59 protein-coding genes (1 of these 59 only partly in view) are annotated in these 55,625 nt (G+C 58.2%); 16 read left to right on the forward strand and 43 right to left on the reverse strand.

Annotated features, from left to right (window positions below; translation table 11 throughout):
• The 15 genes from G1C95_RS05545 to G1C95_RS05615 all read right to left on the reverse strand — a co-directional run.
• Positions 1 to 65: the 5' portion of a hypothetical protein gene (locus tag G1C95_RS05545; RefSeq protein ID WP_169171974.1), read on the reverse strand. 163 nt of this gene lie to the left of the window's left edge; the window shows 65 of its 228 coding nt (coding positions 1–65); it begins with the start codon at positions 63 to 65; its stop codon lies off the left edge, out of view.
• 2 nt (positions 66 to 67) lie between these two features.
• A complete protein-coding gene (locus tag G1C95_RS05550) occupies positions 68 to 292 on the reverse strand; it encodes a hypothetical protein (protein ID WP_169171975.1) in 225 nt (74 codons plus the stop codon).
• A gap of 13 nt (positions 293 to 305) precedes the next feature.
• Positions 306 to 623, reverse strand: a complete 318-nt coding sequence (locus G1C95_RS05555; RefSeq protein ID WP_169171976.1) for a hypothetical protein — start codon at positions 621 to 623, stop codon at positions 306 to 308.
• Positions 617 to 832 carry a hypothetical protein gene (locus tag G1C95_RS05560; RefSeq protein WP_169171977.1) on the reverse strand — a complete coding sequence of 72 codons (216 nt, stop codon included), beginning with the start codon at positions 830 to 832 and terminating at the stop codon, positions 617 to 619. Before G1C95_RS05560 ends, G1C95_RS05555 begins: the two co-directional genes overlap by 7 nt.
• Before the next feature lie 67 nt (positions 833 to 899).
• Positions 900 to 1,307 (reverse strand): hypothetical protein, encoded by a 408-nt coding sequence (locus tag G1C95_RS05565; protein ID WP_169171978.1) that lies wholly within the window; start codon positions 1,305 to 1,307, stop codon positions 900 to 902.
• Positions 1,308 to 1,310: 3 nt separating this feature from the next.
• Positions 1,311 to 1,775 carry a RusA family crossover junction endodeoxyribonuclease gene (locus G1C95_RS05570; protein ID WP_169171979.1) on the reverse strand — a complete coding sequence of 155 codons (465 nt, stop codon included), beginning with the start codon at positions 1,773 to 1,775 and terminating at the stop codon, positions 1,311 to 1,313.
• A gap of 317 nt (positions 1,776 to 2,092) precedes the next feature.
• Positions 2,093 to 2,365 carry a hypothetical protein gene (locus G1C95_RS05575; RefSeq protein WP_169171980.1) on the reverse strand — a complete coding sequence of 91 codons (273 nt, stop codon included), beginning with the start codon at positions 2,363 to 2,365 and terminating at the stop codon, positions 2,093 to 2,095.
• Positions 2,346 to 2,942, reverse strand: coding sequence for a single-stranded DNA-binding protein (locus G1C95_RS05580; RefSeq protein ID WP_169171981.1), 597 nt, complete (start codon positions 2,940 to 2,942; stop codon positions 2,346 to 2,348). Before G1C95_RS05580 ends, G1C95_RS05575 begins: the two co-directional genes overlap by 20 nt.
• Positions 2,942 to 4,012 carry a hypothetical protein gene (locus G1C95_RS05585; protein WP_169171982.1) on the reverse strand — a complete coding sequence of 357 codons (1,071 nt, stop codon included), beginning with the start codon at positions 4,010 to 4,012 and terminating at the stop codon, positions 2,942 to 2,944. The genes G1C95_RS05580 and G1C95_RS05585 overlap by 1 nt, the downstream gene beginning before the upstream one ends.
• Positions 4,009 to 4,665 (reverse strand): ERF family protein, encoded by a 657-nt coding sequence (locus G1C95_RS05590; RefSeq protein WP_169171983.1) that lies wholly within the window; start codon positions 4,663 to 4,665, stop codon positions 4,009 to 4,011. The genes G1C95_RS05585 and G1C95_RS05590 overlap by 4 nt, the downstream gene beginning before the upstream one ends.
• Positions 4,665 to 5,177: a hypothetical protein gene (locus G1C95_RS05595; protein WP_169171984.1), complete on the reverse strand. Its 513-nt coding sequence runs from the start codon at positions 5,175 to 5,177 to the stop codon at positions 4,665 to 4,667. The genes G1C95_RS05590 and G1C95_RS05595 overlap by 1 nt, the downstream gene beginning before the upstream one ends.
• On the reverse strand, positions 5,174 to 5,413 hold the full coding sequence (locus G1C95_RS05600; protein ID WP_169171985.1) for a DivIVA domain-containing protein: 240 nt from the start codon (positions 5,411 to 5,413) through the stop codon (positions 5,174 to 5,176). Before G1C95_RS05600 ends, G1C95_RS05595 begins: the two co-directional genes overlap by 4 nt.
• A gap of 3 nt (positions 5,414 to 5,416) precedes the next feature.
• Positions 5,417 to 5,629: a hypothetical protein gene (locus G1C95_RS05605; protein ID WP_169171986.1), complete on the reverse strand. Its 213-nt coding sequence runs from the start codon at positions 5,627 to 5,629 to the stop codon at positions 5,417 to 5,419.
• Between the two features lie 406 nt (positions 5,630 to 6,035).
• Positions 6,036 to 6,242 (reverse strand): hypothetical protein, encoded by a 207-nt coding sequence (locus G1C95_RS05610; protein ID WP_169171987.1) that lies wholly within the window; start codon positions 6,240 to 6,242, stop codon positions 6,036 to 6,038.
• 777 nt (positions 6,243 to 7,019) lie between these two features.
• Positions 7,020 to 7,808, reverse strand: a complete 789-nt coding sequence (locus tag G1C95_RS05615; RefSeq protein ID WP_169171988.1) for a phage antirepressor — start codon at positions 7,806 to 7,808, stop codon at positions 7,020 to 7,022.
• Positions 7,809 to 7,841: 33 nt separating this feature from the next.
• Between G1C95_RS05615 and G1C95_RS05620 the strand changes: the two genes are divergently transcribed.
• Positions 7,842 to 8,051 carry a hypothetical protein gene (locus G1C95_RS05620; protein WP_169171989.1) on the forward strand — a complete coding sequence of 70 codons (210 nt, stop codon included), beginning with the start codon at positions 7,842 to 7,844 and terminating at the stop codon, positions 8,049 to 8,051.
• Positions 8,052 to 8,072: 21 nt separating this feature from the next.
• Here the strand turns inward: G1C95_RS05620 and G1C95_RS05625 are convergent, their stop codons facing one another.
• Positions 8,073 to 8,300: a hypothetical protein gene (locus G1C95_RS05625; RefSeq protein WP_169171990.1), complete on the reverse strand. Its 228-nt coding sequence runs from the start codon at positions 8,298 to 8,300 to the stop codon at positions 8,073 to 8,075.
• Positions 8,297 to 8,515 carry a hypothetical protein gene (locus G1C95_RS05630; protein WP_169171991.1) on the reverse strand — a complete coding sequence of 73 codons (219 nt, stop codon included), beginning with the start codon at positions 8,513 to 8,515 and terminating at the stop codon, positions 8,297 to 8,299. Before G1C95_RS05630 ends, G1C95_RS05625 begins: the two co-directional genes overlap by 4 nt.
• A 77-nt stretch (positions 8,516 to 8,592) precedes the next feature.
• Here G1C95_RS05630 and G1C95_RS05635 point away from each other — a divergent pair, with 77 nt between their 5' ends.
• Positions 8,593 to 8,763, forward strand: coding sequence for a hypothetical protein (locus G1C95_RS05635; protein ID WP_169171992.1), 171 nt, complete (start codon positions 8,593 to 8,595; stop codon positions 8,761 to 8,763).
• A gap of 167 nt (positions 8,764 to 8,930) precedes the next feature.
• On the opposite strand, the gene G1C95_RS05640 is transcribed toward G1C95_RS05635, so the two are convergent.
• Positions 8,931 to 9,194 (reverse strand): hypothetical protein, encoded by a 264-nt coding sequence (locus tag G1C95_RS05640; protein ID WP_169171993.1) that lies wholly within the window; start codon positions 9,192 to 9,194, stop codon positions 8,931 to 8,933.
• Positions 9,195 to 9,346: 152 nt separating this feature from the next.
• Between G1C95_RS05640 and G1C95_RS05645 the strand changes: the two genes are divergently transcribed.
• From G1C95_RS05645 to G1C95_RS05655, 3 genes are read left to right on the forward strand one after another with little or no spacing between them, the layout of a single operon-like run.
• Entirely contained in the window at positions 9,347 to 9,811 is a 465-nt protein-coding gene (locus tag G1C95_RS05645; protein ID WP_169171994.1) for a helix-turn-helix domain-containing protein, read from the forward strand.
• A 36-nt stretch (positions 9,812 to 9,847) separates the two neighbouring features.
• Positions 9,848 to 10,192: an ImmA/IrrE family metallo-endopeptidase gene (locus G1C95_RS05650; protein ID WP_169171995.1), complete on the forward strand. Its 345-nt coding sequence runs from the start codon at positions 9,848 to 9,850 to the stop codon at positions 10,190 to 10,192.
• Positions 10,193 to 10,242: 50 nt separating this feature from the next.
• Positions 10,243 to 11,007 (forward strand): hypothetical protein, encoded by a 765-nt coding sequence (locus tag G1C95_RS05655; RefSeq protein WP_169171996.1) that lies wholly within the window; start codon positions 10,243 to 10,245, stop codon positions 11,005 to 11,007.
• 127 nt (positions 11,008 to 11,134) lie between these two features.
• Here the strand turns inward: G1C95_RS05655 and G1C95_RS05660 are convergent, their stop codons facing one another.
• The 4 genes from G1C95_RS05660 to G1C95_RS05675 all read right to left on the reverse strand — a co-directional run bounded on the left by G1C95_RS05660 (position 11,135) and on the right by G1C95_RS05675 (position 14,225).
• The gene (locus tag G1C95_RS05660) at positions 11,135 to 11,620 is read right to left on the reverse strand and encodes a hypothetical protein (protein WP_169171997.1); all 486 of its coding nucleotides are present in this window, start codon (positions 11,618 to 11,620) and stop codon (positions 11,135 to 11,137) included.
• Positions 11,617 to 12,144 (reverse strand): ImmA/IrrE family metallo-endopeptidase, encoded by a 528-nt coding sequence (locus G1C95_RS05665; protein ID WP_169171998.1) that lies wholly within the window; start codon positions 12,142 to 12,144, stop codon positions 11,617 to 11,619. Before G1C95_RS05665 ends, G1C95_RS05660 begins: the two co-directional genes overlap by 4 nt.
• A 154-nt stretch (positions 12,145 to 12,298) precedes the next feature.
• Entirely contained in the window at positions 12,299 to 13,738 is a 1,440-nt protein-coding gene (locus G1C95_RS05670) for a tyrosine-type recombinase/integrase (RefSeq protein WP_169171999.1), read from the reverse strand.
• A 61-nt stretch (positions 13,739 to 13,799) separates the two neighbouring features.
• On the reverse strand, positions 13,800 to 14,225 hold the full coding sequence (locus tag G1C95_RS05675; protein ID WP_169172000.1) for a hypothetical protein: 426 nt from the start codon (positions 14,223 to 14,225) through the stop codon (positions 13,800 to 13,802).
• A gap of 318 nt (positions 14,226 to 14,543) precedes the next feature.
• Between G1C95_RS05675 and G1C95_RS05680 the strand changes: the two genes are divergently transcribed.
• Entirely contained in the window at positions 14,544 to 15,170 is a 627-nt protein-coding gene (locus tag G1C95_RS05680; RefSeq protein ID WP_169172001.1) for a TetR/AcrR family transcriptional regulator, read from the forward strand.
• Positions 15,171 to 15,298: 128 nt separating this feature from the next.
• Here G1C95_RS05680 and G1C95_RS05685 read toward each other — a convergent pair whose 3' ends face one another.
• A complete protein-coding gene (locus tag G1C95_RS05685; protein WP_169172002.1) occupies positions 15,299 to 17,416 on the reverse strand; it encodes a beta-galactosidase in 2,118 nt (705 codons plus the stop codon).
• Between the two features lie 91 nt (positions 17,417 to 17,507).
• Entirely contained in the window at positions 17,508 to 18,140 is a 633-nt protein-coding gene (locus G1C95_RS05690) for a TetR/AcrR family transcriptional regulator (RefSeq protein WP_169172003.1), read from the reverse strand.
• A gap of 178 nt (positions 18,141 to 18,318) precedes the next feature.
• Between G1C95_RS05690 and G1C95_RS05695 the strand changes: the two genes are divergently transcribed.
• On the forward strand, positions 18,319 to 19,452 hold the full coding sequence (locus tag G1C95_RS05695; RefSeq protein WP_169172004.1) for a Gfo/Idh/MocA family protein: 1,134 nt from the start codon (positions 18,319 to 18,321) through the stop codon (positions 19,450 to 19,452).
• Between the two features lie 219 nt (positions 19,453 to 19,671).
• Here the strand turns inward: G1C95_RS05695 and G1C95_RS05700 are convergent, their stop codons facing one another.
• Entirely contained in the window at positions 19,672 to 19,827 is a 156-nt protein-coding gene (locus G1C95_RS05700; protein WP_169172005.1) for a hypothetical protein, read from the reverse strand.
• Positions 19,828 to 19,906: 79 nt separating this feature from the next.
• On the opposite strand from G1C95_RS05700, the gene G1C95_RS05705 reads away from it, so the two are divergent.
• Both G1C95_RS05705 and G1C95_RS05710 read left to right on the forward strand, forming a co-directional pair.
• Positions 19,907 to 20,887 (forward strand): aldo/keto reductase, encoded by a 981-nt coding sequence (locus G1C95_RS05705; RefSeq protein ID WP_169172006.1) that lies wholly within the window; start codon positions 19,907 to 19,909, stop codon positions 20,885 to 20,887.
• A complete protein-coding gene (locus G1C95_RS05710) occupies positions 20,884 to 21,417 on the forward strand; it encodes a heme-binding protein (protein WP_169172007.1) in 534 nt (177 codons plus the stop codon). Before G1C95_RS05705 ends, G1C95_RS05710 begins: the two co-directional genes overlap by 4 nt.
• Before the next feature lie 199 nt (positions 21,418 to 21,616).
• Here G1C95_RS05710 and G1C95_RS05715 read toward each other — a convergent pair whose 3' ends face one another.
• Together G1C95_RS05715 and G1C95_RS05720 are read right to left on the reverse strand one after the other, a co-directional pair.
• Entirely contained in the window at positions 21,617 to 22,894 is a 1,278-nt protein-coding gene (locus G1C95_RS05715) for a glutamate-cysteine ligase family protein (protein ID WP_169172008.1), read from the reverse strand.
• A 240-nt stretch (positions 22,895 to 23,134) separates the two neighbouring features.
• Entirely contained in the window at positions 23,135 to 28,348 is a 5,214-nt protein-coding gene (locus G1C95_RS05720; protein WP_240947449.1) for an acyl-CoA dehydratase activase-related protein, read from the reverse strand.
• A 320-nt stretch (positions 28,349 to 28,668) separates the two neighbouring features.
• On the opposite strand from G1C95_RS05720, the gene G1C95_RS05725 reads away from it, so the two are divergent.
• Positions 28,669 to 29,796 (forward strand): ATP-binding protein, encoded by a 1,128-nt coding sequence (locus tag G1C95_RS05725; RefSeq protein ID WP_169172009.1) that lies wholly within the window; start codon positions 28,669 to 28,671, stop codon positions 29,794 to 29,796.
• A 27-nt stretch (positions 29,797 to 29,823) separates the two neighbouring features.
• Here the strand turns inward: G1C95_RS05725 and G1C95_RS05730 are convergent, their stop codons facing one another.
• The 3 genes from G1C95_RS05730 to G1C95_RS05740 all read right to left on the reverse strand — a co-directional run bounded on the left by G1C95_RS05730 (position 29,824) and on the right by G1C95_RS05740 (position 31,989).
• Positions 29,824 to 30,693: a MurR/RpiR family transcriptional regulator gene (locus tag G1C95_RS05730; RefSeq protein ID WP_169172010.1), complete on the reverse strand. Its 870-nt coding sequence runs from the start codon at positions 30,691 to 30,693 to the stop codon at positions 29,824 to 29,826.
• Between the two features lie 47 nt (positions 30,694 to 30,740).
• Positions 30,741 to 31,145, reverse strand: coding sequence for a hypothetical protein (locus G1C95_RS05735; RefSeq protein ID WP_169172011.1), 405 nt, complete (start codon positions 31,143 to 31,145; stop codon positions 30,741 to 30,743).
• Positions 31,146 to 31,464: 319 nt separating this feature from the next.
• Entirely contained in the window at positions 31,465 to 31,989 is a 525-nt protein-coding gene (locus G1C95_RS05740) for a hypothetical protein (RefSeq protein WP_205832733.1), read from the reverse strand.
• Positions 31,990 to 32,148: 159 nt separating this feature from the next.
• Here G1C95_RS05740 and G1C95_RS05745 point away from each other — a divergent pair, with 159 nt between their 5' ends.
• Positions 32,149 to 32,508 carry a hypothetical protein gene (locus G1C95_RS05745; RefSeq protein ID WP_169172013.1) on the forward strand — a complete coding sequence of 120 codons (360 nt, stop codon included), beginning with the start codon at positions 32,149 to 32,151 and terminating at the stop codon, positions 32,506 to 32,508.
• A 556-nt stretch (positions 32,509 to 33,064) separates the two neighbouring features.
• Complete coding sequence (locus tag G1C95_RS05750; RefSeq protein WP_169172014.1) at positions 33,065 to 33,319, forward strand: hypothetical protein; 255 nt, start codon at positions 33,065 to 33,067, stop codon at positions 33,317 to 33,319.
• 47 nt (positions 33,320 to 33,366) lie between these two features.
• Here G1C95_RS05750 and G1C95_RS05755 read toward each other — a convergent pair whose 3' ends face one another.
• From G1C95_RS05755 to G1C95_RS05765, 3 genes are all read right to left on the reverse strand, one after another.
• Positions 33,367 to 34,542: an anion transporter gene (locus G1C95_RS05755; RefSeq protein WP_205832734.1), complete on the reverse strand. Its 1,176-nt coding sequence runs from the start codon at positions 34,540 to 34,542 to the stop codon at positions 33,367 to 33,369.
• A gap of 131 nt (positions 34,543 to 34,673) precedes the next feature.
• Positions 34,674 to 36,776, reverse strand: coding sequence for a DNA primase (dnaG, locus tag G1C95_RS05760; RefSeq protein WP_169172016.1), 2,103 nt, complete (start codon positions 36,774 to 36,776; stop codon positions 34,674 to 34,676).
• A 151-nt stretch (positions 36,777 to 36,927) separates the two neighbouring features.
• Positions 36,928 to 37,536: a sugar O-acetyltransferase gene (locus tag G1C95_RS05765; RefSeq protein WP_169172017.1), complete on the reverse strand. Its 609-nt coding sequence runs from the start codon at positions 37,534 to 37,536 to the stop codon at positions 36,928 to 36,930.
• A gap of 197 nt (positions 37,537 to 37,733) precedes the next feature.
• Between G1C95_RS05765 and G1C95_RS05770 the strand changes: the two genes are divergently transcribed.
• Both G1C95_RS05770 and G1C95_RS05775 read left to right on the forward strand, forming a co-directional pair.
• Entirely contained in the window at positions 37,734 to 38,759 is a 1,026-nt protein-coding gene (locus G1C95_RS05770) for an NAD(P)H-dependent amine dehydrogenase family protein (protein WP_169172018.1), read from the forward strand.
• Between the two features lie 271 nt (positions 38,760 to 39,030).
• Positions 39,031 to 41,436, forward strand: coding sequence for a glycoside hydrolase 5 family protein (locus G1C95_RS05775; RefSeq protein ID WP_169172019.1), 2,406 nt, complete (start codon positions 39,031 to 39,033; stop codon positions 41,434 to 41,436).
• 86 nt (positions 41,437 to 41,522) lie between these two features.
• Here G1C95_RS05775 and G1C95_RS05780 read toward each other — a convergent pair whose 3' ends face one another.
• Positions 41,523 to 42,500: a family 43 glycosylhydrolase gene (locus G1C95_RS05780; protein ID WP_169172020.1), complete on the reverse strand. Its 978-nt coding sequence runs from the start codon at positions 42,498 to 42,500 to the stop codon at positions 41,523 to 41,525.
• A 229-nt stretch (positions 42,501 to 42,729) separates the two neighbouring features.
• Here G1C95_RS05780 and G1C95_RS05785 point away from each other — a divergent pair, with 229 nt between their 5' ends.
• Both G1C95_RS05785 and G1C95_RS05790 read left to right on the forward strand, forming a co-directional pair.
• Complete coding sequence (locus G1C95_RS05785) at positions 42,730 to 43,761, forward strand: LacI family DNA-binding transcriptional regulator (RefSeq protein WP_169172021.1); 1,032 nt, start codon at positions 42,730 to 42,732, stop codon at positions 43,759 to 43,761.
• Positions 43,762 to 43,982: 221 nt separating this feature from the next.
• The gene (locus G1C95_RS05790) at positions 43,983 to 44,960 is read left to right on the forward strand and encodes an aldo/keto reductase family protein (RefSeq protein WP_169172022.1); all 978 of its coding nucleotides are present in this window, start codon (positions 43,983 to 43,985) and stop codon (positions 44,958 to 44,960) included.
• 88 nt (positions 44,961 to 45,048) lie between these two features.
• Here G1C95_RS05790 and G1C95_RS05795 read toward each other — a convergent pair whose 3' ends face one another.
• The 9 genes from G1C95_RS05795 to G1C95_RS05835 all read right to left on the reverse strand — a co-directional run bounded on the left by G1C95_RS05795 (position 45,049) and on the right by G1C95_RS05835 (position 55,540).
• Entirely contained in the window at positions 45,049 to 46,335 is a 1,287-nt protein-coding gene (locus tag G1C95_RS05795) for a deoxyguanosinetriphosphate triphosphohydrolase (RefSeq protein ID WP_169172023.1), read from the reverse strand.
• 474 nt (positions 46,336 to 46,809) lie between these two features.
• Positions 46,810 to 47,808: a hypothetical protein gene (locus G1C95_RS05800; RefSeq protein WP_169172024.1), complete on the reverse strand. Its 999-nt coding sequence runs from the start codon at positions 47,806 to 47,808 to the stop codon at positions 46,810 to 46,812.
• 357 nt (positions 47,809 to 48,165) lie between these two features.
• Positions 48,166 to 51,468 carry a mupirocin-resistant isoleucine--tRNA ligase gene (ileS, locus tag G1C95_RS05805; RefSeq protein ID WP_335341406.1) on the reverse strand — a complete coding sequence of 1,101 codons (3,303 nt, stop codon included), beginning with the start codon at positions 51,466 to 51,468 and terminating at the stop codon, positions 48,166 to 48,168.
• 377 nt (positions 51,469 to 51,845) lie between these two features.
• Positions 51,846 to 52,061 carry a DUF3791 domain-containing protein gene (locus G1C95_RS05810; RefSeq protein ID WP_205832735.1) on the reverse strand — a complete coding sequence of 72 codons (216 nt, stop codon included), beginning with the start codon at positions 52,059 to 52,061 and terminating at the stop codon, positions 51,846 to 51,848.
• Positions 52,048 to 52,305: a hypothetical protein gene (locus G1C95_RS05815; protein WP_169172026.1), complete on the reverse strand. Its 258-nt coding sequence runs from the start codon at positions 52,303 to 52,305 to the stop codon at positions 52,048 to 52,050. Before G1C95_RS05815 ends, G1C95_RS05810 begins: the two co-directional genes overlap by 14 nt.
• On the reverse strand, positions 52,302 to 52,781 hold the full coding sequence (locus tag G1C95_RS05820; protein ID WP_169172027.1) for a DUF3990 domain-containing protein: 480 nt from the start codon (positions 52,779 to 52,781) through the stop codon (positions 52,302 to 52,304). Before G1C95_RS05820 ends, G1C95_RS05815 begins: the two co-directional genes overlap by 4 nt.
• Before the next feature lie 221 nt (positions 52,782 to 53,002).
• Entirely contained in the window at positions 53,003 to 53,248 is a 246-nt protein-coding gene (locus G1C95_RS05825; RefSeq protein WP_169172028.1) for a hypothetical protein, read from the reverse strand.
• A gap of 124 nt (positions 53,249 to 53,372) precedes the next feature.
• Positions 53,373 to 54,596: an MFS transporter gene (locus G1C95_RS05830; RefSeq protein WP_169172029.1), complete on the reverse strand. Its 1,224-nt coding sequence runs from the start codon at positions 54,594 to 54,596 to the stop codon at positions 53,373 to 53,375.
• Positions 54,597 to 54,658: 62 nt separating this feature from the next.
• Positions 54,659 to 55,540, reverse strand: a complete 882-nt coding sequence (locus G1C95_RS05835; RefSeq protein WP_169172030.1) for an aldo/keto reductase — start codon at positions 55,538 to 55,540, stop codon at positions 54,659 to 54,661.
• Positions 55,541 to 55,625 lie beyond the last annotated feature (85 nt).

The following is a 55,625-nucleotide window of genomic DNA, read 5'->3' on the forward strand; positions in this document are numbered from 1 at the left end:
ACTCCGGAGCCTATGAGGCAGAAGAACACCGCGATCAGCGTCCCGGCGACAAGCATGTTCTCCATGATCAGAAACCTCCCCTGTCAGTCACCATCACCGCGATGCCGCTATCGGCCGCACACAGCGTCGCTCCGCCGAGGAACACACTGGCGGCAATCCCACCATCCGGGGTGTGCAGTAGTCCGAACATGTTTCCGAACCATGTGATGAACAGGAGCACGTGGAAAGCGAACAGGAGAAGCAACCCGAGAACGATGATCGTCCTGCGCACCCATTTCATATCGTCTTTCATATGAAGTCTCCTTTCAGAATGTGATGTCTTCCAAGCTTGTGTGCGTGGCCGCGTACCGGTTCCATGCGCCCAACACCTCACGGCTTGTCGTGCGGCATCCGACCGCGTATTCACTGCCGCCGCACCGGCATCTGACGCACCACCCGTAGGTGGGGATGCGAATGCCGCGAATACGGTTGCCCCTGTGGTTCCAATCCCATTCGATGATGTATTGGGATGCCGGGAACGAGACGGTCAGGCCATAGTGGATGCTGGTGAACGGCCCCATCCGTTTCCGATAGGCGAGGCGTGGAATGCTGCTGCAACCGGGGCATGGGAGCAGTCTCAGCATGATTCCACCTCCGGCAGTTCGCCAGCTAGAAAGCCCACGCAAATGCCGCCGATCATCACCACTATGGAGAGCATTATGATCGCTCCGCCGACGCAGTAGAGTCTCATGCCCAGATCGTCATTATCGGCGATTAACGCGCACAGGCCTGCGATAATGACGAGACCACCGACCGCAGCTATGGTTAGCACGATTATGATTAGCGTGTTCATTATTTACTTCCGATCCATGCGATGAATACGATTGCCGCCAATATCAGGACGAACACCACGGTTTCCACTAGACCCGCACCCACACCTTGTAGTCTTCATGCCGTTCGCAGTACGCTTTCAGGCCCAACAGCCACATCCCGCATTCCTTGACGCTGCCCCACGTGATGAGCAGTCCATCCTTGTCGCGGAAATACAGGTCTTCCAGCACGTATTGTGGTGTCTTGTCCATTTCCTCGAAGGCCTTATTGACCATCGCGGCGACTTCCTTGCCTGTATGCCCGTCCATATCGTCCAAAGGATGCACGTTGTAGGCTGTGAGCAGACGGGAATAGTTGCTTGTTATATGGGATCGGACGCCGTAGTAGCATGGGTCGTACGGCGAGTAGTCCTGTATTTTCTCTTCCCACTCGCCGCAGCACTTGTCGAGCAGTGTTTCCGCTACGTCGGGGTGTGCCACATAAACGTCGTAGCTCATTGGTTATTCCTCTCCTGTCATTGGCGTGAGGGCGATGGTCGCGCCGATTGGATGTTCACGGTCTGCGTAGAGCTTCAACACAGTGTTGAAACCGTAGATACGGGAGTCTTCGACCATGACGCCGCCCTCCTGTAAACCGTCGTTGACGGCGCGCACCAGCTTGTCCAAGTCCCCGCCGCCACGGGCTTTCGCTGTTTTCGTTGCCGGCACCTCGAACATTGGTTTCTTCGGCCGTGGCATACGGAACACGATGCTTTCCATCAGGGGACAGTCGTAGGGCTTCAACCCCTCGGCCCGCATGACCGCGTTCGCGGTCAACGCCACGGCCCTCTGCCAGCCGTCCAACCGGTCATCATCCGGCATGGCGCGGCCGTGGCCTACGGTGTAGGGTTTCACACTGCCCTTGGTTATCGGCAGCATGTGCTGCACCGAACAGGTGAATATGCGCCCATTGTTCGTTTCACTCATTTGGACTCCAGTCAACGGGGTCGGAACACCGGTCGTCGGCGTCCTCGGTCAGTTTCTCCAACTCGCATTCCGGGCACGGGATAAGCCGGAACGGATATATCGGGCACCCGTGTATCGGGCACAGTTCACGGTCGGGCGGTTCCTCTTGGATCAATGGGTTCAATGCCATGAGAAGAACATCTCCCCGCTTGGTCTGATCAGATATCGCGGCCCGCGATTGAACCTCTCCCACAGTTCGACATCACTGTGGTGGAGCGCGGAACGGAACGAGGGGTGCTCGCAGAACACCTTGTACAGGATTCGGAATTGCCATTCCATCATCGCGGGTACGCCCTCGCCATCACACGGCATTCCCTGACCGCGATGTAATCGGGGTCTTTCTGCCAGTCGAACCGCATGTCCGGGTGCAGCTTTTTGAAGCGGAGGCGCACGTAGTCCATGGCGACGCACGCCGTCTCATAGCTGCTGAACTCGAACGGCAGTCCCACCCACTCCCCCGTCTGCTTCTCGGTAAGCAGCAGTTCGGTGAGTGCGGCCATGCGTTCGCAGGACTCATGCCAGCTGGGGTCGTCAGAAGGCCGGGTCATCATCCACCCCCGATTGCGGTGCCGACCACGGGTCATTCGACGGCGTGGCAACCGCCTGCTGGCTGAACGGATCGCTTGGCGTGGCCGGGATGGGCGGCTGGGCCGACTGGTTTGGCGCGCCGAACGTTGGCCCGTTCTGCGTGAAACCAGCACCAGCATTGTTGTTCTGGAAGCCTTGATTGTTCTGGTAGCCGCCGCCTTGGAAGCCCTGACCGGTCTGCTGGCGTTGAACCTGAGCCGTCGCATAACGCAATGACGGGCCGATTTCATCCACCTGCAACTCCAAGGCCGTACGCTGCGAACCATCCTTCGCCGTATACGAGCGCTGCTGCAAACGGCCCTGCGCTATCACGCGCATACCCTTGCACAAGGTTTGCGCGCAATGCGCGGCCATGTCACGCCAAGCCGAGCAGCGCAGGAACAACGCCTGACCATCCTCATACTGGTTCGTCTGACGATTCCAGTTACGCGGCGTGCTGGCTATCGTGAATGAAGCCACGTTCGAACCGTTCTGCAACGTCCTAAGCTCAGGGTCGGCGGTCAGATTACCCACGATGGTGACAACAGTCTCCCCAGCCATCACACACCAGCCTTCACATCAGCATCATAGACCAGCTTCATGCGGGTGAACGGGAAACGACCAGCCTCGCGCGAAGTCTCAAGGAACTTCACAGGGCCCTGAGCATAGGAAGGAGCGTACCCGCCGTTATGATCCGTGATCGGCCTATAGTTGTACCCGTCGTAATACCAGACGCTGCCGGTAGCGGCCTTCCACAATCCCGGCTTGTCGGGGATTCTGTCGCCATTGAGGTTCGGGTCGTCAACGGACGTGGTCGCCTCAACGGGCTTCTCCATGTAGAGGATCTTCGTGAACGGGAACAGGCGCTCACGGCGGGCGATACGCATGAACATGTCGGCATTCACCGGACTGCCATGCGTGTAGTTCCCATCCTTGTCCCTAATGGGAGTGAAGCACGCGCCGTCGTAAACCCAGACGCTATCATTCCCAGCGCGCCAGAAACCCGGAGTGAAACCATTCGCCTTACTGTTGGCCGCAACGTCTTCAGCTTCCTTAACGGGCTTGTCCTCCGATGGGCCCTCAGGCCCTTTGGGACAACGGCGTTCCTTCTCGCGGGTCGCGTAGTCGAACACCCAAGTAATCGTTCTGATAGAGACACCGTAGATGTAGCACCAGCACCAGTCGAACTCGTTCACATGGGAGGCGGGGCCGCTGAGCTTCTTTTCCTCATCGTTCACATGGAAGAAATGCACGATATCGCCGTCACGCACCTGCTTCCAGTCATCGATGCGTTCTTTTTCCTTCGGACGGCTATTCAGGAAGGATATTGAGGCTTCGAAATTATTCTCATACACTTTCAGGTTCTTCACCCGGAAGTGGTCATCGTACTGGCCGTCGATCAAAGCCGGCAGTTTCTTCCCGCAGCAATCAACTATCAGCACGGATTCCTTCGGAGCCTTGCAGCCATTGAAGAACAAGCTGAGAAGATCGAGGTCGCCAAGCTCGTGAATCATCTCATGCAATTCACCCATGTAATGGCCTACCTTGATTACATCGTCCTTATCCTTTTCGACGTCGAACACGGCCCACATGCCCGGCTTCGCATCCGCGTATTCAACTTGCTTGCTCATTGCTGTTGTCCTTCCTTTGCCGCCTGAGCGCGCTGCTGCGCGATGGCGTTCATCTGCTTGGTCAAATATTTGATGACCGTCTCCGCCTGAATATCGTTCAGATCACTGGCCTTCTCGATAGGCTGGCCCGCCAAAGCCGCCAAATACAGGGTGCAAGCCTGCAACCGGTCGGTCACTCCCAACGAGTGGAATAATGCGTTGATCGACTGCGACTGCTGGGTTGTGCTCGGCTTCGGCTGACGCTCCTGCTGCTGTGGCACGTTCGGCATCTCGTCCGTATCGTCGGCGGCGATACCGAACGTGAGCTGGATGCTGTACCTTTTCGCATAGCTGATGCCGATGCCGTCCGCCTGAGCGGGACTGTTGCCGCCGGCAGACCTCACACGCACATGCCCCGACGGTTCAGACCAACCCTCGTTCGGATCAGGCCTGCCGTCACCTTCGGGAACATGACGCCACTGGGTGACCATGACCAAGGTGGGACGAACCGAACCATCCTCCCAAGGCCAGTCCATGACGATCTGATCGTTCTTGATTTCGATGGGGTCGAACAGCTCATGCACGACGCGAAGCGTGTCGGCAAGGCTTGCGTAGTTGTAGGAGAAGCGGCCCGCGTTCGCGGTCTTCGACTTCTCAACAATTGGAGCCGCCATCAGAGTTCACCGCCGTTGTCGAGCAGCAGCTGAGATTCGGGCAGTGTGCTGCGCTGCCAGATTTCCGCGACCTTGCTCTTATCAGTGGTGAGGCGCAATTGCGGGCCGCGGCTCGAACCCATCTCCACGCCGTCAGGCAGTTCACCGGTTTCCTCGATGACCTTCTCAAGGAACGCCTTCTTCAACGCCGTCTCCTTGGGGTACGGCACCGGGTACACGTCATCGTCGTAGCCCTTCGAATGCAGCCAGTTCGCCAAGGCGAGCTTGTCCTTCACCCTCGGATCGGTGGAACCGTTGCCGCGCGTCTTCTCCAAACGCCCGTACACCTGGCCGTCGATGACCACGTTCAACGATTCGCCCGAGTCGAGCTTGTCATCGAGGTACCGGTCGTAGCTTTTCTCCAATGCGGCGGCGCGATCCTTGATGGCGCGCAGTTTGAACTTCCTGCCGGCCGCTTCTGGGACGCTGATGTTGCCGTCCATGATGTCGCTGATTTCAATGTTGTCGCTCATAGGTAGCTCTTCCTTAGAAATAGTTCGATTGTCTTGTCGTTGTCCGGCTGTTCGCCGGTCAACTCGGTCAGGCGGTTAGTCAGCCGCTGGTTTTCCTTCCACAGTTCCTTGATGGTGACCTCGACCTTCTCCAAGAGGTCATCGACCTCCTGAATGTCGTAGCCCTCGCGGATCCTGTGCGTCTGGAACACCGCCTGTCTCACGTCGTTGGGTGTCAACAGTGCCGGGTTACTCATTTTTTATTCCTCCCATGGCGGGCATATCTGGTAGAAGCGTTCCCTTGCCGCGTCTGATGCGAGAACCTTCTTGCTTCCCTGCTTGCGGAACAGGTCGCCGTAATCCCGTTTCAAAGCGTCCGGGCCGACGTTGAGGCGTTCGCACGCCGTGCGCTGACCCCACACCTCGAACGGGACGAGCACCTGTATCCGGTCATCGCCGCGCCTTCCCAACATGCACCTCCCACTGGTGGTAGACTGTTCATTGGATTCCTTTCTTATGGATTGATTTCTCGGGAGAGACCTACAGGGCAAACGTCGCCGCAACGACGCCTGCAAGGCCTCTCTTCTTTTTGCGTGGACGGTGACCGAGTCGAACGGTCTCCCGGTCTTACGCCGCACGCCATGACCATCGTGCGATCCAACCGGGGGCAAACCTGCCCCTCCCGTAGTTGGCGGGCTGTATGCTCAAACAACCCAATGCCATGCAATCGAATAATTTGAACCCGCCAACCGGTGTTAACGACTGTCCTTGTCGCACGCCCCCAACATCACCGGTGACAACGTGGATACGCGCAAGCACCATGTCCCGTAATGGTTTATTGATTGTTTGCGAATATCCGATGACATTGAGGACAAGCCTTTAACCTTTGCCTCCGGCATGTCCGCCGGCAAGCACCGCAGCGAGCAGTATGGCGAAACCGGCCAGGATCATGCCCGCGAGTCTCTTGAAGTCCCTGTACGCGCAATTGTCATGCGCGACGATCTGCTGGCCGAGCTCTTCGAACCGCGAATCGATACGCCTCATACTCAAACGGTCGCTGATTGTCTGGTTGTTTTGTTCCGGCATCTTGCGCCTCCGTTAATGTGATTGTGGACAGGGTGAAAGGAGTGGATGTTGACTTGGGTGGATTGGGCGACGTTCGCCTTCTCCGGACTGTCGTTCATCGGCCTCGTATGGCAGATACTCCGAACCGAGGGATCTGCGCCGATAGTCAACTTCGGGATCAGCGCGAACATATTGGACGCATCCGGGCCTCGCGTCGTATTCGACGTGAACATTTCGGGAGTGGAGGGCGCGATCCCATACGACCTCACGCTTTCCATCGCGGAACCCGGCCGCATCGAGGAACACCCGCTCAACACGCTCAACGCGGTGAGCCTGGGCAAGGACGCGAGAATGTACGGGCGCTTCTCCATACCGGAAGGGCATACGGCCACGGTTCTCCTCAAGTACGTCACGCATTCGAAGATTCTCAGAAAACCGGTGCAGCAGGCATTCAGGTATACCATTGAAACGCCTACCATATTCTGCCGTCGCTGGAGATTATCGCATGATACGGGTCATGAGCCCCATAGAACACACACCGGGCCAAAGGCTCCCCTTCGTTTTCCGGGGACTGTTGAGCTTTGGCGTTGGGATCATCCCGTTCGACTGCGTTCCCTTCTCCGACTTCCGGTCGGTTACTGGGAGTCACAGACACCGGATGATGTTCTTCGCATACCATCGGACTCGGCCTCATATTCATTGAGTTCACGCGCCTCACGATGCTTGACATCCATGCGCCAAGAATCAGTATCCCAGCGCTCTGCATGACATCGATCGCGCACTGTGCCCAACCCGCCATCATGCCTTGACCTCCTTTCCAAGGAACTTGTTCACGAAATACTGCTGGCCCTTACCGGTGATCTTCGGTGTCTTGTTGACGGTGATATGACCATCGGAATGCTGCACGTTCGTCTCCTTGATGAAGAACAAACCCAATTCCATGCTCTTCTGCGTGGGCATGTTGTAGTCCGTGCCCTTGCGGCGGATCAGATACCCGTTGTCACGAAGCCATTGGAACAGGCGGTTGCCGCCGATATCGATACCGTTTCCTTTGAGGATCTTCGCAAGGTCACCCACGAGGATCGTGGTGTGACTGGCGGCGACGGAGTCCGCAAACAACACCTTGGGCTTCTGCGCCTCAACGGCGCGTTCGGCCTCCAAACGCTTCGAGCGTTCCTCCTTCAGATTGGTCGCCAAGCGGATGATGGTGTCCGGGTCGGATAGCACCTCTTCGACCTTCTGCGGAGTGAGATACCCGCCATGCTTACGGATCTTGGGCAGCACTTCGTGCGTTACACAGCGCTTGAACTCTCTGGCCTCCGGCTTACGGCTGCGAAGCACCAGCGAATAGAGGCCAGCTTCGCTGACAATGAGCGGAGCGCGACCACCATTGCTCCCAACCTCCGTATTGGGGAGGTTGGTGATTTCACTTAGTTCATCATCTTCAAGTGATTCACGAAGATGGTTGGTGGCAATTCCAAGCACGTCGCATACGTCCTTGGCGACGAACCAAGGTTCGCCTTGCTGGTCGGTGAGGGTGCGCACCTGCTCGCCCTTGAAATCGAAAACCTGAATATTGTTATTCATTGTGACATTACCTAACAGTGAAAGGAGGTGAACATGAGCAAGCATCTGGTCGTTGACAATTTCGACATCGAACTATGTGACGAGTCGTTCGATGCCGAGAAAGCCATGCAGGAAGGCGAACCATTCCAAATCAAAGGGAAAGTCGATGATTATGGAGAGCAGACCATAAACATTAATCCGGCTTCGATTGGATGGTGGATGATCGCAGAAAAGCGGCAATCCGCACCAAGGCGCATCTACTGATGCATCTCACCGGCGCGCTGGCTACGGTCGGCGCGCCTTCTCTATCGCGCGTCCAAGCAGCTCATGCAATCGCTCCGCCGCATCAACTTTCATGTCAATGCTCGCCATCGGACGCCCCATCAATGTGTCGTTGATCCCATACGAGTCGATCTGGATAATGGTTTCCGTACCGGAAGGCTTTACCTTGATGACGAACGGAACGCACGCCACCTCGGCGTTGAACTTGAACTCTGTAACGTTATCGCTCATTCCTTCACCTCGCATTCCTTGTTGAGCGGTTCCATTCGCAGGCTCTGCGGCGCATACCCGTCGAGATACGCAATCGCGAACTTCTGCCCGCCGATGCAAACGGTGCCGGTCGCCATCTCGCCACTCAGGTCGCCTTGCGGCCCGGTATCGCAACCAGCCAAAGGCAGCAGACAGGCTGCGACGGCGCACATTGCGATGATTCTCGCCTTGCTCATCTCCTCGCCTCCGTTTCCTTTCCAAGTCTGATGAATGCGAGAATGAGACCACCCAACACAAGAAAGGAGGTGACAAATTGAAAGACGCACGCGAAGAACTCAGGCAGGCCGGGCAGGCTTTTGGCACTGCGGCCGGCAGCACCAACCCTGATTTCAGGGAGCAGTCCATCGCCAGAGGCCTCGTCAAGCTGACCGAAGCCATGGAGATCATCGCCGCCAACCAGCTGGAACTGGACAAGCGGGCCTGACGTTAAGGTGCCGTTACCGCCGCAAGCCTTGACGGCACCCATTAGCTCCTTGTGGTTCTCGTACACGCAGTTGTCATGGGTTACGATCATGTCTTTGAGTGCGTCGAATCGTGAATCGATGTGCTTCATGCACTCGTCATCGATGCAACCGCATTCCCCGTTGTCACTCATGCCGCCACCTCCGTTTCCACCTTGCTTGTGTTGGCGATTGCCGCCGGCCTTACCTTGCACACCTCGCCCGGCTGGAAACCGAACGCCTTATAAAGGCCAATCAACATCGCGGTTGTCGCCACATTGGTTTTGCGCGCGTTGTTAAGAACGCTTTCACTGACACCAATCGCGCCAGCGAAGGATTCAACCGTTTTAAGACCGCTCATTTTCTGCGCTCGGTCAAGAAAACCGTCATTAAACATCAGCTTTGCTTCAGCCATGACGCCCCTTCCTGTGAGTTGATGTTCTGTAGCGAATCATTTCTTGATTCGTTCTGCAACATAATGTATCACCATGAAACTGTCTGTGTCAAAATAAATCAGACACTCGGCGTGTCTTGACAAGAATCAAGAAATGTTTCATAATGAAACACATGGATAAGAAAACATGGCTTGAAGCCACAACACATGCAGACAATGCGAACGCAATAGCAGCCAAAACAGGCATCACACGTTCCACCGCTTGGCGTCAGTGGAATGATGACATGAACTTCTCCGCTGAGAACGTCATCAAGATCGCCCGCGCCTTCGACGCAGACCCTGTTGATGGATTGATCGTCTTCGGCTATCTCAAGGAATCGGAACGCAACATGTCCGCGATGACCAGTGCCCTGCGCAACGCCACTGATGACGAGCTGATTAACGAGATGGCCCGCCGTATCAAGGACTATCACGAGCGCGCCGACTACGGTAGCGTGTTCGACAGTGAGACCATCCACGTCGAACCCGACATACCAGTAGACCCGTCCGAAATCGACAGCGACAATCTCCCCTACGGTTTCGCCGCCAACGAAGACGAGAACAGGGACATCGAATCGGAGACCCCAACGGAGGGCTGATTGAAAGAGGGGGAACTAGAGAAGGAAGTCGAACGCATGGGGCTGCTCATAATCGAACGGCCCCTACCCAAAACCAACGGCCTGTACGATTCACGCCACAACGTCATCTACCTACACGACCGGCTCAGCCCGAACCAACGCCTATGCGCATTGCAACACGAGCTGATCCACGCCGAACACCACCAACAGGGCATGATGGTCGGCACGCCGAAGGAAGAGCGCCTGACCCGCAAGGAGACGGCGCTACGCCTGATAAACAGGAAGGCCTATGTCACGGTCGAACGTATGTACGAGGGCGACCCGTGGCATATGGCCGGGGAACTGGGCGTGACCATGCAGGTGCTCAAGGATTACCAGCAACAATTGGAAATACTCGTATAATCTAACCAACACCCCCATCGTAGGGGGTCTAATACTAGGGAGAGAGAACCATGACCGACCCGACACCGCAACCCGTACCCGCACCGGAACCGCAACCGCAGCAGCCGCAAGCCGCGCCCATTCAGCCGCAGGAACAGGCCACGCAACCACTGCCACCACAGCAGCCTGAGCAACCGCAGTATATTCAGGCACCCAAATATGGTGCGATGATCCCCGACACCCCACAGCCGGAGCAGCCACAACAGGACGAACCACAAGCCACGGCAGTGAAGAGGAAGCCGAGCAAGCATACGATAATAGTCGCCGCATCCCTCGCTGCGGCGCTTATCATCGGTGCCACGGGCGGTTGGTTCGCGCGCCAACCGTCGTTCGACTCGATCACTGCGGAAAACGACAATCTCAAAAGCTCGCTCGATTCGGTACGTGACACATACGATGACACATACCAAAAACTTCAGGACGCCGAATCGGAAGTATCCAAATACGACACCATCTACAACAGCGTCACCGACCTCGAAAACCAGAAGCACGATCTGGAACAGGAACTGAAAGCGTTGCAGGGCCAGTACGATCAGGCGAAGGGAGAGCCCATTCAACTGCCGGCCGGAGAGTTCACCGTAGGCAAGGAGGTTCCGGCTGGACGGTACATAATCAGCGGCAGCAGCAACTTCAAAACATTCGACATATTCGGCAGCGTCGATATCAACACGATCCTTGGCGACAGCGCAGTTGGCAGCGGCGACTACCACGGCCAGCTGGTCAAAGGGTATACCATCAAGAACTATGCTCCGGCGACGCTCACGCCGGTAAGCTGACCTGAAATAGCAGAAACGCCCCGCATGTTGCGGGGCGCTGTCATATGCGCATGGTTGCGATGAATCGCATGGAGGAACGCTTGGTGGAATAATTCACACCCGATTGCAACACAGCAAAACCCTGACACTACCGTTTCGCCTTCTCGCCGTCCCTGTCGCGATGCCGGTCATGGAACGGGAAGAGACTGCGCGCGATGACCCACAACAGGCCAAGCACCTCGACTATCGTGGAACTCAGCCACGCGATAATGACCTCGGAAGGTATCTGATCGCCCCTCGCCAGCATCACAAGGAAGTACACCCATATCAGAGCGTTCGCCAACACCAGTTGGCCGGCGACGAAGTTGACGATACGCACGGCCACCTTCATGCGAAGCATGTTCTCCTGTTCACGCCTGGCGTTCTTGGCCTTGAGCTTGCGCAGCCGCTCGTTCTCCCTGCGTCTGCTGTTGTACGAGTCGGCGGTGACGGTTTCCTCGTCTCTTGAATCGCCAACGCTCTCGGAGACCGCTCCAGAGGACGGCTCGACCACCGGAACGGGTTCCACCGCCTCGACCGGTGCCCGACCGTAAAGGCCAAGCGCCTCCTCGCTCTCCGTGTCCTCTCCGCTCACCGCAACCCCAAGGTGGCTATCCGCAAATCCATGGAACGACGGGAAACGCCGAACATTCTCGCCAGTTCGTCACGTGAGCGCCCCTCGCCCCAATGACGCCTGACTATAGCGGCCGGCATCAGCAACGCTGCGGCGAAACGGTTCGCCCATATCTCCTCCGGGTCGATGCCCTTCGAGGACAGATCGTCACGGCTTTCCACGATGCCCAGCACCGCGTCCGGCGGGGTGTCCTGATACTTGTGAACCCAATGGCCTATCTCATGCGCCGTGGTGAAACGCTGCCTCTGCTCCGAAGCGTACACGTCGGTCACGGCCTTGAACGGCTCGTTGGCCTTGTTCTTCACCAGCAGCCCATCCACGTCAGGCGTCAACGCCAGCTTCTCCGGTTTCAATCCAAGCAGTTCCGCCACCCTGAACGGGTCAACGGGAAGGTTGAGACCACCGCCCGGCGCGACGGTCTTCAACAGGGTCTCCGTGGCGGCTGCGGCCGGCGACGAAAGGTCATTCACTCGTATCCCGTTCATCGATGCCACCTCCCGTCAACACGCAAAACGGAACAAAATAAACGCAGGGGCCGCACTGCCGCGACCCCAGAGACTCCTACCACAACCCGTGGTCGAGCTGATTCAAGTGTCTCACGCGCACTGGATGAACCACAATCACAACACACCATCACGATCACGGTTTCCAGTCGATGCCCTTGACCTGCAACCCGGTCTCCAGTTTCTCCATGGCCCTCAATCGTTCCGCGTTGCCGGCCTTCCTATAGTGTTCGGTCATCTTCACGTCCGAATGGCGCACGATCTCCTGTATCAGCTGCATGTCAACGCCCTGCGACGCCAGTAATGTGACCACGCTGTTGCGCGTCTCGTGCCCCGTATGCGTCTCAGGGTCGATGCCGCTTTCACGCATCAATTGGTCGAAGTCGGCGGTGTCCTCACGTTTGCTGATAGGGCTTCCGTCGTCATGCCGGAACAACAGACCATGCGGGTTCGGCACGTCACTCATCTCCAACAGGTAGGTGTCGAGCACGTTGGCGAGCATGGGGATTATCGGCACGCTGTCGCCCCTGTGGGACTTCGGCGTGACAAGGCACAATCCACCGTGAACCGGTATCAGCTCCGTTCCTTCGGGCACGCGCCATCTCGCCTGCGGGCATCTGCCGCCATGCATGTACCCGCACGTCGGCCTGCCGCCTGGCGTCGTCGGACACCCGTGTTCGCGCGGCACGTTCTTCAACTGCCAGTTCACCCGGTATTCGCCGACCCTTACCTTGGCCTCACGGGTTTCGGTCGCGTCCATCATCACCGTGCCCGTGCGCTCCACGCCCTGCTCGTCGGTGAACGTGACCTGCATCGGCTTTTTGACCGTGACCGGAAGCATCGTCTTCGCGTCGAACAACCTCAGATCCTTTTCGACGGCTCCGATTATCTCCCCCTGCCTCATGCCCGTGAGCAGTCGGAACCACATGCGCGCACCGTCCCTGACACCCCATGAGGCGGCGGCGCGCAGCATCGCCTCCATCTCCTGCACGGTGAACGCCTCGCGCCGGTTCGCCAGCTCCCTTGTCGCCACCTGTTCGCCCACATTGATCTTCAACCCGATAGCCGGGTTCCTTTCCAATCGCTCCTCGTTGACGGCCATGGCGAATATCTGGCGCAGGGTGGTGCGCAATTGCTCGCGCGCCACCGTGCCGGCCGGCCCGGTTTCGACGCCCGCGCGCCCGTGCGCCCTCATGCCGTTGAGAATGCCCTGCAACTTCGCGTAGGTGAACTCGGCCAACGGCGCGTGCAGCCACTCGGCGAGATGCAGGTGAACCATGTCGTCATACGTCCTGTAGGTGCTGAACTTGACGTCGTTCCTTTTCACGGCGAGCCACCGTTCGGCCTGCTCGCCCAGCGTGGTCTTCACGTCCAGCGCGTGCCCGTACCTGGCGATCTGCGATTCAAGCTCCCTCATGCGTTTGAGGCATTCGGTTTTCGTCTTCGCCTTGATGGTCTTGACCTTGGGTTTGCCGTCGGGCAGCCGGCCGATGGTGATGTCCACGCGCCAGTACTCGCGCCCGCCCGACTTCGTCCTGAACGGTTCGCGCACGCCGCTCATGTGCCGTCTCGGCATACCCAGCCACCGCCTTCCGAATGTCCGGTAAATGTCCGGTATTGATTTCATAGGGATACCTCTAGGATATCACAAGCCCAATAAGGCCGGAAACGTTGGAATTGCAACGATTATCGGACACGAACCCCATGTTTTCAACGCTTTGGAACCGTCGTTGAATACAGTATATTACGAACATCAGGTTGGAGACCAGCGAGGCGATGGCCGTGCAGGAGTTGATCACACCCACGAGGCCTTCCACGTCATTGCTGCCGGTGATGTTCTGCAGGTGCTTGGTCAGCAGCACTGCCGAGACGATGGCCAGGCCGCTCATCCACAGCAGGCCGAACACCAGGAAGCCCACGCCGAAACGGATCAGCGTGACCTTGTCCATGGTCTTTCCTGTTTCCGGCGACAGGGTCGGGTCGGCGTCGGCGGCCGCGATGTTCGCGTTGTACGCGGCCAAGCGCTCCTGCTTGGAGGCCGCAGCGGTCAACGAATCACTCATTTGGAATCCTCTTTTCTTGCAAATCATGGGCATCGTGGCCCGAGCCGGCAGCGGCGTATACGCGTAGGGATGTCGAGTATGGCGCGGTCGGCGTTGATTTACTCCTCGTTGAGTTGTAAGGCAATCACTGTTCTTGTATGTTCTTTATTCAGTACTTAGTAATTGCTTAGTTAGATAATAATCCCGTCTAACTAAATCTGGCAATTCGGCGTGTCGCGCCGATTATTCATACCCTCCTTATCTTTACCTAGTACCTTGTAAGTAGACGAAAAACAGTGCCTCCGAGCGCAAGCGCCGGGACTGTGGGAAGGAGCACCAATGAGACGACGGACGGCCACCCCTGCCAAGAAGCGCATGAGTGCGGAGGATCGACGGCAGCATATTCTGGACACCACCATCTCCTGCATCTCCCAGTTCGGGTTCTGGGGCTTCACCATCCGCGACGTGGCCGATGCCGAAGGCATCACCGAAGCCGGACTGCTCTACTACTTCTCCGGTAAGGAGGAGCTGCTGGTGGAGGCGTTGAAGCACGCCGACCGCATCAACCAGATCGCCATCGCCGAGCATCTTGGCGTGGAAGGCGTCACCGGCGACGTGCTTGCCGACGGCATCGCCTACCACTGCGATCACGGGCTGAAAACCATCCTCAACGCCACCGTGGAGACCAACGCCGAGCGCCCCGAACTGGTGCGCCTGTATACGCTGCTGGAAAGCGAGGCGCTCAGCCAGGACCATCCCGCGCACGAATATTTTGAAGCGCGCGAAATCAATCTGCTCAAGGAATATGCCTTCGCCGCCAAGCGCGACGGCGTGGCCGACCCCGAGCGCACCGCCGTGCAGGCGCTGTCTGCCATGGAAGGCTTGCAGCTGCGCTGGCTCAACGGCGCGCGCGAGGTCGATTTCGTTGGCGAATGGAAGGCCCTGATCGACCTCATCATCCGCTGACGAATTCCTTGGATTTCTGGCCTGTCGACGGTTTACCTGCAGACCGGCCGGTCGTCTACCGAACCGAGCGTTTCGGATCAGTCGTTGTCGGACCGGTCGGTCGTGCGGCTGTGTGGCTGATCGGCTGTTCAGCTGGCGATCACCGCCAGGTTCCAGCGGCTGATGGTCAGCTCGTCGCCGACCGCAACTTGCGCCCCGGCCTTAGCTGGCAGAGCCGCCGTAGCTTCCTCGTCCACCGTGCCATCCGTGCCGACGATGATCGGCGCGACAACCACCTCGCCCGTGACGGGGCTGGCGATGGTGACCGGTTCGGCGGAGTAGTTGAGCAGGTAGGTGACGGTTTCGCCCTTGGTGTTCTCGCCCTGACGCACCACCACAGAGCCCGCGAGCGCGGCGCCGTCCGATTCGATGCCGGCGTTCGCCACGGCTTCGGCCAGCACGGCCTTCATGGTGTCGGCGTCGAGCACGGTGCCGATCCATTCGGCGCTGCCCTTGCCGAAGGCATGGCGGGTGACGGCCGCGTAGTCCTTCCACGCGTAGTGGCCGTAGGAGGCGAGCGTGAGGGTGTCCGCGTCCGTGTTGAGCAGTTCGATCAGTGCTTCGGCGTCTGCCTGGGCAGCGCCGCTGAGCGTGCCGGTGAAGTCGACGGGCACGTTGCCTTTCGGGCGGGTGAACTGGTTGTAGGTCATGCCAAATACGTCGGTGAGATTGTGCGGGGCGCGATCGTGCCACACGGTCACCTCTTCGTCGGTGACGAAGGAGCGCAGTGTGGAGACAAGGTGGCCGCCGTTCGCCACGTAGTCGCGCAGCGTGTCGGTGGTGGCCTGCGGCACGCAATAGAGGGCCGGGGTGATGACCATTGCGTACTTGGCGAGGCGATCGGCCGGCGCGTCGACGGGCACGAAGTCGCATTCTATATTGAGCGCGAACAGCGCGTCATAGACCCGACGCACCACGTCGTTGTAGTTCATGCCGACACCGTCGGGGAAGCCGGTTTCGAGGCGGAACCATTCGAGGGCGCTCAGTGCCTCGTTGCTCACCATGATGGCGACCTGGTTGCGCTTCTTCAAATGCACGAGGCGCTCCCCCACCTTGGCAACCTCCTTGCCGAAGACGCCGGCCTCACGGTAGGTGGGGTTCGGCTCCAAATCGTGGCTGAGCAGGCCCTTCCAGTAGGTTTCGAAGGAGTTGTGGATGGAGTGCCAGTGCCAATACATCACCGAATCGGCACCGGAGGCCAGGTGGCTGTAGGCCTGCAGTCGCAGCTGGCCGGGGAACGGCAGCCAGCCATGCTGGCCCTGGGCTTCGGTTTCGAGCACAAGATAGTTGGCACCGTCTTTGGTGGAGCGGGTCATGTCGCCACCGAAGGCGATTTCCTTGCCGGTTAGCTCGTCTTCGGTCGGATGATAGATGTCCACGCCGGTGATGTCGACTGCCTGCGAGGCTTTGAAGTGGTCGACCGCAGGCTGCACACCATAGGAGTAGCCACGCCATTCGAAATCGAAGTTCTGGGTGACGAACTGGCCTTCCTTCGCATATTCGCGCACGATGTCGGCCTGCCAGGCGAGGAATTCGGCCACCTGGGCACGGCGGAACACGTCGAATTCGCCGCGCAGCGACTGGTTAATCGAGGCGGTCACATCGGGGAAGTCCTCCCACGCGTTGATGCGGTTCGACCAGTAGTCGAGGCCGAAATGCGCGTTGAGCGCGTCAAGATCGTTATTGAACTTGCCGCGCAGATACTTGACGAACAGCGCCTGCATGTCGGCGGAGACGGAATCGTAGTACTTGGTCTCGTTGTCCACCTGGTAGCCGATGACGGCCGGATGGTCGGCGACGTGGCTGATGAGCTCGCGGATCACACGCTCGCCATAGAAGCGGTAGGCGGGGTTGACAATGTCCATGATCTGGCGTGGGCCGTACTTGCCTTCACCATTCGGGGTGACGGCCAGCACGTCCGGATGCATCTTGACCAGCCAGGTCGGCACGGCGTAAGTCGGGGTGCCCACAATCACGTCGATGCCATGGCGGTGGGCGGCGTCGAGCGCACGGTCGACGTGGGAGAAGTCAAACTTGCCGGGCTGCGGCTCGCAGGTGCTCCATGTGGATTCGGCGATGCGAATCACATTGATACCGGCATCCACCATCATCTGCATATCGGTATCGACTCGGTCGAGATCCTTAGGAATGTATTCGTCGTAGTAGGCGGCACCGAAGAGGATATGGTCAACCGTAGCTGCACTCATCTGCAAACTCCTTTGTTCTATATCTAACAATTATTAGATAAAAGAAGCATACAAAACACTCCAGACCTTGTCAAGGCACTGCGCAACCCGATCAGCGGTAGAGGTCCCACATTGGGGAGGGGAAGATCATTCGCTCGAACGCCAGCCACTCGTCATACATATCAATCGGCGGCTTGCGCAACCAACGCAACTGAATGCCGTCCATCGCCTCAATGCACTGGCGCACCACCGGTCGCATCCCCTCATCCCAAGAACCCATCTGTGGAGGAATCCGCCACGGAAAACGGCTGTAATGATCCCACACAGAATCAGGCCTGTTGCTGAAGTACTCATGCAGCGGATGGTCAGGATTGAGCGATTCCGTCTGCAAAATCGTATACATCTGCACCATCATGCGGCGGGACGCATTGTGCCTCACCAAAAAACGCAAGTATGCCGGGAACGACGGCGTTTCGGGATCGCTGCCGGGCAGTCCGGATTGCAGAAAATCGTCAGGCGTGCCGGAGGTGTCGTAGCTGTCGGTGACCAGCATCGAAAGCAGACCTTCTTTGGTGCCGATATAGTGTAGCAGTCCTGGCTGGCTCATGCCCACTTCGTCGGCGACGTCCTTGAGCGAAATGCCGTTGAACCCCCGCTCGCTCACCAGCCGGGCCGCAGCCGCGACAATCTCCTCTCGCCGCTCCACCGGATTCTTGCGCACTCGCCTCTGTTTCTCATTCGCCATACGCACCAGTGTATAAGCGGGCAGCCATCACTCGCACCATCTTGAGACGTGTCAGCGACGCTGCAATCCGAATCCCACTTGTCAGCATGACACGCTCGTAACTATCTAACAAATATTAGATATATTATTGTTCACGAATCTATCGTTCTGTTGTTCAATGACGAAAGGACCGAGGATCATGCCCATCAAACCTATCCGCGCAGCAGTCATCGGCTGCGGTGCTATCTCCGACGCTTACCTCAGTAATCTCACCCAACGATTTGTAGGCATCAAAGCGGTGGCCTGTGCCGATCTCGACGAGGAAAAGGCCCGAACGCAGGCAGAACGGTATGGCATTACCGCTCGCACCAGTGCCGACGTGCTGAGCGACCCGGATATTGACATGATCATCAACCTCACACCTCCGGCAGCCCATTATTCAGTTATCAAACAGGCGCTGCTGCACGACAAGCATGTGTTTAGCGAGAAGATGATCGCCGTCACCCTCGAGGAAGGTCGCGAACTGGTTCGCCTTGCCGACGAGCGTGGCCTCCGGCTCGGCGTGGCACCAGACATGTTCCTCACCGGAGGTATCCAGACCTCGCGATACATCGTCGAACGTGGGCTGATTGGCGAGATCCAGTCCGCGAATGTCACCGTCAACCGCAATCTCGACGTATTCGGCGACATTCTGCCGTTCCTCGAACAGCCAGGCGGCAGCATGCCATTCGACTATGGCTGTTACCACATGACCGCGCTTGCTTCGATTATGGGACCGGCCCGCCGTGTGAGCGCCTTCACGCGCATCCACTCCCCCGAGCGCACACGCTTGCGCGTCACCAGTCCATTGTTCGGGCAGACGGTCACGCACACCGAACCCGATGTGGTCACTGCAGTGGTCGAATACGCCTCCGGCGCGCTGGCCACGGTAAATTTCACCGGATGCTCCAATGTGGATGAGGAGCCGATTCTTGACATTTATGGATCTGCCGGCATTCTGCGCATGGGCGACCCCAATGTGGCGGGCTCGAGCGTGCGACTTAAGAAGCCTTCACAGCCGGAGGTGACGTTCCCGTTCACGCACGGGTTCCTCAACGAATCCCGCGGCGTGGGCGCAGCGGAAATAGCCTGGTCGATGAAGGCGGGTCGTCCACATCGCGCGAGCAAGGAGATGGGTTTCCATGTGTTCGAGCTCATCCACGGCATGATGATCTCCGCCGCTGAAAGCCGGCCTTATGAGATGACCTCGACCTTCACTGTTCCCGAGCCCTTGCCCGAAGGCTATATCGACCGCGGATTCTGGGGCCCCACCGAAGAAAGCGCCCTCATCTAGCTTTCACCCCGCCCCGTCACTCTGTTCTTCTCAAGTTTGGGACGCTTATCGTGTCTTGGCGTCCCGAACTTGGGAAGGTAGTCGGATTCCTCTCAAGTTTGGGACGCTCATCACGTTTCAGCGTCCCGAACTTGGGAAGGTAGTCGGATTCCTCTCAAGTTTGGGACGCTCAACACGTTTCAGCGTCCCAAACTTGGGAAACAACCGTGGATGTGACAGTCAGGCCTGGAACACGTCGGGGTGGTTGGGGTCGCCGGGCTCGTCGGCGAGCAGTTCTTCGGCTTCGCTCAGCATGACGAAATAACCAATACCCCAGCACCATCTCAGAAAGAACCACCCCCGCCATCCCGAACAAAACCGCTCCCGACGCCCCAAGCGACCTTTCCGTCATCCCGAGCGAAGTCGAGGGATCTCACAACCACATCACCCCAACCCACCATCAGAAAGGAATCCCATGCAATATGGCACCATCACGGGACTGGACAAACCGGTCTCTCGCATCGTATTCGGCACAGCCTACGGCTCACTGCTCAATGGCACACAACGTCCAGAGGAGCTAGCCGCGCTGCTCGATACTGCTATCGCCAACGGCATCAACACCATCGACACTGCCAAAGCCTACGGCCAAGCGCAAGCCATGATCGGCAACTGGCTCAAAGGCCGCGACGACCGCGACCAGCTCGTCATCGAAACCAAAGGATGCCATCCCCTCGACGACGGCACCGAACGCGTCACCAAACGCGATCTGGACGAGGACGTGGACGATTCGCTGAACAAGCTCAACACCGACTACATCGACATTTACCTGCTGCATCGCGACAATCCGCAAGTGCCGGCAGGAGAGATCGTCGAATGGCTCAACGAACACCATCAAGCCGGACGCATCAAGGCATTCGGCGGATCCAACTGGTCGCCGAACCGTATCGCCGAGGCCAACGCCTATGCCGCCGAACACGGACTGGTGCCGTTCACTGTCTCGTCGCCAAATTATTCGCTGGCCGTGCAAGAGGGCACGCCGTGGGCCGGCGTATGCACCACGTTGAACGGCGACGACATGCAGGCCGACCGCGAATGGTACCGTGACAACCGTATGGCCGTATTCGCCTACTCCGTGCTGGGCCGTGGCTTCATGACCGGCATGTTCCGTTCCGACGACCGGGCGACGGCCGAGGCGCGCCTTGATGAGTTCGCTCGCCGAGGCTACTGTTACCCCGACAACTTCGAACGCCTACGCCGCGCTGAGATTCTGGCCGCTGAGCGCGGCGTGCCGGTGGCACAGATCGCCGTGGCGTGGGTATTCACTCAAGGACTCGACATGTATGCGCTGCTGTCGTGCACTTCCGACGAGATCATCCGGTCCAACGCCGCCGCGTTGGATATCTGTCTGACCGAAACCGAGGCGGCTTGGTTGAATCTGGAGATTGATGCACGATGAACACCACTATCAACACCGTGACCCCACAGGATTATCTCAATCTCGAAGCCACGATTCGAGAACAGGAGCGTCTGCTCACCGTGGAATTGTTTGATGATGCCGACGCTTGGGAGCTGGGCCAGACGCTGGTCCGCCGTATCCAAGAACAAAGCATCGACCTAGCTGCAGCGATTTACCGCCCTAATGGCACACTGATGTTTGCTTATCTGACACGAGGCACTGGGGTTTCCAACCATGAATGGATGCGTCGCAAATTCAACACCGTCAGTGCTTGTGGGCACTCGTCGCTACGTGCATGGGCACGCTGGAAGTCTTCAGAACCCACGCCGCTGATCGATCAGCTTGCTGAAGATGCCGATTATGCGGTATGTGGCGGAGGCTTCCCAATTATGACCGCTGACGGCAAGTTACTTGCTGTGGCACTCGTCTCCGCCTTGCCGCATGCACAGGACCATTACTTCCTCTCCGAGGCATTGGCCGATTGGTGCGGTACTAAGATTCCCTCATTCGACCAGACCATAGTCGATTAGCGTGTTCTTCCCAAGTTTGGGACGCCTGGCGCGTCTTAGCGTCTCAAATTTGGGAAGGTAGTCGAATTCTTCCCAGGTTTGAGACGCTCAACACGTTTCAGCGTCCCGAACTTGGGAAGGCAGTCGGATTCTTCTCAAGTTTGAGACGCTCAACACGTTTCAGCGTCCCAAGCTTGGGAAACGACCGTGGATGTGACAGTCAGGCCTGGAACACGTCGGGATGCTTGGGGTCGCCGGGCTCGTCGGCGAGCAGTCCTTCGGCGCCAAGGAAGGCGTGCCAGAAGTCCCACGGCTGACCATAGGGACGAGCGTCGCGGCCATGCGCCTGAATATTGGCCTTGGCCTCAAACACATCTTCCTCACGAAGACCATCAAAGTAGCTTTCCAAACGCTCACGGTTCTCGGGCACATAAAGCAGCGAGGCCACGATTTCAGTCAGGCGCTCGGCGCGTTCGACGGGCAGGGAATCCCAATGGCGCAGTTCGATGAAGTTCTTCAGGCGCACGTCGTTGAAGTGAGTGGAGATGATGTGGTTGATCTCGTAGGGGTTCAGCTCACGATCGGGGTAGACGTCGCCGGCATTCTCATAGAAGGCCGGGCGGTGCAGCGCCTTGCCGCTCGCCCCGGTTTCGACCACTTCGGGCGTATGGGTCAGATCAGCGAACATCAGCGGAGTGGAGAGCACATCCACCGCATAATCCTCCCAACCGAAGCGCGGGTCGAACAGGCCCGGAATCACGTTGGTGCGTTGGAAGTCGAGATAATCCCACATGCGCTGGCGCAGCAGCGGCCAAGTGTTCGTCTCGCCTTCGAAATATGGGGAGTTGCGGAAGAACCATGCCAGGATCGGGCCGATGGCGGTGCCGATGCGCAGTTTGGCGATGGCGTCATGCTCATCCACGTAGTCGATGGACACCTGTGTGGAGGCGGAGCAGCGCATCATGCACGGGCCGAACTGGCCCACGCGCCCCAGATAGGCGGTCATCGCATCATAACGATCCTTGGGATTGACCGGAATATCGGCGAAGCTGGATTTCGGCTGGTAGCCGTAGTTGACGAATCGCCAGCCGAATTCTTCCAGAATCGGATCGGTTTCGCGTCGGAATTTTGCGTACAGGGCGTTCAGGTCGCCGGGTTTGCGCAGAATGCCCAGCGAGGTTTCCACCTGTCCGCCGGGTTCAAGGCTTACTGACACACCTTCGCGGGCTAGCCCCACCAAATGCCCGTTCTCCCAGTATTCCTTGGATTCGTCATAGTATGGGCGCAAACGGTTGAGCAGCGCTTCGATGCCGTTCGGCTCGTAGTAACTTACGGCGGTGTCGTCGCTATTGTGCACGGGCAGGTGCTCGATTTCCACGCCGAATCCGCCGGTGCCGCGCTGGGCTCGACCGTTTTCGAAGAACCGAAGCAGGCTCTCGACGTGCTTGGGATTAGGTGTGGCCAGCAGGTGGGCGTAGCTGATGCGTGGTGTCGTCATGCTAGGTATCGTAACCTAACATCCACATACTCGTGCCGGGCTTGCTATACGAAAAACCGATAACCGGCCCATTGACATGGCTCTGTGAACAGCCACTATTCCAAGAAAAAGGCCCATTGCACGATCTATGCCGTGAAGCCGATAACGCAACCTTTGGCGTTATCACAAGCTCCCCGGCACTCACGCAATGGGCCACTACTCTTCGTGGAATGGACTGGATTAGTCCTTAGTCCTTAGCCCTTAGTCTGCGGAAGTCAGCGTCTGGTCTTCCAACTTGGCCTTGTGCACTTTCTTCGCCGCCGCGATCATGAGTTTGATGCGGTTGAGCTGGTTGGCTTCGCTCGCACCCGGATCATAATCGATGGAGACGATGTTGGCTTCGGGGTGCAGGCGGCGAATCTTGCCGAACATGCCGCGCCCGGTCACATGGTTGGGCAGGCAGGCGAACGGCTGGGCGCAGATCACATTCGGGCAGCCTTGTTCGATGAGCTCAAGGATTTCTGCCGTCAGCAGCCAACCTTCGCCGGCCTGTACGCCGATGGAGGTGACTTCGGCGGCTTTCTTGACCAGTTCGGGCATGGGCTCGTCGATCTGGAACTTGCCGTTGGAGCTTGCCAATGCGGCCTTGATGGGTGCATTGTAGCGGTCGAGGCCCCAGCGCATCAGCGCATAGCCGAACTTGTTGCCGCCAGTGCCGAGGTTGTGCTCGTTCCAGTCGGTGATGTAGGGGCGCGTGGTCATGAATTCCATGATGCCGGGCACCACAGCCTCGCAATCCTGCGATTCGATCACGTCGACCACGTGGTTGTTGGCGTCGGGCTGGTATTTGACGAGGATTTCGCCGACGACGCCGACGCGCACCTTGCGCGGGATATCGCGCAGGGGCAGTTCGTCGAACGATTTCACGATCTCCTTGGCGAGCGTGGCGTACGGCAGCCAACCCTTCTTCAGCCATGGAGTGTGCGCGCCTGTCTTCGAATACCCGTGGTGTTCGATCGTTTCGCGCACGATCACATCCCACTGCTCGTAGAGTCGGTTTGCCGCGCCCGGTTCGGCTTCGTAGGGGCGCACGCGGTAGAGGCATTTCATCAGCAGATCGCCGAGAATCAGCGCCTTGACCGCACGATGCAGCAGGGCCGGCGTGGCCTTGAAGCCGGGATTGTCTTCCAGACCTTGGGTGGAGATGGCGATCACCGGAATCTGCGGATAGCCGGCGTCGATCAGGGCTTTGCGAATCAAACCGAAATAGTTGGTGGCACGGCACATACCGCCGGTCTGGGTGATGGCCAGGCACACCTTGTCCGCATCGTATTTGCCGCTTTGAATCGCGTCGATCAGCTGGCCGATAACCATGATGGCCGGGTAGCAGGCGTCATTGTTAACGTATTTGAGGCCAGTTTCCACATCCGCACGACTGGCATGCTTGAGGATGTCGAACTTGTAGCCACCGGAACGGATCACGGATTCGACCAGGGAGAAGTGAATCGGGCTCATCTGGGGGGCCACGATGGTGTAGTCCCGCTTCATGTCCTTGACGAACTTCTCACGGTGCGCGTAGCGGGTCATCGTGGCGTTGTTGTGGCCGGATTGCTTGGCAAGCTGCTTGGTGGAGGAACCATTCACGGTGCCATCGGAACCGCCTAGTACGGCGTTGGCCGCGGACTGAATGTCACGCTGCGCGGCGCGCTTGGAGGCTTCGCGCATCTGCTTGGTGAGCTTGGGGTTGGCGGCCATGGTGGTGTCCAGCAGCACCTGTCGGCCGGCGGTCGGAGCCTTGGAGCCGGTTTTGCGGAATCCGGTGGATTTGGGCATGGATTGCGCGGCCAGTTTGGCTTCCGCGGCTTCAACCGCAGCCTGGGCTTTGGCGAGCTCGGCTTTGGCGGCGTCGAGGTCGGCTTGGGCTTGAGCTTGGGTAGCAGTGTCAGTAGATCCCTCGACTTCACTCGGGATGACGGGGGAACCGTTCGGGATGACGGAGGAGTCGGTGGCGGAAGCATCCGAACGGCCAGCGGCAGCCGAGTCAGCTGCGGAGGCTGCTACGGCGGCGTTGTTGGCTTCGCGTTCCTCCACGGCGGCCTTGAGCGAGCGCAGACGAATCTTGGCGGCACCCAGGTTGGAGACCTCGTCGATTTTCAGCAGGGTATACACGTCGGCCTTGTCCGCAAGGATCTCAGAGACCTGATCGGTGGTAATGGCGTCCAGGCCGCAGCCGAAGGAGTTAAGCTGCACCAATTCAAGCCCCGGATAGGAGGCGACGAAATGCGCCGCCTTGTACAGTCGCGCATGGTAGGCCCACTGATTGGTGACGCGCAACGGCATCTTGGTGATCTTGCGATCGCCGACATGGCGGAATCCGTTCGCATTCTTGGCGCGCGGATCGGTTTCGTCCTTGCCGAGGAATTCGGTCAGGTTAAGCTTCTCCCCCGGTTCCAGTTCGCACACGGAATCCTCAGAGAGCACCACCATGCCCAGCGAGCAGATGGTTTCAGGGATGCCGTGGTTGATTTCGGGATCGATATGGTAGGGGCGGCCGGCGAGCACGATGCCGCGGCAGTCATGCTCCTTCATATAGGCCAGCGCCTTCAAACCTTCCTGCTGCACGTCATGCTTGAACACCTTGTCTTCAGCATAGGCGGCTTTGACGGCGGTTTCGGCCTCTTCGCGTGTGACGTTCGCCCACGCGAACTCCTCGACGATGCGGTCGACCATCAGCTCATGGTTGGCGAGGTTGAAGTACGGGTGCAGATAGCGCACGTCGTCATCGCGCAGTTCGGGCATATTCGCGCCGACGACCAGCGGATAGTTGGCCACCACCGGGCAGTTGTAGTGGTTGTCGGTGTCGGGCACGAGATTGTCTTCGTAGCTCACGCACGGGTAGAAAATCGTTTTGATGCCCTTGTTCAGCAACCACTTGATGTGACCATGCACCAGCTTGGCCGGATAGCAGATGTTTTCGGAGGCGATCGACTCGATGCCCGTCTCGAATAGTTCGTGGGAGCTGCGCCCGGAAATCATCACCTTGAAGCCCAGCGAGGTGAGCAGCGTGAACCAGAACGGATAGTTCTCGTACATGTTCAGGGCACGCGGAATGCCGATTTCGCCGCGCGTGGCCTTCTTGTCGGTAAGCCTGCGGTAGGCGAAGCAACGCTTGTACTTGTAGTCGTACAGGTTCGGTCGGTCGGAACGCTGCTTCTTGGAGTCGCCGCCGCGTTCGCAACGGTTGCCGGTCACGTAACGCGAACCGTCGGCGAAGGTAGTGATGGTGAGCTTGCAGTGGTTCTGACACAGCTTGCACACGTCACGTTCGGTGGTCATGGTGAGTGTGTCGAGAGCTTCGCCGGACAGGATCGAGGAGGTGGTATGCGCCACGCCATCGATGACGGCGATATGCCGGTCGGCCGCAGCTGAACCAGTCGGTTTGAAGCCGTCGGAGGCGCTGGCCGCATCAGTGGCACTGGCAGTAGTACCGGTAGCGACGTCGGCATCGGCAGTATCACTGGCATCTGCAGTACCAGCGTTGGCAGCCGCCGCTGTGGATTCACCAGCGACTTCCCCACCATCGGCCGCAACCAGACCATCCAGATGATCGGCCTCATCCGTGTAATGCATGCGGGCGGTTAGAGCCGCACCGAATGCGCCCATCAGACCGGCGATATTCGGACGGGTGACCTCGCGGCCGGTGAGCAGTTCGAAGGCGCGCAGCACGGCATCGTTGAGGAACGTACCGCCCTGCACCACCACGGTGTCGCCGAGTTCGCCGGCGTCGCGCAGTTTGATGACCTTGTACAGGGCGTTCCTGACCACCGAATAGCACAGGCCGGCGGCGATGTCTTCGATGGACGCGCCTTCCTTCTGCGCCTGCTTGACCGAGGAGTTCATGAACACGGTGCAACGCGAACCCAAGTCCACCGGATGCGTGGAATTCAGGGCCTTCTGGGTGAATTCCTGAATCGTCAATCCCATGGACATGGCGAAAGTCTGCAGGAAGGAGCCGCAGCCGGAGGAGCATGCCTCGTTGACGGCGATGGAGTCGATCACGCCATCGGTGATGGCCAGATACTTCATGTCCTGGCCGCCAATGTCGATAACGGCGGTGACGCCGGGCGATACCATTTCGGCACCACGATAGTGGGCCATGGTTTCGACCACGCCCTCGTCCAAGTGCAGGCCGGTGGTGATCAGACCCTCGCCGTAGCCAGTGGCACAGGAGCGTGCGATCCACGCGCCTTCGGGAAGCTCGGATTGAATCTTCTTAACGATGTTGATGGCCGCGGTCAGCGGGCTGCCCTCGTTGTTCGCATAGCTCGACCACACAATTTCGCGATCGTCGTTGACGAGCGTGGCCTTGATGGTGGTGGAGCCAGCGTCGATGCCCAAGAAGTGCGGGCCATGCGCGCCTTCGAGCGTGCCGACATGGATACGCTCCTGATGGTGACGCTTGTTGAACGCTTCGCGGTCGGCTTCGGTGGGAAACAGCGGCGGCATCGTAGGCGTGTTGGCCGGCAGATTATCCAGCTCAGACAAACGGCCCAGCAGATCGGTGCAGGTGCGCGCCTCGAAGTGATGGCCTTCGTCATCCCGGTCAAGTTCGGCTTGCAGGGCGGCACCGTAAGCCACATACAAGTGGGCGTCGGTGGGCACGATGAACTCGTCCACCTTGCCTTCGAGCGCACGCTGGAAGGCGGCGCGCAGCTCACTCATAAAGAACAGCGGACCGCCGAGGAAAATCACCGTGCCATGAATGGGGCGGCCGGAGGCCAGGCCTGCGATGGTCTGGGTGGCCACTGCAGTGAAAATCGAGGCCGCCAAATCCGGCTTGGCCGCACCATCGTTGATCAGCGGCTGCAAATCGGTTTTGGCGAACACACCGCAGCGTGAAGCGATCGGATACAGATTCTGGTATTCCTTCGCCATCGTGTTGAGGCCTGCGGCGTCGGTGTCAAGCAATGTGGCCATCTGGTCGATGAACGCGCCGGTGCCGCCCGCGCACGAACCATTCATGCGCTGCTCGGGAGTGGGCTTCAAATAGGTGATCTTGGCATCCTCTCCGCCGAGTTCGATAATCACATCGGCTGCCGGATATTCCTTGTCAATCGCCTCGGTTTCAGCGATAACCTCCTGCACGAACGGCACGTGCATGCTGTCCGCGAGCGCCAGGCCGCCGGATCCGGTGATGGCAAGACGAATCGGCTCATCTGCACGCCCGCGAGCTTCAAGTTCCTTATGGATATCTTGGAGTAGGCCGGCTACGGTGGCGCGCACATTGGCGTGGTGGCGGCGGTAGTCGGAGAATACTGTATCAGCCAGTGAGTCGGATTGGTCCAGCACCACAGCCTTGACGGTGGTGGAACCGATGTCCAATCCCACGCGCAGCGGCTTCGCGCGGCTGGCTGCGGCGACGGTGCCTGCGGCTGCGGCGTCGTTCACGGTCGCGTGTGATGCGGTGTCAACCATACAATCCTCTTATGTTGCGTGTCCGGATTCGCTTGTCGGCAGGCACCATGAAAGGCAGCCGTGCGGCTGCTAGGGCACACTGCGGACGGCATCGCCCGGCTTCTGGGCTCATAGCTTAGTCCGACCACTCTCCCAACGAGCCGCGCTGCGGGGTGATTTCGCTCACGGAAAGCGTGTCCATGCTGTGCCAGTAGTCATCACCCTACTCAGATGCGCAGTTTGCCTTGCTATGCTTGCGTTCCCTTATGTTGCTTTTGCGCCGCAGTTGCGTCGCTTCTGCTACGTAACTGGTGTCGGCTCGCAACGCTACCATCGTCGATATGGGGAGAAGTGACCAATTATCAGACCAAAGTGACCTAAGTTTCACATACGCTCAGCGCAGTTTTGCCAGCGCTGGGCTTGATTGGTCGGCAACCGGCATCGAAGCCGGCGATACTGAAAATCCTTTATCATCGCTGCTGAGCGACCAATGCCCCTTTGTTATCAAAGCCACTATTTTCGACGGCGATACCAAAACTTCCATCCGTGAACGGATGACGTTCTCCGGTTCGATCCTAAGCCAGCTTGACCAGGCGGCCGCCTTATTCAACCGTATCAATGAATCGGGCAGTTTTCCTGCGGATGCGCTGCGTGAATCGCTGGTCAATGCGTTGGAGCACCGCGACTACACCTATGCCGGCCCCACGCTGATCAATGTGTTTGCCTCTCGTCTGGAGATTATTTCGTTGGGTGGGCTGCCGGGCGGATTGCAAATCAACGATCTGCTCAACGGCATCAGTCTGCCGCGTCATCCACGTCTCGCTTCGCTGTTCGCGGATTTGGGTTTGTGCGAGAATTGCGGCACCGGTGTCGAACGCATTATGGATGCCTACGACGGCAATCCTGTCAGTCCACAATTGCGCGTCGCTCCAGCATCAGTCGCCATACTGCTGCCGATTTTGGAACCAGACGACGGCGAAGAGCGGGAGGTTCAATCCTCCAGTTCCAGTGTCGAATCATCATCAGCCGCGCAAAACCCGAACGGGCGGGCCAAACTGTATGCCTTCCCCTCAGCCCAGCGCATCACCGATCAAGCCACCGAGGCCTTGGCCAATGCGCGCATCATCGGCTGCGCTCCCCTGCAGACGCTGGTATTAGGACGTGGCTTCGACTGGCAATTCGGCGCACCTCCCGGCACCGTCAACGCCGGAGGCGACGGCGAATCGGTGATTGTGGCGCAACGCAACACACCGACCGAGACCACACTGCTGAATCGTTCGAATGAAGCGCTTGAACAAATCACCTTAAATCTGCTCGCTGCCAGCGGTGTCAGCCTTAGTCGCAAAAGCATCGAATCGAAGTTGGCTATCAGCAAGGATCGTGCCTCACGCCTACTGCACAAATTGGAGTGCGACGGCAAAATCATTCGTCATGGACGTTCCCGCGCCACCACCTATTCACTGGCGTAACGCTGGCAGTGGTTTCCAGCCTCACCCTTACTCTGCGAACACACGGTCACGAATCATGCGGCCGGAGGCGTCGAGCGCCGTGGAGAAACGGCCATAATCGGCAAGAATCACACCCATATACACCATGTCCACCAAAGCGATATCGGTAACGCGCGAGAAAATCGCACTGCCGTAAATCGTGTGGGAGTCCAGACCGGTCAGCAACGTCGCGTCGGCCCAACCTGCCAGCGGTGCCTGCGCCGTATTAGTAATCGCAATGGTTTTAGCCCCACTGGCCTTCGCCAAACGCAACGCCTTCACCGTATCCGCCGAACTGCCGGAATGAGAGAAGGCAATAGCCACATCACCGTGCGTTAAATGGCCGGCACCAATCTGCTGCAAATATCCGTCAGTGTTCAACCGGCAGGTAAGACCCAAATACCCCAGCTTGGTGAACAAATCCACGGCCGGAGCCAGCGAGTTCTCCACACCATAAATATCAATCAGCTTCGCCTGCGCGATAATCGCCACTGCTTTGCGGTAGGCCTTCACATCCAGCGCCTGGCATAATTCGTCAATCAGCGCCTTGGCGCGCTGTGCGGCCTGAACCGGCACCTCATCGGCATTATCCCAAGGATTCAAATCGAAACCAGCCAACGGATCGAAACCCACCTTGTGCTCGGCACTGGGATGGCCCAGCACATAACGCAGCTCCCGGTAACCGCCGAAGCCAAGCTTGCGCGAGAAGCGAATCACCGTGGGCTGGCTCACATGCGCAGCATCGGCCAACTGACCCACCGTCAAATCGGCCGCTTGGTCAACATGATCCCTGATATACCGCGCTACAGCCCGTTCCGCCGGACGAAGCGACGGATACACGTGGTCGATACGCTCGCGAATTGCCACAGCGGATTGCACGATTCCTCAAGCTCCTGATCTCGTCGCGTCATAATCTACTGTCGAGCCTAGTGGCTGCAAACCAGCGCATCGGCAATCCCGGTTAGCCGCAATATGAACTGTTCGCAAACTCTTCTGTTGTTTCTGCTTCCGTTGCTTTCTCCGTTATCTCTTCTGTCCCTTCTGCTGCTGTTGCCCCTCCCCTCCGCTGTTTTCTCCGCTATCTCTTCTGTTGTTCCCTCTGCTGCTTTCTCCGTTATCTCTTCCATCATCCTTTCTTCTGACACCGCCTCGTCCGCTCTGCCGCTTCTGTCCCTTTCCACACCGCCACCTCTTCCATCGCCCCTTCTGCCTCTTTTCACACCGTCTCGTTCTCGTTGCCCCTTCTGCTGACTTTCCGCCGCCCCTTCTACGGCCCCTTTTGCTGCCAAAGCCTCGCTTTTGCTCGGATCAGTGTGGTCTTCAATCCACATGTGGACTTAAAACCACACTGAGGGTTCCACAGGCATGGCAATCGCTCCATGCCGTGGTCTCAGAGCCACACTGACGCGCTCAGCGATGCTTTCAATCCACATGTGGATTCAATACCACGCTGAGAACACCATTAGCGTGGCAACCAATCCACACGTGGACTTAAAACCACGCTGAGCGGCCCAGTGAAGCTTTCGCACCACCGGATGGACTCAAAGCCACGCTGGGATTACCGTCCGCGTGGTCTTCAATCCACATGTGGACTTAAAACCACGCTGAGAGCACCATCAGCGCGACAATCAGCCCGCATGAACGCTGCCGCTACCAAATCTGTGCAATCCGCGCACCGCTCCGAAGCACGCCTTTTTCAAAAAGCTTGACCAGCAAAGGAGTCCGATTGAGCACGTCGTTAAAACCGAAGCGAACAACGTCGCTGGCACCGGCCCTGATAATCGCGGATTCGCGAGCGCGCTCATCGTTGACCACGCCTCGAATGGATTTGCCCGCAGTCATATCAGCATCCACATATTTGAGCATTCCGTCGTACTCCCCAACAACAACGCGCCCATTGTCCAAACGCCATACGAAATCAGCCCAGTATTGCCGGCCTGTCTGGGGATCGGTAAACCCCTGCTGCAATCTTGGCATCGGTATACCTTCCTCAAGCATGGTGCCTAGAGCGAATGCTTCGCCACCATTTTCGGTAGCAGCATTGGCATATCGCATCAGCGTGCAGATTCGACGAGATCCGCGTCTCATACGAACGCATACGTCCATTACATCTTCAAACCGAACACCTTTGCGCGCTGCGGAAATGGCAATGGGTAGGGCATAACGGAAATCCATGCTTTGCGCACAATCGAATATGGTTCGAGCAGGTGCAGTCACCATAACGCCCGCAACCATCTCCTTATTCATATGCGACTGCGGTACGTAGACATATCGTATGGGACCGAAAGCATGGCATCCGCCACGTAAATGAGTGGCGATGGTCAATCCGCCATCATGCAGCAGCCACTGATGGTCGAAACCATAGGCGGTGGCTGCGGTGATACCGGCGAATCCAAGCATTGCGTGGTTCACAGCCCATGCCCGCGCCATATGCAAAGTTCGATCGGGCGCACTAAGCGATTCCCATACGCTGCTTCTTGCATACATCCCCGGCAACACACGTTGTATATCGCCGGTTCGCACTCTGCGATCAAGGGCCATTCGTTCCGCTTTATCGCGCGTGACGATGCAACGCTGGGATTCTTCCGCAGCAAGGACAAGAGCCTGCACACCTATGTGACGTTTCATGGTTCCACGCTAGCCAAAGTTACACTGCAGCGCCAGCTGAGCGGACAATGTGGAGAGAGCTTATGAAAACCCAGTCATGGAGCCGATTGTGAGAGTGGCAGACAGAATGTCTATTGTGGATAAGTAGACTGCGCATACCGCACATGGCACGTATGCCACGCATACCGCGTATGCCGTACGTGGCACGCATGCCGTACATGCACATGCCACATATGCCGTTCAACAATATTCAACAATAAACATCCACCCCAAGGATGAGTAGCGAGCGAGCCGACCATGCCACCCCATCCATCAATCAATCCCACGGATGAGTGAGGGCACATCGTATTCAGGGGAATATGGGGAATGTCCCCCATAGCAAGCTGGTGTTGAGACTGGCAGTATGAGGATATAACTGCACACCATGATTGGATTGGCTCGCCCAAGGTCTGTTTCCAAAGGGTTTGTTCCAAGGCTGGTCTTTGGCTTGACGCTGACGTGTTTCACGACTAGTTTCACGACTGGTTTGACAAGTTCAGCCGCCACCCGGGACCGCTCTAGCCCCGCTCTGGAACCACCCCGGAACTACCCTGAGCCAGCCGATCATCCAGCCCGCAACAATCACCCGATCAGGAGGTGTCTGATGTTCTTCTTCGCCCGTAAGCAGCGTCCGGCGCTGGCCCGTCTCGCTCGTAATTCCAACGCATACCGTCAGCCGATGACTACCGCAGCAGCCAGCGCAACAACCGCAGCAGCTGTAGCCGCCGCAGGAGCAACCGTCACGACCGGATCCACTCTTGAGATGGCAGTCGCCCGTGTTCATGACATTCGAGTGCCCGGCATTCCCCAGTCGGCCATGAGCCGCATGTCCGGCTCCCCCACCGTATACGCGCGCTGAACCAGCGTTTCAATACACGCCACTCACAGAGTATATAGGCTGCGCAGCTACTCAATAATCCAGCTCAACCCCACGAGCACAACAAGGAACAGCACGTTGACCGCGCTGTATATGGCCAGATACCGCCCCTTCTTGTCAGGGTATTGGCGCACGACGTTCTTGTAAGAGATCAGCGAGGCCATTGAGGCGATCAGCGTACCCATGCCGCCCAGATTCGTGCCGATGATCAGCTCTCGCCATTGATCGCAGAATCCGGACAACAGAATGGTGGTCGGCACGTTCGAGATCACCTGACTGGAGGCCACGGCCACTTCCAGCGGATGGCCGCCGACCAGGGATTGGGCGAGCTCATAGAATTCCGGCACCCGTTTCATGTTGCCGATGAAGATGAAGAACATGCAGAAGGTCAGCGGCAGTCCCCAATCGACATAACGGAACACACGCCGGTCAGTGAACAGGAAAGTCACGACAACAATCACGCACATGACCCATAACGGAATAAAGTCGGAGACCGCCAGCAAGCAGACGCCGAACAACAGCACGTAGACGACGGTACGCCAGCCGCCGTAGCCGGCACCATATCCGGTGATGCGGATTTCATCGGGCTGATGTTTGCTGCGTTCGGGGGCCAGCACGCCCTTTTCCAGATCGTCGAGTTCGCTGACGGGCTGACTGCCGAACATCACGGAGATCACGATGATGAGCATCACCACGGCAAGCCCCGAATAGGGTGCCATAATACTGATCATTTCCGCAGCAGGCATGCCGGTGAGCGCTTTTAAGTACAGGTTGTGCGCGTTACCGATGGGGGTGAGCATACTGCCCACGTTCGCTCCGATGGTCATCAGCGTGGCCACCAGAATGGTTTTTTCTTCCATGCCGGCCATAATGAGCACGGCTACGGCAAAGGGCACAAAGGTGACCAGAGCCACGTCGTTGGTTACGAGCATGGCGGAAAAGTACGTTAGTGCCACCAGCGTGATCACCAGTCCGCGCGCGGTACTGACCCGTTGCAGCAGGCGCGATCCGATGATACGGAACACGCCGATGCGCTGGAATCCGCACACCACGATCATCAGGCAGATGAGCTGGCTGATGGTGCTGGCGTGAATATAGTCCTTGTAGCCGGCATCCGGGGGCACAATGAAGCAGGAGATCAGGGCAAGCACTGCTGCGACTATGAGAATGGTCTCGTTTTTGGCGATCTTCAGGGCCAGTCGCATCAATTTCCTCCGTCGAAAACGCTTTCGCGTCACATCGAGCAACGCCATAGCCATTCTACGCGCACATGAAACGACTACGTTGTTGCGTGGCGTGCGTTTGCCTACGCCATGCTCAAATAACGCTCAAATAACTAGCCAACAGCGTTGCCGAACACCTGCGCCTGCAAATCCTTGCGCGCGGTTTCCATGCGGGTGATCTGCCCGAGCAACGCTATCTTGTCGGCACCGTCCGGCAACTGAACCATGCGGCGCCTAGCCAAACCAATCTGACGCATATAGCCCAGATCCAGCAGTTTGGCGAGCAGTTCGAAGGCATAACGCTGCTCCTCCTTGGTGGCGGCGCGCAGTTGCACGGCCGCCGCGCCACCGGGCATATTCGGCTGGGCGACGTACGGCTGAGCACCGTTGCCGGTGTCGTCGCCAGGCAGAGGCAGGGGCATTACGGCCAGTTCGTTGATCACCTGTTCGAGCATCGGCCCGCCGGCCTTGGTCAAGTTGTGCATCCACAGGCCCTGCGGGGTGTCCGGCGACGGCAGTCCGCCAGCTGCGGCAACCGCCTGAAACATAGTGCGAAACACCGGACTCATGAAATGGTCGATGGTCAGCTGTGCGAACATCGTGCGGTCGATGGCACGCGGCACTTGGATGAGGGTGGCCATGAACTGCTGTTCGGCAATGAACACGGCATCGTCGATGGTGTAATAGGTCTGTTCGCTGGCGCCGCGGCGTTCCAAGGCTTTGCGCACCGCGGGATTCGCATATGGATTATCCCCCGGCTCCGGGCGCGGGCTGTCGCCGGCAATCGGACCCGCTCCACGGCGACGGGAGGCGTAGGCATCTTCATCGCGCACGTGCAGACGGCCTCGAGCCGAGCGCACTTCACGGCGCATCACCTCAAGATCCACGCCGATGCGTCCTGCGGCCTTGCGCGCGTAGGCATCCCACAGGGAAACGTCACGAATCTGGGCGACCAGCGGAGCGACGGCTTTCATGGCACCCACCTGACCGGTGGTGTAGTTCAGATCGAAACGGGCGATAGCTGCGTCGATCACAAAGTCGTAGAGCGGCTTGGCATGCACAATCAGCGAGCGCACCGCCTCATTGCCGCGTTCAATTCTCAGATCGCACGGATCAAGGTTGTCATCGGCCACGGCCACAAAGGTCTGGGATAGGAACGCCGAGTCGAGCCCGAAAGCGTGGAGTGCGGCTTTCTGCCCGGCCTCGTCACCATCGAAGGTGAATACGATGCGCGAGCTAAGCGGCTGGTCCTTGGTTTTCAGCGGGCCGACAAGCTGCACCGCGCCCAGCGAATCGTCGGCGATAAGCCGGCGCACGATTTTGGCATGTTCCGCGCCGAATGCGGTGCCGCAGGTGGCAACGGCGGTGTCGATGCCGGCCAAATGCATGGCCATCACATCCGTGTAGCCCTCGACGATTACGACCTGACGTTTTTTGACGATAGCGGATTTTGCCAGATCAATGCCATACAGCACCTGTGTTTTGCGATACAGCTGCGTGTCAGGCGTGTTGATGTATTTGGCGGCAATCTGGTCGTCCTCGTAGAGTTTGCGCGCGCCGAAGCCGAGCGTGCGACCGGTCGAATCGCGGATAGGCCAGGTCACGCGCCCGCGGAAGTAGTCGTATACGCCACGCTGACCCTGACGTGCAATCCCCGCGTCAAGCATTTCTTTCTGAGTGAATCCTTTGGAGGCGAGGTGACGCACAAGATTATCCCAGCCTTGGGGCGCGTAGCCGCAGCCGAATCGTTCGCAGTCGGCCTGTGAGAAGTTGCGCCCGCCGAGCAGTTTGCGTGCGGGGAGGGCCTCTTTGCTCATAATCTGGGCGACGAAGAAACGCTGCGCCTCTTCGTTGGCTTCAAGCAGTCGCGTGCGTTTGGATCCGGCGTGTTCGGGTTTGTCGCTTCCGGAGCTCTCGTAGTGCAGTTCGATATGGTATTTGTCGGCAAGCAGTTCGACAGCCTGACGGAAATCAAGGTTTTCGGCCTGTTCAACGTATTTGAATACGTCACCGCCCAGGCCGCAGCCGAAGCAGTGCCATACGCCCAGCGACGGACGCACGTTGAAACTGCCGGTTTTTTCGTCGTGGAAGGGGCATAATCCCACGTAGGTGCCGGTTCCCGAGGGGCGAAGCGTTACGGTCGCGGATACGATGTCGTACAGGTCCGCCGCCGCGCGCACCTTTTCCACGTCTTCCTTCAAAATCATCCCGACCATGGCTCACCAGCTTACACGCGATCGTCGGTTTCACCGCTCGGCGGCGTGGGCGGGAACTTTCCTCACGCGGATACGATCACGACCATCTCAGCGTGCAGAATGCACCATTTTCACCACGCGCATAGTTGCGCGCAGTCGCTCAGTCAGATGATTATTCGACAACATCGAGTTTGCGATCGTGCCAATAGTATTCACGGTCATGCTCGCCGATCTCACGCAGCACTTTGCAGGGCACCCCGACGGCAACGACGTTGGCGGGAATGTCATGCGTGACCACAGAACCGGCACCGATCACCGTGTTGTCGCCGATGGTCACGCCGGGCAGAATCGACACGTTCGAGCCGACCCATACGTTGCGGCCGATGTGCACCGGCAGGGCATAGGTGTAATGATGCTCGCGCAGAACCGGCAGAATTGGGTGCCCCGCAGTGGCGATGGTCACGGAAGGACCAAACATCGCGTAGTCGCCGATCCATATCGGGGCGTCGTCGACCATGCTCATGAACGCGTTGATATACACACCTTTGCCGATATGCACGTGTCGACACCCGTTGTTGGCGTGCAACGGCACCTCCACATGAGTGCCCTCGCCGATTTCAGCGCACATATCCTTCAGCAATTCGGCGCGACGATCCTGTTCAGTGGGTTTGGTCTGATTGAACTCCCAAAGCTTGTTCTGCCAGGCCAGCTGGCCGTCCATAATGGCCGGATCGTCATAGTGATACGGCAGTCCAGCATCCTTGCGAGCGACATTATCCATAACATCCTCCCTATAATGTTTGCGTTATCATCGCTGATATATCAATGATACCATGTTTTCAAAAGAAAACACCCGCTTCGGAACCTCCAACACCTTCCAGAAAAATCGGGTACAGTGATGCGGTATCGGTCGGCCGACATCGACGCCAAAAAGCCGGATCGATGAATAAGCAAACGCAGAGCAGCAAAGGAGCCTATATGGAACCAATCAAGGCCATTCAATATGGTTGCGGCAAGATGGCGAAGTATACGATTCGCTACATGCATGAGAAAGGCATCCAGATCGTTGGTGCCATCGATGTGAATCCGGAGGTCGTGGGACTTGACGCCGGCGAATATGCAGGCATCGGGCCGATCGGCGTGCCGATTCGCTCGGACGTCGAGACAGTGCTTAACGAATGCGATCCGGATATCGCCATCATCACGCTGTTCAGCTTCACCGAAGAGATCGCCACGATGTGCGAGCAGTGCCTGTCTCGCGGCATCAATGTGATCACCACCTGCGAGGAAGCCATTTACCCGTGGACCACCGCACCGGCCGTCACCAATCGACTGGACACCATTGCCAAGGCGACCGGCTGCACCATGGTCGGCTCGGGTATGCAGGACATCTTCTGGGTCAACATGGTCGCGCAGGTGGCGGCTGGCTGCCACACCATCGATAAGATCACTGGTGCCGTGAGCTACAACGTCGAAGACTATGGTCTGGCGCTGGCCAAGGCGCACGGCGTGGGACTGACTGCCGAGGAGTTCGAGGCCGAACTCGCACATCCTGAGACCCTGGTGCCCTCGTACGTGTGGAATTCCAACGAAGCGCTCGCGCAGAAGCTGGGATTGACCATTAAATCGCAGACGCAGAAGAGCGTGCCGTACTTCCTTGACGCGGATGTCTACAGCGAGACCATGGGCGAGACGATTCCTGCCGGCAAGTGCGTGGGCATGTCCGCCGTGGTGACTACGGAAACCATGCAGGGGCCGGTGCTGGAAACCGCCTGCATCGGCAAGGTGTATGGACCGGACGATGGCGATATGTGCGACTGGCAGATCACCGGCGAGCCGGATGTGGAGTTCCACGTTGTCAAGCCGGCAACCGTCGAACACACTTGCGCCACGGTCGTCAACCGCATTCCCGACGTCATCAATGCACCCGCAGGGTATGTGACCGTCGACCAACTGGATGAGATTAGCTATCTGGCATATCCTGCCGCGCTGTACGTGGCATAATCGCGGATAGTTTTCGTATCTCTCACAGAGCGCACAATGGGTTCGCACGCCATATTTATGGCGGCGGGCCCATTGTGCGCTTTGTGCACGGGTGGGGGCGGCCACATCACTGATTCGCGCGCAGTAGATAGGTAGCTTATAGACGCAACTTGATTGACCACGAACCATCCATGTTCGTATCGACTACGGGAACACTGGCCGCTGCGCGGTAAATCCACTACATTATGGGGGCACTGCGGTATTATGTAACGGTACACAAGGAGTGTGTCCTATGTCTTCACCGTCATCATTGTCAGCACTTGTTCCAGCCCCTGAAAACGAACCAATTGATCTTATTTGCCCGGCTGAAGGCACCACATTAGCGGTGTATCGGCGCGGCGTCGACCAGAACGCAGATCAGCAGATGGCAGACGCCGCATGCTTGATCGTCCGCGCTCAAACGTTGGATGAGTATTCGGCATGCCTGCATCTGGCATTCTGGGAGGCCGGCCAACGAGAGCGCGGCGAGGATCCGACTTTGCGCGTGGAGTTTGGCATTCCGCCGCAGGTCGAAGTGCCGGTACCATTCGATTTCCACTGGCTGGATGGGCAAACGCTGTTTGCCCCGCGCACATTGGGACGACTGAAGATGGTGCTGTTCGGCAAAGCGCTGCGCCGTTCTGATATCGAAGAAATCACGCTTGCCACCGCACCCAGTTTTGACGGGCGACGCATTCGACTGTGGCCGTGCAAGTTCGCTCCATCCATGCCTGAAATCACCTTGCCACGCCAGCCGCTTATTGACGAGCTTGGCCAATGGATACCCACTGATTGGCCTGGCAAAACCAAGGACCGCGCAACCTGTTCAGCCAATTTGCGCGCCATGCTCCGCGAATCTGCGGATTATGGACAGCTCGGCGAGCAACCCGACAATGTTTCCGACGGCCATCTCTGCGACCAGCCCATCGAACAGTCCGGCAGCTGCACCAGCAATCAGCCGGCCAAACCGACCAACAACGGTCGAGCTTCCACGGATCGCTTTGGCGGATGGATCGGAAAGACCTTTGCCGCAACCGGTTGGTTCCGCGTGGCCCGCGATAGCGAAGCCATCGACTCCACCAACCATCACAACGTTTCGCAATCCGCCATCGATCGATTCTGGCTCGTGGATCCGGACGGCCACGCTTTCATTTCTGCAGGTGTCGATTGCGTGGGGGCTGGCATTGAAATCCGCGTCGACCCGGTGCTTCCCTGGCTGGATGAGCATGTCAAAGCGCTCACCGATCAGGCGCTCACCGCCGCAAACGACCCGCGTAACCAAGTCACCTGCGAACCACATACCGACTCTCGCACCAACCTGGCTGCCGAATCGCGCAATCCAGCACAGAATTCAGCACACAAGCCAGCGCAGGATCCCGACTTCCACTGGTCCGCCGATCCCAACGGTTGCGGCGGCATCAACGCAACCTACGACTACGCCATCGCCAACCTGCGCGCGGCATTCGGAGACGACTGGCGCAACGCATGGTCCACAATCACCATCAACCATCTGCATTCGTGGGGAATCAACACCATCGGCAACTGGTCCGATCTTGATTTCGCGCGCACCAGCGGTATTCCCTATGTGATTCCTGCGGATACCCTCACTTCGGTGGGCTTCCCCGCAACCGACACTATGTTATTCCGCGATTTTCCCGACGTATTCAGCTCGCAATACACCGAGCAGTCGCAGACCTATGCCCAAGGGCTGTTGCCATGGCGCGACGAGCGCAACCTCATCGGCTATTTCATGCGCAACGAACCAAACTGGGCGTTCGTCTATAACCTCAACATCGCCGAGGAAATGCTGGCCAACCCGGCGGACCTCACCTCCAAGCATGCTTTCGTTGCGTGGCTGCGCGACCGCTATCATAACGACGCACAGGCGTGGCGCGATGCATGGGCGATCAGTAGCTCCACAGCTTCCTGGCGCAACGGCGAGCGCAACGATGCGCACAACAGTGGCGAACACAACAGCGAGCGCGACGACGAAAGTATCAGCAATATCCACGATTTCAACGATCTCATCGCTCGCCCACGATTCCGACTATTGTCCACGCTGCCCGCCGCAACGGCGGATCTCAAAGCGTTCAGTCGCATTCTTATCGACCGTTACGTGCGCGTGCCGGCCGAAGCGTTGCGACGCGTGGATCCGCATCACCTCAATCTTGGTATGCGATACGCCTATATCACCGACACCGATCTTCTGGCCGGCAGCGATTGCTACGACGTATTCTCCATTAACAGCTACCAGCGCACGGCCTACGATCAGGTCGAAGCGCTTGGTCGCACGCTGAACATGCCGGTCATGGTCGGCGAGTTCCATCATGGTGCCACCGACCGGGGTCTGACCGCCCATGGCATTCGCGGCGTGACCTCACAGGCCGAGCGAGGTGTGGCATACCGGTATTACATGGAGCAGGCTGCGCGCAGTCCGTATTTTGTGGGCGCGCATTACTTCCAGTACAACGACCAAAGCTGCTTGGGCCGTTTCGACGGCGAAAACTACCAAATCGGGCTGGTGGACGTGTGCACGAGGGAATATCCCGAAATGGCGCAGGCCATGCGCCAGTGCACGGCTGTGATCCACGAGGTCGCCGCCGGCATCGCGCCCGCGTTCGACCGTCTGCCCGCGGAGGTCAATCCGATTCATTACTGAAAGTCATTACTGAAAGAGCCATTCCGTTGGCTGCTTATTGAAATCCGTCCCCCAGGCGGAAGGTCTGCGGGACGGACAGGATATATTCAGCGCAACGGACGGCAATACGATCCGACCTCAGGGCGCACGGGCTGCAAGGTGCCGTCGGGATTATGCACCAGCGGGGCGAATACGGTTTCACGGTGGTTGCCATCGCCGCCCTCCCAGCGCCCGGCAGGATTGTAAGCGAAGCGATGGTAGGCGATAATCCATTCATCGGTGCCGGGAATGTTCACGATATTGTGGTGGCCGGTGGCATACAGCTTGCGCTCCGCATCCGGCATAACCAGCGGCATCGGCTCGCTCCAGGGGCCGGCGATCGACGATGACATGGCGTATTTGACGCAATAGGTCTCTTCGCGGGTATCGTTTTCGGACCACGAGGCATAGTAGATACCGTTGCGCTCATGAATCCAAATCGCCTCGCGGAAGTCACCCGGCACCCACGAAATGGCGCGCGATTCATCAAACGACAAGCAGTCATCGCTGAACGGCGCAGCCCACGCACGACCATTGCCCCACAGGAACCACTGGGTGCCGTCAACATCAACGAAGACTCCGGGATCGATGGTGTGGCAGCTGAAAGTTCCTTTGCGCACCAGCGGTTCCGGCTGCGGCACGAATGGACCATAGGGCGTATCGGCCACGGCGGCACCGATCTGTGAACCGGCGACGAACAGGAACACATAACGGCCATCCTTGGCACGGATGACGGAAGGTGCCCAGGCACCATCCTCACCATGCCACCAAGGCACGTCGCGCAAATCGAGTGCAGGGTAGCGCTCCCAAGAAGCCAGATCATCGGATACGTACACGCTGAACGCAGTGCTCCCCCAATTATCGACGCCATCATCCGTGCAATACAGGAAGTAACGGTTGTCGAAAATCGTCAGATTCGGATCCGCACAATACCGGTGCAGCGGATTGGTGGCCAGTCGCGCGTTGTTGACGCGATGAGGCAGCCCTTCGCGCGACGCGTCATCTGCCACTGCAACCACCGTCTTCATCGGCTTGGTGAACTGCATACTTTCTCCTTCTCCAAGGCCACCTTTGTGTAAAACCTCAGGGTTTCACACTGTGGCATTGCTTATTGCAATATATTGGTTGACACGATTCAAAAGTCAGCAATTTCATATATACACCCACTGTTGAATCGCGTCAAATTATTGAGGTACAGTAGCAGTAGAAAAGCAATCTCTATCCACCTGCTGCTTCAGCACCCTGCATATCGCAGATTCCACGGAGGTCACAGCCATGGTCACTATGAGCGACGTCGCCAAAGCGGCCGGCGTGTCGCGCGCCACCGCATCCTATGCACTTCGAGGCGACGAACGAATCGCCCCCGCAACCGCCGAACGGGTGCGCCAAGCGGCACTTGATCTGCATTACACCACCAACCTGTCCGCCAGGTCGCTGCGTTCGGGCCGTTCAGGCGTAATCGGCGTGGCCATCTTCGAGCTTGACCACCCCTATCCCTCGGAAATGAGCGCCGCCGTCTCCCGACAGGCCGCACGGCATGGCCTCGAAGCCATCGTGCAGGAGACGTCGAATTCAAAAGACAACGAAATCGCCATCCTGCAGAAGGTGACCAGCCAATTGTGCGACGGCACCATCTTCAGCCCCGGCAATGTGTCCGACGAAGAAATCCGGGCCCTGTCCGGAGGCAAGCCGGTGGTACTGCTCGACGACATCTCCCCCGACCCCGTATTCGATTCGGTGGCCACACCCTGCGAACAAGGCGCCGAGGCGGCCATCGAACATCTGGTTAATATCGGCTGCCGGAAAATCCTAGTTATCGGCGCGCATTATGACGCCTTAGCTGACGATCGCGAAGTCACCAAAGTCTCCGGCCGGCGACTAATCGGCTGTTTCAACGCCTTCGAGAAGCTAGGCATCACCCCCGACCCCTCGCAGTTCATCCACACCAATTGGCGCACGGAAGACGCGCGACGCACCGCACACGCCATCGTCGATTCCGGCATTGAATTCGACGGCGTATTCTGCATGACCGACACCATCTCCCTCGGTTTCGTGCGCGGATTGGCCGATCGCGGCGTGCGCATACCCGAAGATGCGGCGGTAATCGGCTTCGACGGCATCAACGAATGCGACTATTACATCCCCACGCTGTCCACCATCGCCACCGATCTCAACGATCTTGCCTGCAAGGCCGTGGGGCTATTGCTTGAGCGATTTGACAACGATGCGGCAGGTCTTACCCGTCCTCCGCGTACACTCACCGCCGACTTCACGCTGGTCCAACGCGAATCAACCACGCGACGATGATCCGGCGAGCTTCTATGAATCGCCTGCGGGCATCCGCCGACCGCTTACCTAGCCGCATACCCAATCACACGTCGATCGCACGATAACCACACACCGACCACCCACCAAGCAAGGCGACACGCCCATCAGCCTTGCGTTCAACCTAACTTGAATATGTACCGTTACACAACGAAGCTGATCATACAGCACCACCGCATGTCCGAATCCACAAAGGAGTCACTATGAAGTATCGCAACGTCGGCAAAGCCGGCATCAAAGTTTCCGAAATCGCCCTCGGCAGCTGGCTGACCAAACTGGAAGACACGGAGGCCGTGGATGCCGCCATGCAAGTGGCCAACGACGCCTTCGACGCCGGCGTGAACTTCTACGACTGCGCTGACGCCTACTCCGGCGGTGACGCCGAAAAGTTCCTGGGAACTTTCATCGCCCAGCACACCCGCGAGGATCTGGTCGTCTCATCCAAGGTCTATTTCGGCACCGGCAAATCCGTCAACGGTCGTGGCCTGAGCCGCAAGCATATCTTCAACAACTGCGAGCGTTCCCTCAAGAACCTCAACACCGACTACATCGACCTCTACTACTGCCACCGCTTCGACGAAACCACTCCGCTGGAGGAGACGTTGCAGGCGCTGAGCGATCTGGTGGATCAGGGCAAAATCCTGTATTACGGCGTTTCCGAAGAATGGAGCGCCGCGCGACTGGAGCGTGCCGAGCGCATCATCAGCGAACGTGGTCTGCATCCGCTGACCGTGATCCAGCCGCAGTACAACATGATGGATCGCTATATCGAGCACGAAATCATCGAAACTGCCGAGCGCTACGGCATGGGCATCACCCCGTTCTCCCCGCTGGCGCAAGGTTTGCTGACCGGCAAGTATCGCAAGGGCGAACCGCTGCCGGCGGGTTCACGTGCCACTTGGCAGGCTGATCACCAGATCAACGATCTGCTCACCGACGATAATCTCGACAAGGTCGAAGCACTCAGGGGCGTTGCCGACGAGCTGGGTCTGACCATGCCGGCGCTGGCGCTGGCTTGGATTCTGCGCCTGCCGGTTATCAGCTCGGTAATTGTGGGTGCTCATACGCCGAAGCAGCTCGCTTCGAATATCGCGGCTGCCGGCGTCGAGCTTCCTGCCGACGCATTGAAGCAAATCGACGATATTCTCGGCTTCCGTCGCTTTGAGCGTCACGTCGGCTGAGTTTGTGCCAGGTTCCTTCTGGCTTTTCACCTTCTGACCATCCGCCCTTGCGCTTTGCCGGTTCGACCATTCAGCCTGGTTCGACCATTCAGCACAGAATCGAATGAAGCGCGAGGGCGGAGTTGTCGGTCAGAGAGGCAACCTGGTCGATGGCGACCCGCAACCGTTCATCGTCGCTACCGGCTTCCCTCCAGTCGCCTAGGAATTGGCTTTCCAGCGCGTCGGAAGGCGCGGGACTATCAGCCATCAGCACCTCGACCAGATCCGCGACAATAGTCAATTCCGTGCGATGAAGCGGCTCGTGCTCGCGTGGCGCCATAACAAAGGCAACGGCGATGCCTTTGAGCGCCACGATCTCATAGCTGGTTTCCTCAGGCCTGATCACCGACGCCGAATATCGCGTCAAAGGACCTGAACCATACAACTCGCGAGTGGCAGTTTCCACTGATCTGCAGAACCGTCCGATCAAATCAGACGTCATATTCTTCAACCGTGCCAAATCCGCTCTGGAACCGTCGAAACAACGAGGCAGCAGATGCTCTCGCCGCAAGCGCAGGAAAGCAGCAAGCAGCTTATCCGGATCCCATTGGCTGCCATACCAATTCCTCGTCTGTTCGATGACATAATCCAGCATCCGAGCGTCGGCAAGGGCAATGGGATTGAACGCACCGGTGACGATGGAATCTTCCACGTCATGCACCGAATAGGCGATATCATCCGCCAAATCCATAATCTGGCATTCCATCGGTTTGACGTGCGTATCAGTACGGCCGCTTTTCAGCCATCGAAACACCGGCTCATCATCGGGGTAAACGCAGAATTTGCGACTGCCAGCACCACCGTATCGTTCGGCTTCAGCCAACGTCCACGGATATTTAACGGCAGCGTCCAACGAGGCGCGAGTTAGGTTCACGCCAGCGGGTGAACCATCCGGATGGGTGATTTTCGGTTCCAGCCTGGTCAGGATGCGCAAGGTCTGCGCGTTGCCTTCAAAACCTCCAATGCCCTGGGCGATGTCGGCAAGCGCTTTCTCGCCGTTATGGCCGAAGGGCGGATGCCCTAAATCGTGGGCAAGGCAGGCGCAGTCGACCACGTCGGGGTCACAGCCCAGCATCTGTGCAATCTGCCGACCAATTTGAGCGACTTCCAACGTATGCGTGAGCCGGGTGCGCGCAAAGTCATCGGTACCAGCCACCAGCACCTGGCTTTTGGCACCGAGCCTGCGCAGTGCCGACGAGTGGATGAGTCGCGCACGGTCGCGCTCGAAGGCGGTACGCAACTTGGATTTTGGCGGCTCGAGAACCCAACGCTCCTCGTCGCTGGCGGTATACCCCTCCCCCACCAGCACCGTTTCGCCGTCCGATGTTGTATTCATGCCTTCACTATAGACGCACCAAACGTCGCCCACGACGACATGCACCTCACCAATCCGTCTGCTATAGACAAATTCGTCGTTTTGAAGGGTGTTCGTACGGTGACGAACATATCGCCGACTATCACTACCCCCGAAATACAACGGTATATTGCGGGTTATTATTTCGTCACTTATCACTACCCCCAAAATATGCTGGCATTTCATGGGTTGTGATAGCTCTGGGGTATCACAACTCGACAGTTATCGGCATATTTCCGCAGTTGCGACAAACACCGTTTATCACAACCCTCAATATATGCCGATAACTAAAGGGTTGTGACGTCAGAGGAACGCTGACTAGGTATCACTAACCCTCAAATAGCACTGCATCTTCGACTTGTGATAATCGGCAAAATCACTACCCCGAATATATGCCGATAAACGCGGGGTTGTGACAGTGCCCCCGGCTACGCAATCAATAATTCAACGAATAATTCAACGCTGTGCATCGTTCCCGCGATTCCGCCATGCTTTGCGACGTCGATCAGCGAGCTCATTCATGCTCAGCCGATGAGTGAGCACAAACGGCTTGCCCTGCTTGGCGAACATACCGGCCACTTTCACCGCCAAAGCGGTCTGATGCCATGAATCCGCCAAATCCAGCTGTGTGATTACGTCAAATTCCCAGCCTGCCTGTCGCAGGATACCGGATTTACTATTGTCCCGACGCCACTGCTCTTTATCGGTTCGATGATGATCGCCTTGATAATCCAAAGCCACCCGCAACTGCGGCCATGCAAGGTCGGCGGTAATGCCCACGCCATTGTCATAATGTGCTCCAGGTACTTGATAATTTACGATGGGGAAAGGCGCTCCATATCTGGTCAGAGCCAGATGAGATTGCGTCTCCTTGGGTGAATCGGTATGCTCCTGCGCCAGTGACAGCGCAATTGAACAGGCTTTTCGCCTGTGCGCGAATGCTGGTTCTTTCAGCGCATTCTCAAAGTCAGGTCGAGTCAAGTCGGTATGTCTGAATATGGATTCCGTCAGTTCCACCATCTGCTCGATTGGCATGAAGCCAGCCATCTGCGACCATGCAATCAGAGGTTTGACGTATCGGATCAAACCACCGTTCCAGCGAACCACCACGGTATCCGACTCGCATAATCCCTGCCGGATGTGTGACTGCACATTTTTGCGCAGTTTACGTTTGCCGATACTGGAAAAGGTGACATGCAGCGTATCCGTATCCAACGTGTGTTGTGCCGGAACTTCTATGCGCTGCAATTGCAGAGCAGTGATATGGCTGAACGGCGCACGCGAATTCGCAGCTAAGCACCGCGCGAGCACATCCTCTCGCGTTTCGGACAGCGACGCCGAGGTAAGCGGCTTGTAGCGTGACTCGTCTGACGGCTCAGGCCACTGCGTCTGCGCCGTGATGTCAGCATTCGCCTCTGGATCAATCCGGGCACCAAATGTAACGTATTCCCCCATGGGGGCAGTGTAAGTGCCGCTTGTCAATGTATGCAAGCACAAACAACAATGTGGAGAGAGCTGCGAGCATTACGGCGTGTTGTGGATAACTTATGGACTGAGTTATCCACTTGATGCGGTTTTGATGGTCCTTTGACCGATATTGTCCACATCTGCGAGGGGAACGGAACATCAGTCGATATATCATCAACGCCGACATAAGGGTGCATATGAATTGAGCGGTGGGCAACCGTATGGGTAACGGTTGCCCACCGCTCAGGCTAGGTCGATTCGGCTCAGCGCAGCTCGACTTAGGTCAGTTCAGCGCAGCTCAGTGCGCTGGCTAGGTTCGCGACCAAACCAGCGCACGAGTGGCTTTCAGGCCTTCGTAACCTCGACGGCGAGAGCGTCGCCTTCGGTCACGGTCAGGGTGTCAGCCAAGGTTTCGCCCTTAATCAGGTCGGTGAACTGCTCGATCTTAGCCTTGTCGGCAGCAGGCACGGCAAGCTTCAGGCTGATGTGGTCGGACACGGCCAGATCGGCTTCCTTACGGGCATCCTGGATGGCACGAATCGCGTCACGGGCATAACCTTCGGCCTCGAGATCGGCGGTCAGGGCGGTGTCGAGGATAACGAAGCCGCCGGTGGGCAGCGCTGCGGACACGCTGGCAGCGGCCTCGGAAGCGTTCTCTTCCTCCACACGGTTGATCAGTTCGTATTCGCCCTCAACCAGTTCAAGCTCGCCGTTCGGGGTGTTGACCACCGGCACGCCGGCAGCGTTCACGAACCAGTCACCGGACTTGGACGCCTTGATGGCGAACTGCACCTGCTTGCCCAGACGCGGGCCGGCGGCGCGAGCGTTGACCTTGAGCTCGTGCACGATCTTCAGACCGTGTTCGCCAGCACCTTCGAGCGTGGAGAAGGCGATCTCCTTGATGTTGAGCTCATGCTTGAGCAGCGGCTCGTAGGCGGCCACAGCGTCCACATCCTCGGCAACGACGGTGAGCTTGGCGAGCGGCTGACGCACGCGGATCTGCACGGCCTTGCGCAGGGACAGGGTGCCGGAGACAACCTCGCGCACCTTTTCCATTGCGGCGACCAGTGCCGGATCGTCCACCAGCACGCGGCCGAGTTCGGTCGGCTCGCCGGTGGTCTGATCCACGACGAACGGCCAGTCGGCCAGATGCACGGATTCCCCACCGGTCAGGCCACGCCACACGGATTCGGCTTCCATCGGAGCGAGCGGGGCGAGCACGCGCATGAATGCTTCGAGTACGGTGTACAGCGTGTTGAATGCGGTTTCGTCGCCGGATTGGAAGCGTGCGCGGGTGTTGCGGATGTACCAGTTGGTGAGCACGTCGATGAAATCGGCGGCGGCATCGCAGGCGTCGGAGATGGCGAACTCGTCCAGCGACTTCTGGGCGGATTCGATCAGGCGACGGGTGCGGGCCAGAAGGTAGCGATCCATCTCAGGCAGCGAAGCCACTTCATCGGCCTTCAGCGTGCGCGCATTGAAGCCGGATGCGTTGGCGTAGAGTGTGAAGAAGTAGTAGGAGCTCCACACCGGCAGCATGACCTGGCGCACAGTGTCGCGGATGCCTTCGGCGGTGACGATGAGGTTGCCACCACGCAGAATCGGCGACGACATCAGGAACCAGCGCATGGCGTCGGAACCGTACTTGTCGAACACACCGTTGACGTCCGGGTAGTTGCGCAAGTGCTTCGACATCTTTTGGCCGTCGGAACCGAGCACGATGCCGTGGCAGATCACGTTCTTGAAGGCCGGGCGATCGAACAGTGCAGTGGCCATGATGTGCAGCGTGTAGAACCAGCCGCGGGTCTGGCCGATGTATTCGACGATGTAGTCGCACGGGAAGTGCTGCTCGAAGAATTCCTTGTTCTCGAACGGGTAGTGGAACTGTGCGAACGGCATCGAACCGGACTCGAACCAGCAGTCGAGCACGTCGGTGATGCGGTGCATGCGGCTCTTGCCGGTCGGATCGTCGGGGTTCGGGCGCGTCAGCTCGTCGATGTACGGGCGATGCATGTTGATTTCGCCCTTCTCGTCGCGCGGATAGTCGCCGAAGTCGGCCTTGAGCTCCTCCAGAGAGCCGTACACGTCGACGCGCGGATACTTCGGATCGTCGCTCACCCACACCGGAATCGGGCTGCCCCAGAAGCGGTTGCGGGAGATGGACCAGTCACGCGCGTTGGCCAGCCACTTGCCGAACTGGCCGTCCTTGACGTTGCCGGGGATCCAGTTGATCTCTTGGTTGAGTTCCAGCAGACGATCCTTGATCTTGGTGACGGAAACGAACCAGGAGCTCACCGGCTTGTAGATCAGCGGGGTGGCGCAGCGCCAGCAGTGCGGGTAGGAGTGCACGTAGCTCTTCTCCTGGAAGAGGATCGCGCGATGCTCTTCGGGGATGCGGGCCAGCGGGCCGTCGCCGGCCCTGAGGTTGCGCAGGATCGGCAGGTTCGCGTCGAATACGTACATGCCTTCATAGTCCGGGCACAGAGAGTTGAACACGCAGGCCTCGTCCAGCACGTCCACGGACTTGATGTCGTGCTTGTTGAGCGTGGCCATATCGTCCTCGCCGTACGGTGCCTGGTGCACCAAGCCGGTACCTTCGACGGTATCGACGTAGTCGGCGGTGAAGATCTGGAAGGCGTTCGGACCGGGGGTGCCGCCTTCGGCGAGCGCATCGTCTCCGGCGAAGAACGGGAACACCGGCCAGTAGCGCCAGCCGGCCATATCGGCGCCCTTGAGCTCGCGCACGACCTCGTAGTTCTCGCCCAGTTCCTTGGTGTAGGAGGCGAGCAGGGGCTTGCCGAGGTAGAACTTCTTGCCGGCGAACTTGCCTTCGGTCGGGCGCACTTCGACGTAGTCAATGTCGGCACCGACCACGATGGCGAAGTTGGTGGGCACGGTCCACGGGGTGGTAGTCCAGAAGACTGCGTAGGCGTCCTCTTCGTCGCGAAGCTTGACGGCCACGGAGACGGTGGTGTCCTGACGATCCTGGTAGACGTCGGCATCCATGCGCAGCTCATGGGCCGAAAGCGGCGTCTGATCCTTCGGGCAGTACGGCAGCACGCGGTAGCCCTTGTAAGCCAGGCCCTTATCGTAGAGCTGCTTGAACGCCCACATCACCGATTCCATGTACGGGATGTTCAGGGTCTTGTAGCCGTGTTCGAAGTCCACCCAGCGGGCCTGACGGTGCACGTAGTTCTGCCATTCGTTGGTGTACTTGAGCACGGAGGCGCGGCAGGCGGCGTTGAACTTGGCGATGCCCATCTCGTGGATCTCGTCCACGGAGTCGATACCGAGTTCCTTCTGTGCCTCAAGCTCAGCGGGCAGGCCGTGGGTGTCCCAGCCAAACACACGGTTGACTTTGTGACCCTTCATGGTCTGGTAACGCGGGATCACGTCCTTGGCGTAGCCGGTCAGCAGGTGGCCGTAGTGCGGCAGACCGTTGGCGAAGGGCGGGCCGTCGAAGAACACGAACTCGTTCTGGCTGTGGTCGCCGGAGGGGCGACGCTCGATGGACTTGCTGAAGGTCGCATCCTGGTCCCAATAGTCGAGAACGCTTTCCTCCATATCGGGGAAGCTGGGGTTCGGCGCGACGTGCGCGGTCTGCCCGCCCTCGTTCGCCTTGGGATAGACGTTGGTATGTTCGCTCACCGTGTGGTTCTCCTCGTGTGAGATCATCGTTGGTTTTCTCACGAGGACGACAGCAAAACCCTTGGAAAAGGGCCCGCCACCGCGGTACCACCTCGCTTGCCGCGCATCCCAGTAAGCTGAGATTCGCGCGACCGCTTGCGACCGGCTGTTTCGGGCCGGACCCGTCGGTTCTACTGGGCATGAACCGTGCGCCGTATCAAGCGCCACAAGCCGATGCCGTTCTTCCGAACACTCCCCGCTGATAACGGATCATCGCGTCACAACGCCGCCTATATTAGCACCGCCCACCGGACGTTGAGCCATCCAAAGGTCACTTATGTTCAGGATATGCGACGATGTTGGCCAGAATGTTTTTGCTATTCAAAATAGCTTCTATGTCACCAAGCATGTTTGCCAGTCGCAATCAGACTATCGATGTCTGCGAAAGCATTCTCCAAACGCTCAGTATGGTACATCTCATAGTTAGCAAGAATTTCTTGCTCTAGACCGTGGCTGCGCCATGATTCAAGTGCTTGATCCGCAGATATACCCTTGTACGCAGCGTAATGCTCCAACAGATAGATAAAGAATTCCATATCCTTAGGCAACTTCATCCCTCCTGAGATAGAGCGAATTGCGTGGATCGCCAGTCACTTGTTCGCTCTCCCACATATCGAAGATGCCCATTGGAGAGAACTCCTCCATTTCCAGCGAAGCATCATTGAACATGCGGTAGGTTTCGGATGCAAGGTAAGCATGCAACGCGTCCAACGGAGCAATACCATATTTCTCGTTAATCATCCGAGTCAGTTCGCTGTCATAATAGCTATTGATCTCAGCCTGCTCTTCAACCGTCATGCCGTTAGCACCTCCTTAAAAGTCAGAGCATCCAATGCACTCTGCGTTTTGAACGCATACTGGTCTTTGAGTTTTTGTGTCATCAACCGCCGGATGGCTTCTTCTTCGGTATAAATGTTGGCGAAGAATCGGCGCAGTACAGGCATGGTATTGTCGTTAGCTACCGGGCCAATAACAATATCCAGCTCAGGTTGTTCCGGAACGCCGTTGCGATTGGCACTCACGAATCGCAGCCAATCTGCATTGGCTCCATGGAACTCTAGAATATTCAAGTTGGGCGGCGTGTCTCGATCGAACCCAAACACCGAAATCAGAGCTTCTCCTTGACCACGACGACGGGTAGTCAATAGTGCCCAACGAGAGGCTTGCTCAAAACTGCTGGTGAGATAGAAACCAGTACCGAAATCCAGTCGACGATCACTATGCAATAGTTTTGGACTACGAACTTCCACATTACTACCGTGATAAAGCAACATCAGCGTTCACCACCTTCGTTGAGTGATATCGTGTTCAGTGGAACTTCCTTAATATTACGTAGCAATCCCAGCTTACGCTAATAAGAAAGTGCTTTGGTGACCCGCACAGCGCACGATGAGGACGCAGGTTAGCAGGATTATAGTGGAAATTGAGCCAAAGAGCAGTCCGGCTTTGAGGTTGTTGTCAACTACTACGTGCCTGCACCGTTGCCATTATTCGACTATTTGAACATGCCGGCCAGTTCGCGAGTACGGTCACGACCGGTGAAATACCGTGAATGCGTGCGCTTAATCGCTTCCATCGAATCTGAACCGATGACCGCGACCTCCCAATCCGTACCACTCTTGCCCATGTCACGCACATAACCGGGGTCATTCACCGCTTCAAGATAGCCGTTCGGCCCGTCGTACACCTTGACCACACGGTCGCCAGTGCGGCGGTTGTAACGAATGAACATGCCCACCATAACGCGCTCCTTTCACTGCCGATTGTAACCCGCATGACCGAAGGCATACGCTCCAAAACAATGCGACAAGGATACGATCATTCGCTGTCATCTCATACACCGCGGTGAATTCCAGCGAACGAATTCAGTCGCGAGCAGGCAATTCGGCAACGCTGGCACGACGCACGATGAGGACGCAGGTTAGTAGGATTATGGCGAAGATTGAGCCGAAGAGCAGTCCGGCTTTGAGATTGTTGCCGTTGGCAGCGGCGATGAATCCGACTACAGCCGGGCCGCCGGCACAGCCCAGGTCGCCGGCCACTGCGAAGAGGGCGAACATCAGCGTGCCGCCGCCTGGCATCGCATCCGCGGCCAGCGAGAAAGTGCCGGGCCACATGATGCCAACCGAGAAACCGGTTAGCGCGCAGGCCACCAAGCCCAGCACCGGAGAAGTCGTCAACGCTGCGGTCACATAGGTGATCACGCACAGTATCGAGCTTGCGGCAATGAACGCCCGCAGATTGAGCTTGTGCCCCAGCATGCCGTAGATGGTGCGCGACAGGCCCATCATCAGCGCGAACGCGGCTGGACCGGCGAGATCGCCCACCACCTTGGTCACACCGAGTCCGGTTTCCGCGAAGGTGCTTGCCCACTGGCTCATGCCTTGTTCGGCCGCACCCGCGCACAGCATCATCACGAACAAGAGATAGAACACCGGCTTGGCCGCCAAATCACCCAATCGCATCGTCGCCACGCCTTCGGGCACGATGCGTGGCATCGGTGCGCTCCAGAACATCACAATGCCGGCCAACGGCACAATCGCCCACAGACAGGCCAACACCGGCCATGTTCCCGTACCGAACACCCACAAAAACAGCGTGGAAATCACCACAGTGCCCAGTTGCCCCCAGCAATAGAACGAATGCAGCAGGCTCATCGCCTTGGCCTTGTGCTCGGAGGGACAGGCCTCCACAATCGGAGAAACCATCACCTCGATCAATCCACCGCCCAAGGCATACAACAGAATCGCAGCCAGAATGGCCCAGTATGGGTCGGGCACATGCGTGGGCACCAATCCCAGCACCAGCAGCCCCGCCGCAGCCGATATATGCGCCGCGATGATGCAGGGCTTGTAGCCGATGCGATCCACGAACCGTCCGGCCAGCACATCCACCACCAGCTGCGTGACGAAATTCACCGTGATCAGCGCGGACAGTCGCGCCATATCGATGCCCAACGTCGCCGCGAAGGTGACGAACAGCAACGGCATATAGTTATTGATCACCGCCTGAGTGATATAACCCACGAAACAGGCGATCATCGTACGGTTGTAGTTCGGCGCTGCAGCAGGTGCGGGAGACTGTGTCATACCGCTTAGGCTATCAGGAAAGCACCCGACCAGACGACACTATTGAACGGTGTCTCAATAGCTCAGACGTTGCCGCGCGCCTTTTGATCAGCCCAGGACTGGGACTGTACGTAGGTCACGGGGTCGGCACCGATACGACCGGCTTCGGTGTGCAACGCGTCGATGGCCGCGAGTTCTTCGGCTGTCAGGTCGAAGCTCGCGCTGGCTAGGTTCGCGCGCATACGCTCGCTGTGGCTTGACTTGGGGATGATGATGCGCCCGGACTGGGTGTGCCAGCGCAGCACCACCTGCGCCGGGGGCACGCCGTGCGCCGCCGCTGCGGCCAGCACCGGTTCGGCGTTCATATCGCCGCCGTGGCCGAGCGGGCTCCACGCTTCCACCGCGATGCCGTTGGCTGCGCAGTATTCGCGCACCGCCGGCTGCGAGTAGCTTGGATGCAGTTCGATTTGATTGACTGCGGGCAGTTCGCCTGAATCCTGCTTCAGCGCCTCCAGATGTTCGGGCAGGAAGTTGCTGACGCCGGCCACATGGATCGCGCCTTCGTCGCGCAGCTTGAGCAGGGCCTTCCAAGTTTGGCGATAGGCGTCGATGCGCGGCATCGGCCAGTGGATCAGATACATGTCGATAACGTCAACGCCGAGCTTGCGACGGGATTCCTCGAAGGCGATCAGCGCCTGATCATAGCCCTGATCGCAGTTGCGCAGTTTGGTGGCTACGAATACTTTGCCGGCCATGCCGGTGGCTTTCAAGGCCGCACCCACGGCTTCTTCGTTGTAGTAGGCAGCGGCGGTGTCGATATGTCGGTAGCCGATTTCCAACGCCTGTTCGACGGCCTGCTGCGTGCGATCGGCTGGAATCTGGAATGTGCCGAAGCCAACCTGCGGAATCGTGGTGGCGGATGTGTCGTGCAGCGTCAACTCCGGCGAGCGCAGTTCCTCGTTCATGTGGGGCTCCCTTCCTTGGACCTTATGCCCTGTCGCTGTTCATTGTAGGTGGTCGCGCGCACGACGGAGGGGTTTCCGTCACTGA

It is taken from the genome of Bifidobacterium oedipodis (genome assembly GCF_012932425.1).
GTDB classification, from domain to species: domain Bacteria; phylum Actinomycetota; class Actinomycetes; order Actinomycetales; family Bifidobacteriaceae; genus Bifidobacterium; species Bifidobacterium oedipodis.

What these genes read in the sequence shown, in the direction of transcription:
- G1C95_RS05650 (WP_169171995.1), top strand. Translation starts at nt 9,848, where the DNA reads ATGGGGCTGCTCATAATCGAACGGCCCCTACCCAAAACCAACGGCCTG.
- G1C95_RS05780 (WP_169172020.1), bottom strand. Translation starts at nt 42,500, where the DNA reads ATGCAGTTCACCAAGCCGATGAAGACGGTGGTTGCAGTGGCAGATGAC.
- G1C95_RS05665 (WP_169171998.1), bottom strand. Translation starts at nt 12,144, where the DNA reads ATGAACGGGATACGAGTGAATGACCTTTCGTCGCCGGCCGCAGCCGCC.
- G1C95_RS05580 (WP_169171981.1), bottom strand. Translation starts at nt 2,942, where the DNA reads ATGGCTGGGGAGACTGTTGTCACCATCGTGGGTAATCTGACCGCCGAC.
- G1C95_RS05605 (WP_169171986.1), bottom strand. Translation starts at nt 5,629, where the DNA reads ATGTTGGGAAGGCGCGGCGATGACCGGATACAGGTGCTCGTCCCGTTC.
- G1C95_RS05810 (WP_205832735.1), bottom strand. Translation starts at nt 52,061, where the DNA reads ATGAAGTTGCCTAAGGATATGGAATTCTTTATCTATCTGTTGGAGCAT.
- G1C95_RS05575 (WP_169171980.1), bottom strand. Translation starts at nt 2,365, where the DNA reads ATGATGACCCGGCCTTCTGACGACCCCAGCTGGCATGAGTCCTGCGAA.
- G1C95_RS05590 (WP_169171983.1), bottom strand. Translation starts at nt 4,665, where the DNA reads ATGGCGGCTCCAATTGTTGAGAAGTCGAAGACCGCGAACGCGGGCCGC.
- dnaG (WP_169172016.1), bottom strand. Translation starts at nt 36,776, where the DNA reads ATGGTCGGGATGATTTTGAAGGAAGACGTGGAAAAGGTGCGCGCGGCG.
- G1C95_RS05820 (WP_169172027.1), bottom strand. Translation starts at nt 52,781, where the DNA reads ATGTTGCTTTATCACGGTAGTAATGTGGAAGTTCGTAGTCCAAAACTA.
- G1C95_RS05815 (WP_169172026.1), bottom strand. Translation starts at nt 52,305, where the DNA reads ATGACGGTTGAAGAGCAGGCTGAGATCAATAGCTATTATGACAGCGAA.
- G1C95_RS05825 (WP_169172028.1), bottom strand. Translation starts at nt 53,248, where the DNA reads ATGGTGGGCATGTTCATTCGTTACAACCGCCGCACTGGCGACCGTGTG.
- G1C95_RS05555 (WP_169171976.1), bottom strand. Translation starts at nt 623, where the DNA reads ATGCTGAGACTGCTCCCATGCCCCGGTTGCAGCAGCATTCCACGCCTC.
- G1C95_RS05790 (WP_169172022.1), top strand. Translation starts at nt 43,983, where the DNA reads ATGAAGTATCGCAACGTCGGCAAAGCCGGCATCAAAGTTTCCGAAATC.
- G1C95_RS05785 (WP_169172021.1), top strand. Translation starts at nt 42,730, where the DNA reads ATGGTCACTATGAGCGACGTCGCCAAAGCGGCCGGCGTGTCGCGCGCC.
- G1C95_RS05585 (WP_169171982.1), bottom strand. Translation starts at nt 4,012, where the DNA reads ATGAGCAAGCAAGTTGAATACGCGGATGCGAAGCCGGGCATGTGGGCC.
- G1C95_RS05770 (WP_169172018.1), top strand. Translation starts at nt 37,734, where the DNA reads ATGGAACCAATCAAGGCCATTCAATATGGTTGCGGCAAGATGGCGAAG.
- G1C95_RS05595 (WP_169171984.1), bottom strand. Translation starts at nt 5,177, where the DNA reads ATGAGCGACAACATTGAAATCAGCGACATCATGGACGGCAACATCAGC.
- G1C95_RS05620 (WP_169171989.1), top strand. Translation starts at nt 7,842, where the DNA reads ATGAGCAAGCATCTGGTCGTTGACAATTTCGACATCGAACTATGTGAC.
- G1C95_RS05775 (WP_169172019.1), top strand. Translation starts at nt 39,031, where the DNA reads ATGTCTTCACCGTCATCATTGTCAGCACTTGTTCCAGCCCCTGAAAAC.
- G1C95_RS05755 (WP_205832734.1), bottom strand. Translation starts at nt 34,542, where the DNA reads ATGCGACTGGCCCTGAAGATCGCCAAAAACGAGACCATTCTCATAGTC.
- G1C95_RS05565 (WP_169171978.1), bottom strand. Translation starts at nt 1,307, where the DNA reads ATGAGCTACGACGTTTATGTGGCACACCCCGACGTAGCGGAAACACTG.
- G1C95_RS05550 (WP_169171975.1), bottom strand. Translation starts at nt 292, where the DNA reads ATGAAAGACGATATGAAATGGGTGCGCAGGACGATCATCGTTCTCGGG.
- G1C95_RS05655 (WP_169171996.1), top strand. Translation starts at nt 10,243, where the DNA reads ATGACCGACCCGACACCGCAACCCGTACCCGCACCGGAACCGCAACCG.
- G1C95_RS05690 (WP_169172003.1), bottom strand. Translation starts at nt 18,140, where the DNA reads ATGGCGAATGAGAAACAGAGGCGAGTGCGCAAGAATCCGGTGGAGCGG.
- G1C95_RS05835 (WP_169172030.1), bottom strand. Translation starts at nt 55,540, where the DNA reads ATGAACGAGGAACTGCGCTCGCCGGAGTTGACGCTGCACGACACATCC.
- G1C95_RS05685 (WP_169172002.1), bottom strand. Translation starts at nt 17,416, where the DNA reads ATGAGTGCAGCTACGGTTGACCATATCCTCTTCGGTGCCGCCTACTAC.
- G1C95_RS05765 (WP_169172017.1), bottom strand. Translation starts at nt 37,536, where the DNA reads ATGGATAATGTCGCTCGCAAGGATGCTGGACTGCCGTATCACTATGAC.
- G1C95_RS05675 (WP_169172000.1), bottom strand. Translation starts at nt 14,225, where the DNA reads ATGAGTGATTCGTTGACCGCTGCGGCCTCCAAGCAGGAGCGCTTGGCC.
- G1C95_RS05795 (WP_169172023.1), bottom strand. Translation starts at nt 46,335, where the DNA reads ATGAATACAACATCGGACGGCGAAACGGTGCTGGTGGGGGAGGGGTAT.
- G1C95_RS05830 (WP_169172029.1), bottom strand. Translation starts at nt 54,596, where the DNA reads ATGACACAGTCTCCCGCACCTGCTGCAGCGCCGAACTACAACCGTACG.
- G1C95_RS05800 (WP_169172024.1), bottom strand. Translation starts at nt 47,808, where the DNA reads ATGGGGGAATACGTTACATTTGGTGCCCGGATTGATCCAGAGGCGAAT.
- G1C95_RS05615 (WP_169171988.1), bottom strand. Translation starts at nt 7,808, where the DNA reads ATGAATAACAATATTCAGGTTTTCGATTTCAAGGGCGAGCAGGTGCGC.
- G1C95_RS05645 (WP_169171994.1), top strand. Translation starts at nt 9,347, where the DNA reads ATGGATAAGAAAACATGGCTTGAAGCCACAACACATGCAGACAATGCG.
- G1C95_RS05695 (WP_169172004.1), top strand. Translation starts at nt 18,319, where the DNA reads ATGCCCATCAAACCTATCCGCGCAGCAGTCATCGGCTGCGGTGCTATC.
- G1C95_RS05720 (WP_240947449.1), bottom strand. Translation starts at nt 28,348, where the DNA reads ATGGTTGACACCGCATCACACGCGACCGTGAACGACGCCGCAGCCGCA.
- G1C95_RS05725 (WP_169172009.1), top strand. Translation starts at nt 28,669, where the DNA reads ATGGGGAGAAGTGACCAATTATCAGACCAAAGTGACCTAAGTTTCACA.
- G1C95_RS05750 (WP_169172014.1), top strand. Translation starts at nt 33,065, where the DNA reads ATGTTCTTCTTCGCCCGTAAGCAGCGTCCGGCGCTGGCCCGTCTCGCT.
- G1C95_RS05630 (WP_169171991.1), bottom strand. Translation starts at nt 8,515, where the DNA reads ATGAGCAAGGCGAGAATCATCGCAATGTGCGCCGTCGCAGCCTGTCTG.
- G1C95_RS05735 (WP_169172011.1), bottom strand. Translation starts at nt 31,145, where the DNA reads ATGTGGATTGAAGACCACACTGATCCGAGCAAAAGCGAGGCTTTGGCA.
- G1C95_RS05745 (WP_169172013.1), top strand. Translation starts at nt 32,149, where the DNA reads ATGCAGCAGCCACTGATGGTCGAAACCATAGGCGGTGGCTGCGGTGAT.
- G1C95_RS05740 (WP_205832733.1), bottom strand. Translation starts at nt 31,989, where the DNA reads ATGGATTTCCGTTATGCCCTACCCATTGCCATTTCCGCAGCGCGCAAA.
- G1C95_RS05640 (WP_169171993.1), bottom strand. Translation starts at nt 9,194, where the DNA reads ATGGCTGAAGCAAAGCTGATGTTTAATGACGGTTTTCTTGACCGAGCG.
- G1C95_RS05710 (WP_169172007.1), top strand. Translation starts at nt 20,884, where the DNA reads ATGAACACCACTATCAACACCGTGACCCCACAGGATTATCTCAATCTC.
- G1C95_RS05680 (WP_169172001.1), top strand. Translation starts at nt 14,544, where the DNA reads ATGAGACGACGGACGGCCACCCCTGCCAAGAAGCGCATGAGTGCGGAG.
- G1C95_RS05610 (WP_169171987.1), bottom strand. Translation starts at nt 6,242, where the DNA reads ATGCCGGAACAAAACAACCAGACAATCAGCGACCGTTTGAGTATGAGG.
- G1C95_RS05715 (WP_169172008.1), bottom strand. Translation starts at nt 22,894, where the DNA reads ATGACGACACCACGCATCAGCTACGCCCACCTGCTGGCCACACCTAAT.
- G1C95_RS05705 (WP_169172006.1), top strand. Translation starts at nt 19,907, where the DNA reads ATGCAATATGGCACCATCACGGGACTGGACAAACCGGTCTCTCGCATC.
- G1C95_RS05560 (WP_169171977.1), bottom strand. Translation starts at nt 832, where the DNA reads ATGAACACGCTAATCATAATCGTGCTAACCATAGCTGCGGTCGGTGGT.
- G1C95_RS05625 (WP_169171990.1), bottom strand. Translation starts at nt 8,300, where the DNA reads ATGAGCGATAACGTTACAGAGTTCAAGTTCAACGCCGAGGTGGCGTGC.
- G1C95_RS05600 (WP_169171985.1), bottom strand. Translation starts at nt 5,413, where the DNA reads ATGAGTAACCCGGCACTGTTGACACCCAACGACGTGAGACAGGCGGTG.
- G1C95_RS05570 (WP_169171979.1), bottom strand. Translation starts at nt 1,775, where the DNA reads ATGAGTGAAACGAACAATGGGCGCATATTCACCTGTTCGGTGCAGCAC.
- G1C95_RS05670 (WP_169171999.1), bottom strand. Translation starts at nt 13,738, where the DNA reads ATGCCGAGACGGCACATGAGCGGCGTGCGCGAACCGTTCAGGACGAAG.